The organism is Streptomyces sp. NPDC058683, from assembly GCF_042716195.1.
Classification (GTDB): Bacteria; Actinomycetota; Actinomycetes; order Streptomycetales; family Streptomycetaceae; genus Streptomyces.
The window spans coordinates 1-57671 of the sequence record NZ_JBHXSK010000007.1; the positions used below are offsets into that span (position 1 = coordinate 1).

General features: G+C 70.1%; 38 protein-coding genes and 2 pseudogenes (1 of these 40 running past the window's edge). 16 read left to right on the top strand and 24 right to left on the bottom strand.

Translation table 11 applies throughout. The features are described 5' to 3' along the window. Positions 1-650: 650 nt before the first annotated feature. Positions 651-1211: a hypothetical protein gene (locus ACFWXC_RS09250; protein ID WP_384475531.1), complete on the top strand. Its 561-nt coding sequence runs from the start codon at positions 651-653 to the stop codon at positions 1209-1211. A gap of 203 nt (positions 1212-1414) precedes the next feature. Here ACFWXC_RS09250 and ACFWXC_RS09255 read toward each other — a convergent pair whose 3' ends face one another. After that, a complete protein-coding gene (locus ACFWXC_RS09255; RefSeq protein ID WP_384475534.1) occupies positions 1415-3412 on the bottom strand; it encodes a SpoIIE family protein phosphatase in 1998 nt (665 codons plus the stop codon). Positions 3413-4005: 593 nt separating this feature from the next. Between ACFWXC_RS09255 and ACFWXC_RS09260 the strand changes: the two are divergent. Continuing rightward, positions 4006-4307 (top strand): annotated as a pseudogene (locus tag ACFWXC_RS09260) (amino acid permease); the annotation flags it as partial. 187 nt (positions 4308-4494) lie between these two features. Next, complete coding sequence (locus tag ACFWXC_RS09265) at positions 4495-5466, top strand: alpha/beta hydrolase (RefSeq protein ID WP_384475537.1); 972 nt, start codon at positions 4495-4497, stop codon at positions 5464-5466. 1008 nt (positions 5467-6474) lie between these two features. On the opposite strand, the gene ACFWXC_RS09270 is transcribed toward ACFWXC_RS09265, so the two are convergent. Further along, positions 6475-9540, bottom strand: coding sequence for an FG-GAP-like repeat-containing protein (locus tag ACFWXC_RS09270; protein WP_384475539.1), 3066 nt, complete (start codon positions 9538-9540; stop codon positions 6475-6477). Positions 9541-10231: 691 nt separating this feature from the next. Here ACFWXC_RS09270 and ACFWXC_RS09275 point away from each other — a divergent pair. Continuing rightward, complete coding sequence (locus ACFWXC_RS09275) at positions 10232-11494, top strand: DUF4365 domain-containing protein (protein ID WP_384475542.1); 1263 nt, start codon at positions 10232-10234, stop codon at positions 11492-11494. A 153-nt stretch (positions 11495-11647) separates the two neighbouring features. Here the strand turns inward: ACFWXC_RS09275 and ACFWXC_RS09280 are convergent, their stop codons facing one another. From ACFWXC_RS09280 to ACFWXC_RS09290, 3 genes and pseudogenes are all read right to left on the bottom strand, one after another. Next, positions 11648-12046 carry a PIN domain-containing protein gene (locus ACFWXC_RS09280; protein ID WP_384475545.1) on the bottom strand — a complete coding sequence of 133 codons (399 nt, stop codon included), beginning with the start codon at positions 12044-12046 and terminating at the stop codon, positions 11648-11650. Continuing rightward, a complete protein-coding gene (locus ACFWXC_RS09285) occupies positions 12043-12324 on the bottom strand; it encodes a hypothetical protein (RefSeq protein ID WP_318213685.1) in 282 nt (93 codons plus the stop codon). The genes ACFWXC_RS09280 and ACFWXC_RS09285 overlap by 4 nt, the downstream gene beginning before the upstream one ends. Positions 12325-12997: 673 nt before the next feature. Next, a pseudogene (locus ACFWXC_RS09290) lies at positions 12998-13090 on the bottom strand (VapC toxin family PIN domain ribonuclease); the annotation flags it as partial. A gap of 104 nt (positions 13091-13194) precedes the next feature. On the opposite strand from ACFWXC_RS09290, the gene ACFWXC_RS09295 reads away from it, so the two are divergent. Together ACFWXC_RS09295 and ACFWXC_RS09300 are read left to right on the top strand one after the other, a co-directional pair. Continuing rightward, positions 13195-14403, top strand: coding sequence for an MFS transporter (locus ACFWXC_RS09295; RefSeq protein WP_384475548.1), 1209 nt, complete (start codon positions 13195-13197; stop codon positions 14401-14403). Between the two features lie 257 nt (positions 14404-14660). Then, positions 14661-17327 (top strand): glycosyl hydrolase, encoded by a 2667-nt coding sequence (locus ACFWXC_RS09300; protein WP_384475550.1) that lies wholly within the window; start codon positions 14661-14663, stop codon positions 17325-17327. Between the two features lie 38 nt (positions 17328-17365). Here the strand turns inward: ACFWXC_RS09300 and ACFWXC_RS09305 are convergent, their stop codons facing one another. The 5 genes from ACFWXC_RS09305 to ACFWXC_RS09325 all read right to left on the bottom strand — a co-directional run bounded on the left by ACFWXC_RS09305 (position 17366) and on the right by ACFWXC_RS09325 (position 27207). Beyond that, entirely contained in the window at positions 17366-17572 is a 207-nt protein-coding gene (locus tag ACFWXC_RS09305; protein WP_384475553.1) for an acetyl-CoA synthetase, read from the bottom strand. 809 nt (positions 17573-18381) lie between these two features. Further along, the gene (locus tag ACFWXC_RS09310) at positions 18382-22605 is read right to left on the bottom strand and encodes a hypothetical protein (protein ID WP_384475556.1); all 4224 of its coding nucleotides are present in this window, start codon (positions 22603-22605) and stop codon (positions 18382-18384) included. 8 nt (positions 22606-22613) lie between these two features. Next, positions 22614-22949: a CU044_2847 family protein gene (locus ACFWXC_RS09315; RefSeq protein WP_384475559.1), complete on the bottom strand. Its 336-nt coding sequence runs from the start codon at positions 22947-22949 to the stop codon at positions 22614-22616. Positions 22950-25578: 2629 nt separating this feature from the next. Further along, complete coding sequence (locus tag ACFWXC_RS09320; protein WP_384475562.1) at positions 25579-25815, bottom strand: hypothetical protein; 237 nt, start codon at positions 25813-25815, stop codon at positions 25579-25581. 393 nt (positions 25816-26208) lie between these two features. Continuing rightward, entirely contained in the window at positions 26209-27207 is a 999-nt protein-coding gene (locus ACFWXC_RS09325; protein WP_384475565.1) for an NADPH:quinone reductase, read from the bottom strand. A gap of 961 nt (positions 27208-28168) precedes the next feature. Between ACFWXC_RS09325 and ACFWXC_RS09330 the strand changes: the two genes are divergently transcribed. Continuing rightward, entirely contained in the window at positions 28169-28939 is a 771-nt protein-coding gene (locus ACFWXC_RS09330) for a sulfite exporter TauE/SafE family protein (RefSeq protein ID WP_384475568.1), read from the top strand. A gap of 170 nt (positions 28940-29109) precedes the next feature. Here ACFWXC_RS09330 and ACFWXC_RS09335 read toward each other — a convergent pair whose 3' ends face one another. Continuing rightward, positions 29110-29760 carry a uridine kinase gene (locus ACFWXC_RS09335; protein ID WP_384475571.1) on the bottom strand — a complete coding sequence of 217 codons (651 nt, stop codon included), beginning with the start codon at positions 29758-29760 and terminating at the stop codon, positions 29110-29112. Between the two features lie 253 nt (positions 29761-30013). Between ACFWXC_RS09335 and ACFWXC_RS09340 the strand changes: the two genes are divergently transcribed. From ACFWXC_RS09340 to ACFWXC_RS09365, 6 genes are all read left to right on the top strand, one after another. Beyond that, entirely contained in the window at positions 30014-30181 is a 168-nt protein-coding gene (locus ACFWXC_RS09340; RefSeq protein WP_384476146.1) for a hypothetical protein, read from the top strand. Positions 30182-30282: 101 nt separating this feature from the next. Continuing rightward, the gene (locus ACFWXC_RS09345; RefSeq protein ID WP_384475574.1) at positions 30283-31134 is read left to right on the top strand and encodes an FkbM family methyltransferase; all 852 of its coding nucleotides are present in this window, start codon (positions 30283-30285) and stop codon (positions 31132-31134) included. Positions 31135-31753: 619 nt separating this feature from the next. Continuing rightward, positions 31754-33949 carry an MMPL family transporter gene (locus ACFWXC_RS09350; RefSeq protein WP_384475577.1) on the top strand — a complete coding sequence of 732 codons (2196 nt, stop codon included), beginning with the start codon at positions 31754-31756 and terminating at the stop codon, positions 33947-33949. Positions 33950-33954: 5 nt separating this feature from the next. Continuing rightward, positions 33955-35154 (top strand): sensor histidine kinase, encoded by a 1200-nt coding sequence (locus ACFWXC_RS09355; protein ID WP_384475580.1) that lies wholly within the window; start codon positions 33955-33957, stop codon positions 35152-35154. Next, positions 35151-35789 carry a response regulator gene (locus tag ACFWXC_RS09360; protein ID WP_384475583.1) on the top strand — a complete coding sequence of 213 codons (639 nt, stop codon included), beginning with the start codon at positions 35151-35153 and terminating at the stop codon, positions 35787-35789. The genes ACFWXC_RS09355 and ACFWXC_RS09360 overlap by 4 nt, the downstream gene beginning before the upstream one ends. A gap of 247 nt (positions 35790-36036) precedes the next feature. Then, positions 36037-39150, top strand: coding sequence for an FG-GAP-like repeat-containing protein (locus ACFWXC_RS09365; RefSeq protein WP_384475586.1), 3114 nt, complete (start codon positions 36037-36039; stop codon positions 39148-39150). A gap of 62 nt (positions 39151-39212) precedes the next feature. Here ACFWXC_RS09365 and ACFWXC_RS09370 read toward each other — a convergent pair whose 3' ends face one another. From ACFWXC_RS09370 to ACFWXC_RS09385, 4 genes are all read right to left on the bottom strand, one after another. Further along, positions 39213-41510: an N-acetylmuramoyl-L-alanine amidase gene (locus ACFWXC_RS09370; protein WP_384475589.1), complete on the bottom strand. Its 2298-nt coding sequence runs from the start codon at positions 41508-41510 to the stop codon at positions 39213-39215. 240 nt (positions 41511-41750) lie between these two features. Then, a complete protein-coding gene (locus tag ACFWXC_RS09375; RefSeq protein WP_384475592.1) occupies positions 41751-44027 on the bottom strand; it encodes a bifunctional polysaccharide deacetylase/glycosyltransferase family 2 protein in 2277 nt (758 codons plus the stop codon). 14 nt (positions 44028-44041) lie between these two features. After that, the gene (locus ACFWXC_RS09380; RefSeq protein ID WP_384475595.1) at positions 44042-44833 is read right to left on the bottom strand and encodes a hypothetical protein; all 792 of its coding nucleotides are present in this window, start codon (positions 44831-44833) and stop codon (positions 44042-44044) included. A gap of 165 nt (positions 44834-44998) precedes the next feature. Further along, positions 44999-45496, bottom strand: coding sequence for a DUF1877 family protein (locus tag ACFWXC_RS09385; RefSeq protein WP_384475598.1), 498 nt, complete (start codon positions 45494-45496; stop codon positions 44999-45001). Between the two features lie 485 nt (positions 45497-45981). On the opposite strand from ACFWXC_RS09385, the gene ACFWXC_RS09390 reads away from it, so the two are divergent. Further along, the gene (locus ACFWXC_RS09390; protein WP_384475601.1) at positions 45982-46614 is read left to right on the top strand and encodes an RNA polymerase sigma factor; all 633 of its coding nucleotides are present in this window, start codon (positions 45982-45984) and stop codon (positions 46612-46614) included. Positions 46615-46700: 86 nt separating this feature from the next. Next, positions 46701-47477: a hypothetical protein gene (locus ACFWXC_RS09395; RefSeq protein WP_384475604.1), complete on the top strand. Its 777-nt coding sequence runs from the start codon at positions 46701-46703 to the stop codon at positions 47475-47477. Positions 47478-47756: 279 nt separating this feature from the next. Here ACFWXC_RS09395 and ACFWXC_RS09400 read toward each other — a convergent pair whose 3' ends face one another. The 3 genes from ACFWXC_RS09400 to ACFWXC_RS09410 all read right to left on the bottom strand — a co-directional run bounded on the left by ACFWXC_RS09400 (position 47757) and on the right by ACFWXC_RS09410 (position 49186). Next, the gene (locus tag ACFWXC_RS09400) at positions 47757-48128 is read right to left on the bottom strand and encodes an STAS domain-containing protein (protein ID WP_384475606.1); all 372 of its coding nucleotides are present in this window, start codon (positions 48126-48128) and stop codon (positions 47757-47759) included. Positions 48129-48368: 240 nt separating this feature from the next. Then, positions 48369-48521 (bottom strand): hypothetical protein, encoded by a 153-nt coding sequence (locus tag ACFWXC_RS09405; RefSeq protein ID WP_384475609.1) that lies wholly within the window; start codon positions 48519-48521, stop codon positions 48369-48371. A gap of 17 nt (positions 48522-48538) precedes the next feature. Beyond that, entirely contained in the window at positions 48539-49186 is a 648-nt protein-coding gene (locus tag ACFWXC_RS09410) for a DUF5994 family protein (RefSeq protein WP_384475612.1), read from the bottom strand. 827 nt (positions 49187-50013) lie between these two features. Here ACFWXC_RS09410 and ACFWXC_RS09415 point away from each other — a divergent pair. Then, the gene (locus ACFWXC_RS09415) at positions 50014-51255 is read left to right on the top strand and encodes a PP2C family protein-serine/threonine phosphatase (protein WP_384475615.1); all 1242 of its coding nucleotides are present in this window, start codon (positions 50014-50016) and stop codon (positions 51253-51255) included. A gap of 316 nt (positions 51256-51571) precedes the next feature. On the opposite strand, the gene ACFWXC_RS09420 is transcribed toward ACFWXC_RS09415, so the two are convergent. The 6 genes from ACFWXC_RS09420 to ACFWXC_RS09445 all read right to left on the bottom strand — a co-directional run. Further along, a complete protein-coding gene (locus tag ACFWXC_RS09420) occupies positions 51572-53008 on the bottom strand; it encodes a pyridoxal phosphate-dependent decarboxylase family protein (protein ID WP_384475618.1) in 1437 nt (478 codons plus the stop codon). 13 nt (positions 53009-53021) lie between these two features. Then, positions 53022-53732: a tryptophan 2,3-dioxygenase family protein gene (locus ACFWXC_RS09425; RefSeq protein WP_384475621.1), complete on the bottom strand. Its 711-nt coding sequence runs from the start codon at positions 53730-53732 to the stop codon at positions 53022-53024. Positions 53733-54222: 490 nt separating this feature from the next. Next, on the bottom strand, positions 54223-54879 hold the full coding sequence (locus ACFWXC_RS09430; RefSeq protein WP_384475624.1) for an ATP/GTP-binding protein: 657 nt from the start codon (positions 54877-54879) through the stop codon (positions 54223-54225). Further along, positions 54860-55252, bottom strand: coding sequence for a DUF742 domain-containing protein (locus tag ACFWXC_RS09435; RefSeq protein ID WP_384475626.1), 393 nt, complete (start codon positions 55250-55252; stop codon positions 54860-54862). Before ACFWXC_RS09435 ends, ACFWXC_RS09430 begins: the two co-directional genes overlap by 20 nt. Then, the gene (locus ACFWXC_RS09440) at positions 55249-55719 is read right to left on the bottom strand and encodes a roadblock/LC7 domain-containing protein (protein WP_384475629.1); all 471 of its coding nucleotides are present in this window, start codon (positions 55717-55719) and stop codon (positions 55249-55251) included. Before ACFWXC_RS09440 ends, ACFWXC_RS09435 begins: the two co-directional genes overlap by 4 nt. Continuing rightward, positions 55716-57671: the 3' portion of a nitrate- and nitrite sensing domain-containing protein gene (locus ACFWXC_RS09445; RefSeq protein ID WP_384475632.1), read on the bottom strand. The gene runs 429 nt beyond the window's last position; 1956 of the gene's 2385 nt are visible here — the last part of the coding sequence; its start codon lies off the right edge, out of view — the gene reads right to left on this strand; the stop codon is at positions 55716-55718. The genes ACFWXC_RS09440 and ACFWXC_RS09445 overlap by 4 nt, the downstream gene beginning before the upstream one ends.

Sequence of the window (57671 nt, forward strand, 5' to 3'; positions counted from 1 at the left end):
CCCTCCGCGAAAGCCCTCACGGACAGCAAAGCCGAGGACGGAACCGTCAAGCATCAAGTGACGTCAACACGTCAAGCATCAAGCGAAGTAGGACAGCCCCACCGGCCCGAGTGAGTTACAACTTTCTCTACTGGTTCAAGCCGGCTGCGCTCCGCTCCGCCGGGCGGGCTCCCGGCTCCGCTCGGGGCGCCGCTCCTGCCTTCGGCCCGCTCCGCCCCGGCTGCGCCGACGCCCGCCCACTTGGATAGGCCCGGAGGTCATGAGTCGAGCACCCGGCACGTGCGCGGCCCACGGTCACAGACGATGCCTCCGGCGGGGGATCAACCGGCACCGGGTGGGAGGGGGTGCCGTTCCCGGCCGCGGGCACATCGTGGTGAGCGTGGGTGGCTCCCATCCCGTCCACCGTCGACCCAGGCAGAGCCGAGCAGACGCGGCCCATGGCGTCCAGGTCGTTCGTACAGTGGCGCGCTCCACCTGGACGCCATGAACCACGCCCGCTCCACGGTGTGTGGGCCGACGGCGGACGGGATGGGAGCCGGGGAGACGGCGGACGGGATGGGAGCCGGGGAGGATGATGGGTGAGGAAAGCGCGACTCACCTCTCAGCCGGACCGCCTGACAGACCGAAGCAGAGTCGGCCAAGATCTCGCCATGGACGCAGGGATTGCTGCCGTACTCGGTGCCACGGTCGGTGCTTTGGGAACGGGCGGGGCTGGGGTAGTCGCTGCGCTGCTCACCAAGTCGCAAGCCCGTATGCAGATTCAGGCTGAGCACGCTCGCATGCTCCGTGAGCCGCGCAAGCAGGCTTATGCCTCGTATGCGGAAGCCGCCAAGAAGGACTACGAACGACTCACAGAAGCTCGGATTGCACTAGAGGTCGCTGCTGCGCATGAGCCCAGTCGCGAGAACCAATTGACCAGAGTTCGCGCTTTAGTGGAAGAGAGCGTTGACCACGGAAACACCGTGCTAGAGACGTGGGAAGCACAGGTCTACATGGAGGGTCCGCACTCAGTCGTCCAGGCAACCATCAGCTTGGACGGTGGCCTCGGTGAGCTGCGCGACGCCATTGCTGAGATCATACGCAAGGTCGAGACCGGAGAGGATGCCGACCTTGATGCGGTGAGGGAGAAGGGCGCGATCGCCCATAGGGCTTACCTGAGCTATCTCTACCGAGCGTCCGAGGCTCTCAACACTCAGGTTCACCTGGTTTGACACCAGCGACTGACACCAACAGGAGCGGTCAACGGCGGTTGTGGTCGAACGTCGGCGGACAGTCAGTCCAAGGCCACGTCGGGTTGACCGACATCGATAGAATCCCAGGATCGACCTGATAAGGATGAGGCTGGATCTCAAAGCCTGTGCCGGCGTGGGCGTCGTCATCGACCGATTGATGGCGCCCCGCCAGCTTGACGCAGTCACGTACGTCGGATGACCAGCACGGCCACGTCGTCGAGGTGGTCCACCGCGACTGCGGCGTCGAGGATGCGGTCGGCGGTCTCCTCGGCGTTCAGTCCGTCGTGGAGGGCCGCGCCGGCCAGTGTTCCGGCTCGCTCCAGTCCGGCTTCCAGCGTCAGGCCGGGTCCTTCGACCAGTCCGTCGGTGACCATGACCAGCGCGCTGTCCCGGTCCAGGGTGAAGGTCTCCTCGCCGTAGTCGGTGTCGGGCACGACCCCCAGGACCGGCCCGCCCGGCAGCTCGCGGACGCTGTGGCTGCCGTCCCTGCGTGCGCACAGCAGCGGCACGTGGCCGGCGCTGGCGCCGGTGACCTGTCCGTCGCGCGGGTCGAGACGCAGCATGGTGCAGCTGGCGAATCGTGCCGCCTGCATCGTGACGAGCAGCTCGTTGGTGCGCGTCAGCACGGTTGCGGGATCTGGTTCGTGGGCGGCGATCGCGCGTATGGAGGCGCGCACCTGTCCCATGGCTGCGGCGGCGTCCACGTCGTGTCCCTGGGCATCTCCGATCTCCAGGGCGACAGCCCCGTCGGGCATCACGAAGGCGTCGTACCAGTCCCCGCCGATATCCAGCCCGTCCCGGCTGGGCCGGTAGCGGGCGGCGACCTCCAGGCCCGCCAGGTGCTCGGGCAGCGTGGGCAGCATGGTCTGCTGCAGCGCCGTGGCCAGCTCGACTCGTGCCTGCTGCAACCTGATGCGCCGCACCGCCTGGCCTGCCAGGTCGGCCAGAGTACCCATGAGGGTCCGCTCGTCCAAGGACGGCCGGTGCCCGCTGCCGTAGAACACCGTCCACGCCCCGAGTGGCTGATTGCTGGTCTCGCTGAGGGGGGTGATCGAGACGGCATAGTCGAAGCCGATCCGGGATAGCCACGAAATAAGGGCCCCGTGCGGCCAGCGGCGGATGTAATCCTCCCGGTCAGGGATGAACTGCGGTCGGCCGGTGCGGATCGCTTCGGGCAGCGGGCTCGGATGGTCCAGCCGCAGGCCGTCCAGGGTCTCGATCTCCCACATGGCCATCCCGGCATCGGTGAAGTAGCGCAGGCGGCCGTCGTCGACGAGTGCGAGCAGGGCGCCGCTGGCGCCGAAGGTCGCAGCGAGCCGGGTCAGGACGACCTGCTGCAGCTCCTGCCCCGTGGCTGCGGTGATCAAGGCGGAGGAGAAGTCGGCGATCTCCTTGGCGCGCCGTCGCTCGCTAGCCAGCGCGGCCTGCGCCTTCTTCTTGCGCTTCTCCTGCTTGGTGTCGTCGCGGACCACCCCGAAGGTCCGCTCGGGGCCGCCATACCCCAACTGGATCCGACGGGTCTGGATGGTCAGCTGGTGCCAGCCGTCGTGCGGGGTGAGGTACCGCAACCTGATCCAGGGGGACTGGGCGGCGGGCGGGCGCAGAAGCTGCCGCAAGGCCGCCTGGTCGTCGGAGTGCACTGCCGAGATCACTGTAGAGAGGTAGGTATCGGGATCCGGGAGGGTCGCGGCCAGGGCGGGTGCGCCGCCGAGCCACTCCAACTGCTGCTCATGTGCTGAATACAGCCACAGGCCGAGATCGGCGGCCTCGGCGGCCAGCCGGAACGGGATCAACAGGCTCGCCAGGTCGTTCCGTGTATCCAGTGCGTGCACCCAGACCAGCTGCCCGTCACCGGCGGAATCCTTCACCAGCCGCGCCTCGATCAAGCAGGCAACAGGTGGTGCTCCACCTTGGCCGGGGAACTCCAGCACCCGCATCGCGACCGTCTTCGTCCTGGCGGCGTGGGCCACGAGACCGTCGGCCGACACCCGTTGCTTTGCGGGCCACAGATCACCGAAGTCACGTCCCAGGCACTGCTCACCGAAGTCACGTCCCAGGCACTGCCGCGCCGGCCTGCCCAGCGCTGTTGCCATCGCAGCGTTGAGGTCGCGGATGGCACCGTCCAACGTCAGCAGAGCCGCCGGCTCAGCCCTTCGGAGGAGTCCGTCCGCGGCGTCCATCTGTGGCTCCCTGGCACATACCGATACAGCCTCTTCAGCCATAATCGCGCATTTTGCCGCGATGTCATGGTGAAGGGGCACTTTAACCGCTGCGCTGAATGGCGACGGCAGGGAACTCGCTGGAAACGGGTGGACAGCTCGCCGTGAAGAGGTCTCGACGGAACTCGGTGCGGTACAGCAGCGAAGTACAGCAACTCCAGCAACCGGCAGCGCCCAACATCGGCTCTCATCACCGTCCCGGCAGCCTGTATGACCTTCAATGACCGGTCTCCGTAGAGCTACGGATCAGAAGATGCCCGTGCCCCACACCATCCCTGGCCGTCGGCCCCTGACGGCAGTCTGACGGCAACGACAACGGACGTCAGCGTACGCAGCGGTATGTCACGGGGTGTCGACGTCTGTCGTTGTCGGGCTGGATCATGATCCTGGTCGCACGATCAACTCGCCTGAAAGGCGGGAGGTCGCCCGAACGGCAGTCTTGCTGGCCTGCCTGGCGTCCGGCCTATCCGGCGGGTCACGGCTTTACGGGCGAAGCCGCAGTTCCGAGGCCTGTTGCGTGACATCAGTAGCTGACATCAACAGAGGCGTACAAACGCACACGGTGGCACGCCCTGGAGCGCGCCTCAGCCGAGTGGGACCCCGGTGTGCCGCTGGTCAGGCTGAACTGCGAGCGCCGTTCACTCGGCCGCCCTATCGCCGTCCGTGAGGTCGCTGCGGCGAAGCCGGCCACCCGGGTCACCTCCTGATTCCAAAGACGGAGCCGGAGGTGCTGTGGCAGCGCCTGGTGCAGGGCCAGCAGGGAGCCGTCGTGGCGCACGCGTTGCGGCGGGAGACCGACGCGATGATCTGCCGACTGCGCTTCCGGCTGTTCTCACGCCTTCCATGCGGCTCATAGCGGGACGCAGATGCAGTGCATCGTTTGGGGCAAACGACTGTAGCCCGCGCAGCAGCCCTCGTCGGAGGCTGGGCGTGCCCCGGCAAGTCGCCGGTCCAGTGGCGGCGAGCGTCCCAAGCGGCACGGTGCACTGGCGGCTAGGAATCCGTGGCGCGGAATATCACTCACAGTATCCAAGGAACAGAACATGTCAGACGACACGGCACCTGCCACACCCGTGCTGGAGCCGGAGGCGCAGGCCTTCGTGGAGGCCACCGCAAACCCGCCCTACCTCTTCGACCTGCCCCCGGCAGAGGGCCGCAAGGCCGTCGACGAGGTCCAGTCCGGAGACATCGAGAAGCCGGCGGTCGACGAGGAGTGGATCACCGTCGAGGGCGGTCCCACCGGCAGCGTCCGGGCCCGCATCGTTCGGCCCGCCGGAGCGACCGGCGACCTCCCGGTGGTCCTCTACATCCACGGTGCCGGATGGGTGTTTGGCAACGCGCACACCCACGACCGCCTGGTCCGCGAACTGGCCGTCGGCGCGCAGGCCGCCGTGGTCTTCCCCGAGTACTCGCTCTCGCCCGAGGTGCGCTACCCCGTCGCCATCGAGGAGAACTACACCGTCGCCCGCTGGATCGTCACCGACGGCGCCGCCAAGCAGCTCGACGCGACCCGTCTCGCCGTGGCAGGCGACTCGGTCGGCGGCAACATGACCGCCGCGCTGACCCTCATGGCCAAGGAGCGCGGGGACGTGCCGCTGGTGCAGCAGGTGCTGTTCTACCCGGTCACCGACGCGAGCTTCGACACTCCCTCCTACCACCAGTTCGCCACCGGCTACTTCCTGCGCCGCGACGGCATGCAGTGGTTCTGGGACCAGTACACCACCGACGAGAGTGAGCGGGCGCAGATCACAGCCAGCCCACTGCGCGCCACTACCGACCAGCTGTCCGGCCTGCCCCCAGCCCTGGTCATCACAGGCGAGGCCGACGTGCTGCGCGACGAGGGCGAGGCCTACGCCGCCAAGCTCCGCCAGGCCGGCGTCCCGGTCACTACCGTCCGCTTCCTGGCCATCATTCACGACTTCGTGATGCTCAACACCCTGCGCTCCACCCAGGCCGCCCAGGGCGCCATCACCCTCGCGATCCAGACCCTGCGCTCCGCCCTGCACACGGACTGACGATCCAGATCATGCCTCCCCACGCGAGGCCACCCGACCGCAACAGTGTCCGCTCCCTCGAAGGAGTCTGATTCGAAGATCCCCCAACGTCGCAGTTCAGAGCGGCCCTTGGAGGCTTCGGTCTGACCGCAATGACCGTCACTAACCGATCCATATAGAGCTACGGATCAGAAGGTGCGGCGCGGCGGATGGCCCGGCTCCCTGGGCCGTCTCTGGGCCGTCCGAGGTTGCTCAACAGTGGGAGGGTGACCGAGCCGTCTTCTGCGATCGTCAGCTGGATAGGTTCCCTGAGCACGGGACAGAGCCTCCTATGCCTCGGCCGCCGTCTCAAGCAACGGGTAACGTTGCAGGTCGGGAGGCGCCTGATCAGGCGTGTTCGATTTCCCGGCAACCCGCCGACGCCGGTCTCGGTCTTGGTCTCACTTCTGGTCTCATTCGCACGGGTACCGGCCCGTCCGGATTAGTACCGTCGCCGGTCAAGCTCCAGGACAACGAGCGCACACAAACGCAGGTGAACGGCTCCGTACGGCCCTCCGAGGGGCACAAGCACACTTGGAAAGCGTGCGCGCCCCCAGAGGCTTAGGAGGGGGGTGGTGTTGGAGCTTCACGAAGTCCCGGACCGACATGGCTCGGGGACCTCTTCTGAGCCACCCCCCTTGGTCGCGTTGTCGCCGTACAGCGACAGCAGACCGACCCAACGCTCTGAAGAGTACGGGCGAGCACTGACAACGGTGCTGCACCACAAGCGCACCAGATAGAGCGGGGAGCAGCGGGGAACCACGGTGAAAGTTACCGAAGCCGACGAGACTCCCTGCGAGCTGTCTGCCCAGGTCAGCGATGCAAAGGGCGGCAAATGATCGCAGCTTCCCAAGCTGAGAGCGCGAGTTCGATTCTCGTCACCCGCTCTTTTCGAAGCCCCAGGCCAGTGACCTGGGGCTTCTTGCTGTCCAGAGCTTTTGTCGACTCCGCGCCCCGAGACGCCTCGAGACAGAGGGCGTGTGGCGTGAGTCAGAACACGCCCTTGTAGCTCTGCCAGCCGGTGGCGAGTTTGGTGCGGCCACCGAAGGAGCCCTTGCCGTTGCCGTTGTTGCGCCAGACGGTGCCGGAGGTGTCGCGGGAGACGAGGTCGGCCCTGCCGTCGCCGGTGATGTCGCCCACGCCGGTGATGACGTTGTACGAGGCCCCCCAGTCGTTGAAGACCTTCACCCGGCTCTTGAACTTGCCCGTCGCGGTGCCGTCGTAGCGCCACAGCTCGTTCGACTTGTCCTGCGCCAGCAGGTCGCCGTGGCCGTCGCCGTTGAGGTCGCCGGCACCCACGATCTTCTTGTAGCCCGTCCACTTGGAGGCGATCTTCGTCCGCGCCGACAGCTTGCCCGCGCTCGTCGCCTTGTAGAGGTAGACGTCCCCGGTGGAGGCCTGTCGGGCGATCAGGTCCGCCCGGCCGTCACCGCTGACGTCCCCGGGCGAGGTCAGCACGTCGTACTGCGTCCAGCCGCTGGTGCCCAGCGTGGTGTACGCCGTCGACGGAGTCACCGCCGCGCCGCACGCGGGCCGGTAGGCGCGCAGCGCACCGCTGCCGTAGCGCACGAGGACGTCGTTGCACCGGTCGCCGTTGAGGTCGCCGTACGGCACGAACTTCGCGCTCGTCGGCCAGCCGGAGCCCGTCTTCTTGGCGGTCAGGGTGCCGGTGCCGGTGCCGTACTGGTACGTCAGTCCGCCCGAGCCGTTGAGGGTGAGCACCTCGCCGAAGCCGTCCGCGGTGGCGAAGTCCCGTCGGACCGGGGTCGCGCCGGTGACCTTGAGCGTGCCGGTCCTGGTGAGGGCCGCGCCCTGGCCGTCGGCCGGGGTGGCGGTCAGCGTCCAGGTGTAGGCGCCGTTGGTGACGAGCCTGCCGGCCGTGTCCTTGCCGTTCCAGGAGGTCTGGAGCGCGCCCTGTGCCGTACCGCCGGAGAGGCTGCGGGCGGTCGTACCGGTCGCCTTGTTCCTGAGGGTGAGCGTCCAGGACGCGACCTGCTTCGACAGCCACCAACGCGGGTTCCAGGCCGCGGTCTTGACGTCGACCGAGCCCGCGACCGAGGCGTCGAGCTGGGACAGCGCTGAGACGGGGACGCCGCTGGGCACCAGGTGGGTGTTCTCCTTGGTGTCGACATACGCGATCAGGCCGGTGTACGGGTCGACGTCCCAGGGCTCCCCGCCCGAGAGGGTGGCCACCGAGTGCGTCACCGGCGTGGCACCGCGGACGTCGGTCACCTTCAACTCGCCGCCGGCGCTGGTGACGACGAAGCCGTCGCCGAGCTTGGCGGTGTCCCAAGCGCCCTGCGTGAGGGTGGTCCTGGTCTGGGTGACGGTGTCGTAGACGCCCTGGCTCTCGGCCGAGCCGACGCACGACCACAGCAGCAGGCGCCCCACCGCCTGGAGGTCCTCCAGCAGGCAGTTCCGGCCGAACCACACCGAGTCGCCGCGCTTGCCGGTGCGGACGTCGACCGGCGCGGCGCTGTCGTTGCCGTCAGCCACCCACAGGGTGGTGCCCCACAGCGCCTGGCCGTGCGTCGCCGAGGTGAGCACCGTGGAGCCGGTGTCGAGGTCGACCACCCGCGTCTGCGAACCGGCCGCCGCCGTGTACTCGGTGGCCATTGCGACGTGCCTGCCCTTGGCGTCCCAGACCCGCACATAGCTGTGCTGGGGGTCGATCGCCGTGCCGGGCAGCGTGCCCGTCGGCTGGACGACCCGGGGGACGCGGTCGTCGCCCGAGAGATACGAGTTCCAGACGACCGTACGGCCGTCCCCGGTGCCCACGAGGTACGGCGCGGAGGCGGTGACGAGGCCCTGGGAGGTGCGGGGGCCGACCGTGAGGGCGTCACCGGTGCTGCCGATCGTCCGGCTGTACATGGAGGTACGGCCGGTCTCGTGGTCCCGTTCCGTCACTGTCAACCGGCCGTTGTCCAGGGTGAGTTCGGGTACCGGGTCGGCCACGGGGTCCAGCACGGAGGCCGCGACCTTCTCGGCGACGGGGGTGCCGCCGGTGCCTGCGCGGACCAGGTTCACCCCGAAGTCGGCGGTGTCGGCGCCGCCGCCGGGCACGAGGAGCCCGCCGTCGGGGGTGGGGACGGCGAGGGCGAGGCTCTCCGAGCGGGCCAGCACGGACTTGGTCGTCGAGCCGTCGGGGGCGAGCGCGTCGACCCGCCAGACGGGCAGGCCGCCGTCCTTGGCGCCCAGCGAGGAGTCGTAGCGGGAGACCAGGAGCTGGTCGCCGACCATGCCCAGCAGGTGGGTCGCGTAGTCGTTCTCCAGCGGCACGGTACGGACGGCCGTGGTCAGGTCGGCGCGGGAGTACACGGAGACGGTGTCGACGCCGTCCCACGACACCAGGTGGGTGGGGGTGAGGACCACACGCCCGGTCGTGGTGATGGTCGGGTTGTACGGCAGCTCGACGAACGTGCCCTTGTCGGTGTCTATCCAGCCGCTGTGGGTCGTGCTGCCCGTCCAGTACTGCACCACCGTGCCGTGGGCGTCGGCCACGGGCGAGTGGCCGGTGCTCACCGAGGAGACGCCGGCCGGGACGCCCGACACCGCGCGGTCGCCCACGGTGCCGTCGTCCTGGAGGTCGAGCAGGTGCCAGGTCAGCCGGCCGGCCGTCCAGGCGGTCGTGAGGACGGTCCGCCCGAGCGTCCCCCGGTAGGTGTGGCCCTGGGGGAGCGCGAGAGTCGTGACCGCGCCCCCGGCCCCCATGTCCCGCAGCGTCACGGTCCGCGTGCTGTCGTCGTAGCGGGCGACCACGTCCGAGCCGGCGCCGAACTCCGGCATGCCCCAGACCTCGTCGGCCGAGGCGTCCACCACCGTGTCCTCGCCCGTGTAGGTGGTCCACACATGGCCACGGCCGGGTTCATAGCGCAGGAACCCTGAAGGTCCGGCGCTGAACAGCGCGGTCCGCGGCAGCAGGGATGTCTGCGCCGGGATGACCACCTCGGAGGCGGCGGCCGCGTAGACCTCGCCTGTCAGCGGGCCGAGGCTCATGGCCAGGGTCAGCGAGGTGGCGACGGCCAAACCGCCACGGACGAGGGCACGTCTGCCCACTTGGTTCCTCCACGGGAGTGGAAAGCGAGGACAATGAGATCACTTGCACGATCAAGACTCGCCAACGGGCGACAAGGTTGCGGTCGGGGAAGGCCGGGAGGACGTCAGCTCCACGTCGCCCTGGAGTTCGCCACGTAGCCCTTCGTGCAGCGGACAGCGCCGCTTCGTTCCCCGACGACACCTCCGCGATGCCCCAGCCGGGACCACTCGTATGCAGCAGCAACGTCACTTCGACAGTTGGTCTCCGCACAAGGTGGCCCATGCGCGGTGGCAACGTCAGCAGCGCCGACCTCTCCCTTTCCGGGTTTCCGTGCCCTCGGTGTGCCCGTAAGGACGGGAAACCACGGTCGACCGCGGTGCGATCCGACCCACAGGACCACGTCGAGCACCAGGTGTCTACGCTGGTCAGAGCCGTGCAGCCTACCCAGGCGCCGTCGCTTCCCAAGCTGAGAGCGCGAGTTCGACTCTCGTCACCCGCTCCATGGAGAAGGCCCAGGTCAGTGACCTGGGCCTCAGCCGTTTCCGGGCCGCGCCATGCCAGGCCGCTCAGCAGGCGCCCTACGACCTCCCTCGTTCCGGCCCCGGTGTCATATCCCGGCCCCGGTGTCATAGGTATGGGGCAGGCTAATCCAGGCAGACACCGGCCCCTCGTCCGCAGGGGCCGGCGAGGAACCTTCCGAGGGGGCACGGCATGCCGAAGGTCTCGAAGGGGCGGCGTGTGGGGCAGGCTGCCGTGAACGCGTTGCGCACCCTGCTTGAAGACCACGACCACATCGTTCAAGAGATATCCGGGCAGAACGACTTCGGAGAGGATTTCTACGTCACCTTCGCCGACGACGGGCATCTCACGAGCGACACGATCAAGGTCCAGGTCAAGGGTGGGAGTAGCTGGCGCCGAGGCAACGGCTACGCGGTGCCTGTCGACCAGCACGGTGATACCTGGGCGGACGGGAACATTCCTGTCTACTGCGTGGTGTACGACCCGGACACCAGACGACTGCACTGGGCGAACGCCACCCAACAGCTCCGCCGGTCCGGTCCGCTGAACCCCCCGCGTTTCATCGGCGTCAGCCCCAACGCTGTGCTGAACGACAGCGCTGTGCCGTTCTTCGTCGCTCAGGCCCGCCGCTACGTCGGACGCTATCGGGGCCGTCAAGCGGTCCTGACCCACCTGAGCGAGATGTCCGGAGTGGAGTTTGATTCGACGGACCACGTCCTGCACTTCGTCAACGGCTTCGACGAAGACCTCATCTTCTGGAAGCGCCCGGGGGACGCGCTGGCGACGCTACTGATGAGCGCGCACGGCTGGGAACCGTACCTCGTCAGTCTGGAGTCCTTGCTGCGCTCCGAGATGACGCCGCCGGGGGGTGGAGACGGAGATGGCGGTGATCCCGGTAGTCAATGGGGCGACCCCGACCTGCCGACCGCCGAGGAACTGGAGCTGAACCGTGCCGAGATCATGTGGGTGGTCTCGTGCTTCGTCTCCTCTCAGGAAGCTGACGAACCCACTGAGTGCGAGGGGTGCCCGAGTTGCACGGGCGAAGAACCGGTGGAGCACGGCAACATCGAGGCGGATGTGCTCCATGACTACGTCATCGCTCGAATCGTCGACCGGGTCGAATCGGAGCCCGACCTGCTGAGTCGGTCGATCCAGGCCATGCGCGAGGAAGCCGAACTCGATCCGGAGATCCTCAGCGAGCTCGGTCCGCTCGAAGCCGATTCAAGCGTCGTGCGCCAAGTGAACAAGCTGAGCCGGGCCACGGTGACGAAGCCGACCGACATCGAACCGGAGGCATTCAGACTGGCCGTTCTCTACTTCATCCACCGCATCTACATCGGTGGCCCCTCGCTTCCTCTCGACGAACAAGTCCGCATCGTCTGGCGCGTGCCGGAGCCCGAGTCCATGCCCTTCCAGAGGGTTCGCAACAGTGGAGGCGCCGCTACTCGGACGTGACACGCCCCTGCCCGATGCCGACCGCGCTATCGTTCAGCCCGATCCGAGCAGGTCGAGAGGGTGTCCCCCCAGCCGACCTGCCGCCTGGGCAGGAGACCGCTGAGCGAGAGCCGCGTCCGCACGGCGAGCACCGCTTCTACAAGGCGTCGCGGCTCAGACCTTCTCGGCACTCAGGCGCGGATGCTCGGCGGTGAGCAGCCCGATGTCTTCCACGTCCGAAGTCAAAATCGTCACCCGGCCGGGATGCTGCAAGGCGGTCGCGCACAGCATGGCGTCGATGGCGTGCTTGTGGCCGTGCAGCCCCGCTGCCCGCAGCAAGGCGGCAGCGGATTGCGCGACGGCTTGGGTCACGGGCTCGACGCTCAGGCGGGACAGGGTCCACTTCAGTGCGGCGTCGTCGATCTTCGGATGGATCACCTCGACCAACACGGCCGCCGAGGTGATCACGGGCAAGTCCGCGTCCCGAGCCGCCGTCAGCCACTCGTGGATCTCCCGATCCCGCTGTACGGCCTTTGCCAGGCCCTCGCTGTCCAGAACCAGGACACCGCTCACGCGGCCGCCCCTGCGTTCGTGGCGCCTCCAGTCAGCCGGGCACGCTTGGCCGCCACGGCCTCGGGGTCGGCCGGACCGTGCACCTTGTCGAAGTCCGCGATCAGCTCATCCAGATTGTCGCGCTCGATCTGCCGCTGGGCCGCCTTCTCCAGGTAAGCCGAGACACCTCGCTTGCCGACCCGCTCACGGATGGCCTGCAGGGTACCGGCGGTCAAGGTGACGGAGATACCGCTGGTGGGGCCGTCGCCGGGCGGGAAGTCAACGTCGTCGTCAGTCACACTCCGAGTATGCCATTCGAAATGGCACAGCGGTCGGCGAGTGCCCCGCGCGGCTCTGATCGAATGACAGAGGACCCGGCGCCAGGCGCTCGTGGATGCAGTGCGGCCGCAACGCCCTGTTCAACAGCTGATCCCCGCACCGGGCGGACCGCGTGCAGCCGTCTCCTCGGTGGTGCCGGCCTGCCGTCTTCCGAGGTCCCGTGCCCTCCGCATGCCCGTAAGGACGGAAACCCACGGTCAACGACGGTGCGATCCGACACGCACGATCACCTCGGGGGTCAGGTATTCATGCTGGTCAGAGCCATGGAGCCTGTGCGAGCGCCGTCGCTTCCCAAGCTGAGAGCGCGAGTTCGATTCTCGTCACCCGCTCTTTTCGAAGCCCCAGGTCAGCGGCCTGGGGCTTGTGTATTGGTGAACCGCTGCGGTGTTTTGTCGGCGCTCCTGGACCCAAAGATTGGGCACGCGGTGGGCGCGAGTGCCTTGCGGGTGCAGCCTCCTGACGCGCTAGGACGGCGCCGACCTGCGGCTTCACGTCGACCATCAGGCAGATCGCGCGGCCGGAGCACTCAGCCCACCGTTCCCGAAAGACGCCGGACACTCACCCGCCACCACATCTCGGAACGAGAAGGCCAAGCCGCGTGCGTGAGTGGCTGCTCGGCAGCGGGACCTCGTGTCAAAGCGGGAGGTCGTCAGGCAGGATCCGGAACGTCCTGTGGCGGCCCGAGCGACATACGGCCCGGAAGTCCCGTCGGTCGAGGGGGAGGAGATCACGTCGGTGTCCGTTCGCGAGGCGGTCCTGGTCGCCGCGACAGCCCTCGTCCCGGCCGACGTCACCATGGCGCTCGACCGCTTCCTGGAGATCCTGTACCCGTGACAGAAACCAGCAGCGCCCCGCGGCCGAACGGACGCCGCCCCGCCTGGCTGACCCGCAACGTGCAGGTGCTGTGCGGCGTGTCCTTTCTCCAGGACGCGGCCAGCGAACTCCTCTATCCGATCCTGCCGATCTTCCTGACCGTGGTGCTCGGCGCCCCGCCCGTCGCCGTCGGCGCCATCGAGGGAGCGGCCGAGGGGGCCGCCTCGATCACCAAGGTGGCCGCCGGGCGCCTGGCCGACCGGTTCGCCCGTCGTCCGCTGATCGGTGCGGGATACGGGCTGGCCGCGGTGGGCAAGCTGCTGATCGCGCTCGCGACCGCGTGGCCGATGGTTCTCGTCGCCAGGGTCACCGACCGGCTCGGCAAGGGCATGCGCGGGGCGCCTCGCGACGCCCTGCTCGTCGAGGGCGTTCCGAACGGACAGCGCGGCAAGGTGTTCGGCCTGCACCGCGCCGCCGACACCGCCGGCGCGGTGGTCGGCCCGCTCGTCGGGCTGGTCCTGTACGAGGCGCTCGACCACCGGCTGCGCCCGCTGTTCTGGATCGCCGTGATCCCCGCCGTCGCATCGGTCGCGCTGGTCGCCGCCGTCCGCGACCCCCGAACCGACGGGGCGGGCGGCTCCTCGACGCGGGCCGCCCGCACACCCTGGCGGTCCCTGCCCCGCCCCTACTGGCGGGTTCTCGGGGTGCTGCTCGCCTTCAACCTCGTCAACTTCCCTGACGCGCTGCTGCTGTTGCGTGCGCACGACCTGGGCCTCTCGACGGCCGGGGTGGTGGGCGCGTACGCGGTCTACAACCTCGTATACGCCGCCCTGTCCTACCCCGCGGGGGCGCTGTCCGACCGACTGCCGCGCCCGCTGGTCTTCGCCGCCGGTCTGGTCTTCTTCGCGATCGGCTACCTGGGCCTCGGCCTGATCCACAGCCCCTGGGCGGTGTTCGTGGTGCTGCCGCTCTACGGCGGTTTCGCGGCCTGCACCGACGGCGTCGGCAAGGCCTGGATCTCCACGCTCGTCCCCGACCACCAGCAGGGCACCGCGCAGGGCCTCTACCAGGGCGCCACCGGCGCCGCCGTCCTGCTCGCGGGCGTGTGGGCCGGGCTCGCCTGGGGCACCGACGGCCACCTCCCGCTGCTGATCTCCGGCGGCATCGCGCTGGCCCTCGCCGGTGTGCTGCCGGTCGTCGCCCGCGGGCGGACCGCGGCCCTCTGACCCGGAGCGGCCGGCGAAGGCGCGGCGAGGCCGGCGAAGGCGCGGCTGGGCCGGTGAAGGCGCGACGGGGCCGGTGAAGGCGCGGCGGGGCCAGTGAAGGCGCGGCGGGGCCGGTGAAGGCGCGGCGGGGCCGGTCGACTTCCGGCCATCGATAGTGACAGGTTCTGGTCAAGGGCTTTCCAAGTGCCGGACTCCTCCTGTCTCCGGTGGTCGGGTCGTCCCCGACGGCTGTATCCGTGCCCGTTCGGGAGGACCTGGTGTCAGTACCGACCCGCAAGAGACGTTGGTTCACGATCTGTGCCATCACCGCATCCGCCGCACTCGTGGCGATACCCGCCGGCGCCGCGCCCGGCGGAGGCAGCAGCCCCTTCGGGGCCCGGGCACTGGCTCAACTGGCCGCCGAGCGAGGGCAGTCGGTGGGTGCCGTCAGCCCAGAGGCGAAAGCCGGGGACGACGACGGCGGCGGTGACGACGGCAACGAGGCCGATGAGATAGCCGAGGGCGCGGACCAGTACGCCGAGGCCCGCACCTCACCCGGCATCGTCGCACCGGGCGCGTACGGGGCCGCCTGGACGAGTCTGACCAACCTGCCGAGCACCGGCGGAAGTTGGCGCAACATCACCGACCTGCCGTACAACTCCGACGACCCGCGCTACCGCGACTACGACTCCAACTCCAGCGGCGGCTCGGGCAATGTCACCGGCCGGATGGCCGCGATGGCCGCCGACGACGACGGGTACGTGTACGCGGGCAGCGCGGGCGGCGGAGTGTGGCGCTCGCACAGCGGTGGCGGTCACTGGCAGCCCATCAGTGACAAGCTGCCCTCGCAGTCCACCGGCGCGCTCGCGCTGGACGGCGCCGGGCGGCTGTGGCTGGGCACCGGCGAGGCGACGACCAACGCGGACGCGTATCTCGGCAGCGGCGTCTACGTCCTGTCGAACCCGCGCCATGGCACCTTCTCCTCCCGCAGCCGGGTCGGCGGCGACGAGCTGGAGTCCACCACCATCCACGAACTGCGCTTCGGCGGCGGCAAGGTGTGGGCGGCGACCAGCGAGGGCGTCTGGAGCCACTCCACGAAGAGGCTCAGCGGCGCCTGGAAGCTGGAGTTCACACCCAACCCCGACTATCTGCCGGGCGGTTCCCTCGCGAACGACGACTCGGCCGCGTACAAGAACATCGCCAACGACATCGCGATCGACCCGAAGGACCCCTCCAAGGTGGTCCTCGCGGTCGGCTGGCGCAGCGGCGACGACTACAACGGCTTCTACACCAAGGGCGCAGGCGGCACCTGGACCCGGATCACGAGCGGCCTGGGTGACCTGCCCGCCGACGCGGACGACGTCGGCAACGTCACCTTCGCCCGTTCCGCCGACGGCTCCCGCTACTACGCCATCGACCAGTCCCCGGAGCAGCTGAACACCAACCCGGACAGCGGTCTGGAGGGCATCTACGTCTCCAAGTCCGGCTCTCCCACCGGCCCCTGGACGAAGATCGCCGACTACCAGGGCCTGGCCGCCGACGGCTCGGCGCTGACCTCCAGCGGCTACATGCCGGGCGTGCAGGCCTGGTACAACCAGTTCCTGGCCGTCGACCCGGCGAACGCGGAGCACGTGTACGCGGGCCTGGAGGAGGTCTACGAGACCAAGGACGGCGGCAGCAGCTGGTCGACCGTCGGCCCCTACTGGAACTTCGGCTTCCCCTGCTGGAGCATCGACCCGACCAAGCAGACGGGCGACTGCAACCCCACCACCCACTCCGACCAGCACGGCGTCGCGATCGGCAGCTACCACGGCAGGAGCTTCGTCTACGTCGGCAACGACGGCGGCGTCTACAAACGCCCTCTCAGCGGCTCACAGGACACCTCCGGGCACGCCACCGACTGGACCTCGCTCAACGACGGCACCATCGACACCCTCCAGTACTACTCGGTGGGCGTCGGCAAGGACCTGACCTACGGCGGGGTGTCCGTCACCGGTGGCCTCCAGGACAACGGCCAGTCCATCCTGCGCAGCAACGACAAGGTCATGGGCTCCGACTTCGGCGGCGACGGCGGCGACACCCTCACCGACCCGGCCGACGGCTGCAACATCGCAGAGGAGTACGTCTACCTCGCCATCCAGGTGACCCAGAACTGCGCCGTGAATGACGGGAGTTGGGTCACCGACTCCAGCAAGATCACGTCGTACAACGTGGCTCCCGCCGACAACGCCACCGGTGAGGCCCGCTTCATCGCCCCGATCACGGCCGACGCGAAGAACAGCTCGACCTGGATCGCCGGCGGCCGCCACATCTGGGTCCAGACCCACGGCTACGCCATCCGCAGCGGCGACGAGTGGACCAGCGTCTACGACCTCGGCGCCGGGCGTACCGCGACCGCCGTCGCGGCCTCGGGCGGCAAGGTGTACGCGGCCTGGTGCGGGCCCTGCAACAACCAGGGCTTCGCCCGCGGCATCTCCGTCGGCAACGCGGACGGGACCGGCTGGCACGACATCAGCCTCCCGGCCACCGGCGCGGACGGCACCGTACCCAACCGCTACCTCGCCGGCTTCGCCGTCGACCCCAAGAACGCCGACCACGTCTACCTCGCGGTCAACGGCTTCTCCCGGCACTGGACCGAAGGCCCCGGTGCCGGTGTCGGCCACGTCTTCGAGTCCACCGACGGCGGCACCACCTGGAAGGACATCTCGAAGAACCTGCCCGACGTGCCGACGAACTCCGCGGTCGTCACACCGAACGGCGGCCTCGCAGTCGCCACCGACCTCGGCGTCGTCTACCGCGCGCCGGGCCGTACGACCTGGCAGCGTGTCGGGAACCTCCCGGCCGTCGCCGTGCTCCAGCTCAAGCTGAGCCCGGACGGCAGGACGCTGTACGCGGCGACCCACGGCCGCGGCATCTACACGATCGACGTGCGCGACTGCCACTGACGCGGCGACGTCGCAGGGGTGGTCCCGGATTGCCGGGGTCACCCCTGCGTCGTGTACGGCACCACGCTCACGTGCAGCGTAAAGGCGACCTTCGCCGCACCCGCCACATCCGGCGCCTTCGCCGACGCGGTGACCTGGGCCGCACCGGCCCGGGTCCCCGCACACCGCAGCGAGGCGTGGGACGTACCGTCCGCGTCCACCCGCCATCCGGACGCCAGGACGAGAACCGGCGCGGAACTCCGCACGGCCGTCCACCGCTTGTCATCCGTGCGAGGCCGCAGGACGAGCGACACCACAGTCCCGGGCCGTACACAGAGCCGCTGTTCGACCGCGTCACCAGGACTGACGGTGACCTCCGTATGCCCAGCGGCACACCTCCGCGGCGCAGGGGAGGGACTGGTGGCCGACACCGACGGGCTCCCCCCGGTCTGGCTTGCAGACGGCGCTGCCGGCGTGTGCGTCGACGCACTGGCCGACGGCCCCGCCGAGTTGTCGTTCTCCGACGGTCCTCCCACCGATCCGCCACCTTCCGACGCGTGGCACCCCGCCAGGACAACCACCACGGCGACCATCCATCCCCCGGCCCACCACCGCATCCCAGCACCTCCCGGCCCGCGCGTACGCCCGAGATGTTCCGTCACTGCCGAGCCGCCCTCCGTGTGCTCCCGCGACGACGCCCTTCCGGCCAACGCTCGATTCCCGAACTCGGTCGCCCGCCGGCCACGTAGAGCGGTCCTCCACGCCTCCGAGTCGACGACGTGCCCACAGCATGCCCTCATGACCGGCAAACCACGGTCAACAGCGGTGCGATCCCACACCCCCGGGCGCCACACTGGAGCGCATATGCCCAGGTCAGAAGCGCTCCGGCTCCCCAAGCGCCATCGCTTCCCAAGCTGAGAGCGCGAGTTCGATTCTCGTCACCCGCTCCAGAGAGAAACCCCAGGTCGGTGGCCTGAGGTTTGTTTGTTGTGGGTGACGTGCCCTCTGCGTGCGGCGCGATGGGCCGACCAGACCTCCTTGGAGGACAGGTTCAACCGTGACGGCGAAGACAGCCTCACCCACCTGTTACACCGGTGCAAGGCGGTTCCGAGGGGGTGCCGTCCGGGAGGTCTTCGCGTTCGCTTTCGGTGAAGGGACGGTCCACGTACTTGCACAGGTGCCTGAACCAGGTGTCGGGGGCCAGAGCGAAGGCTGTGCGTCGGCCCTGGCTCTCCACGATCAGCTGTGTGCCTCGCACGACCGCCGTGGAATAGGAGCCGGTCGGAATGGTGCCGATGTGGGTGCCGTCGGGGCTCCACAGTTTGTACATGTCCACGAGGTCCGCCTCGGCTGTGATCACCGTTCCGTTGTTCGTCACACCCGTGATCCTGTCGTTCGTGTTCATCACGATGGGTGTGCCGACGGGGGCCTTCTTCTCCAGATCCCAGCGGTGCAGCCGGCCGTCGTTGTGGGCCACCGCCAGGTACCGGCCGTCCGGGGAGAAGGCCAGGTTGTTGTTGTCGTCCCCGTCGAAGGCCCAGCCGACCTCATCGCCCTTCAACGCCAGCGTCCGTCTGCGGGTCCGCAGGTCCCAGATCTGGATCGTGCCCTGGTCCCCGTCGTCGGGCGTCACCACGGCGACTTGCTGCGGATGGCTCGGACGGGCCACGATCTGGCTCCTGACAGGGGGAAAGGTCTGGACTCGCGGTGAGGGGTCGACCGTCAGCGGTTCTCCTGTCTGCACACCCCGCTCCGCGTCCACCCGGAGCAGGCTGCCGCTCTGGGTCAGGACGACGACGTCGCCGTCGGGCAGGGGTTCGATCCAGCTGATGAGCCCCTCCTCTTCGCCGGTTTCCCGGCCCGCGTGCAACGGCACGTCGACGCGGTCGGACAACGCGTCGGCGTCGTACACATGCAGGTGTGTACCGCGCTCCCGCGCGAGCACGACCTGCTTGCTGTCCCGCGTCCATACGAGGCTCGGCTCGCCCTCGCCGAACCCGGCCGGCAGCTCGCCGACGGTGGTGGTGCCGCGCACCAGATCCAGCACCTCCACCTCGCGCTCCGTCAACCGCGCGACCCGCCGGCCGTCCGGTGACATGGCCGACGCGACCGAGTTCTCGATGTCGAGTCGGGGTGCGGCGGGCACATGGGGCGCGTAGGCCACGACAAGGGTGTTCCCGACCGGGGACAGCACGGTCAGCCCGCCCTCCTCGCCCGGGGCGATGGCGAACTTCGGGTCCTGGTAGCCCGGCTCCTCGTCCAGGGGCAGGCGGGTCACATACGTGTCGCCCGTGTCCAGCCTGCCGAATGTCAGGTCGGCGTAGTCGTATGCGGCGACCGCGTCATCCTCGTAGCCGTATGTGCCAGTGGCGTCGGTGAAGCGCCAGTCATCGGACGTGTCGTCAGCGGGGAGATCGCGCAGCACGCCTCCCGTTCGGAGGTCGCGCAGCACGGAGCCGTCGGGTGTCCCGGCGTCCTCGGAGTCGGTCGTCGTGACCTCGACGGTGTCGGGATCCTCTCCGAAACGCACGCTCTGGTCTCCCGCGGTCGACACCACCGTGTCCGCCACCGGCAGCGACTCGAGACCTCCCAGGCCCCACACATCAAGGAAGACCCTCGGCTTCGCGCCCTTGTCGCCCGGGGTGTGGAGGTCGAGGAACCGCAGCAGCCGACTGCCGTCGGCGCTGAAGGCCAGTTCGACGCTCACCCTGTCACGCCCGCCCGTGAGCCGTTCCCCGAGGCGGGTCGGCTCGCTACCCCGTCCGTCCAGTCGCCACAGCCATACCGTGCCGTCGGGCATTGACGCGGCATAGTGTCGCCCGTCGGGGCTGATCGCGCCGCGCTGCTCGGTTTTGGGCACGCCCTTGAGCGTGTAGTGCCGCGGCGTGCCGTCCAGTGCGCCGGTCACGACCGACACTTCGTACGGGTCGGCGTTTTCGGGCTTGGAGCGCACTGCGAGGACGCGGCCGTCCGGGGTGGCGTCCAGATCCTGGACCCGGCCCCTCCACAGGCCGGTGTGGAGGCCGCGTGTGTACAGGGCCCGTACGTGCTGTACGAGCAGAGCCTCCCGCGCCTGCGGCGTCTGGTCTGCGTGCCAGGCGGCGAGCGCCAACTGCACCGCCGTGCCGGGTTCCTGGGCCTGTCGGCTGCCCGACTCCTCCGCGAGCGCGCGGGACGCGAGGGTGCGCAGCTGGGTCTTGAGCTCCCGGCCGGTGTTCCAGGCGATCGCGCCCAGCGTCCCCGCCACCAACAGGAGCGCCATCAGCAGCGCACCTCCCGCCAGCAGCCTGCGGACGGTTCGCTGCGCGTAACGGCGGCCCGTCTCGATGTAAGCACGCTCGTCCGCCGTCACGTCCTCGGGCCGCCCCTGGAGCCACTCCTCGCCCTCGGCGAGAGTCTTGCCACGCTGCAAGGCCCCCGCTTCCCTGCCCTTCGCCTCCCAGCGCGCCATGTCCGTACGCAGTTGCTCCTGCCACTGCCGGAAGTTCCTGCTGTCGTCCAGCCATACGCGCAGCTTGGGCCACAGTCGCGTGAGGGCCTCGTGCGTGAGGTCGACGATCTCCGTGCCCTCAGCCGTTCTGCCGATGACAACCAGCTTCCCGCGCGCGAGGCGACGGGCGAGCGCCACGGCAGCCGGATCGAGCTGGGCGGGGGAGACGGCACGGCGGGTGTATCCGCCCCGGTCGTCGGGACGGGCCAGTTGCACGAACAGCCTGCGCGCGACGGCCTCTTCGGTCGCCGGCACGTGCGTGCTGTAGGCGTCGTCCGCGTAGCCCACCAGGGTTCCGGCAACACCACCGAGCTCGTCGTAGGCGGCGTGGGTGAGCATGAAGCGTTGACGCCGTTCCCAGAGCCTGGTGAGAGTGAACTCCACCAACGGCATCCTGCCGGGCTCGTCCGCGGCGTCCTCGACGATGCGCTCGGCGAGCCCGGGCTCCAGCCACAGCCCCGGTACGGCGTCGACGGGACCCGTGACCGCGCGATACAGATTCTCCGCGTCGAGCGGGGCGAGGAAGAGGACGGCATCGCTCAGCGAGCCGGATGTCCGAGAGGTCAGCAGGACGTCGAGGGATTCCTGCCGCGCGGTGGCCACGGCACGCAGGCCGCGCCCGGCACTCGGGCTCCCGGTCAGCGCGAGGAGGAGACTGAACAGGGTGTGCGCGGCCGACGGTTCGGCGCCGACGTACTCCTCCAGTTGATCGACGACGATCAGGTGGCCGCCCTGGCCGGCACGCTCTTCGAGCGAGGCGCGCAGAGCGGCGACGGCCTGCGCGGTTCGGCCGCCGTCCGCTCCGGCCTGCTCCACGGCCCCGGCAGGACCGCCGGACGTACCGCCCAGCAGCCGCGCCAGCTCCCCCGCCTTGCTCAGCCGGTCGACCTCCCCGACCCCCGGCCCCAGGACCGGGACGAGCGCGTGCGCCAGCAGCATCTCAGGCGGTGTACCGGGCACGGGGCGCAGAACGGTCACGTGCATACCGTCTGCCCGGAGGCGCGGCAGCAGACCGGCGCGGATCAGTGAGGACTTGCCGCTTCCCGAGGGGCCGACGACCACTGTGAGGGGGCGCTCAGCGATCGATGCGGCAAGCCTCTCGGTGTCGTCCTCGCGTCCGTGGAAGAACGCGGTGTCCTCTTCCTCGAACACATCGAGGCCGCGGAACGGACATGTAGGGCGCAGTACCTCCTCGTCCACGAGCGCGGCGGAGGGAACGAGGAACGCGGTGCCCGCCAGGTCGCCGCGACCGGCCGCCACGGCCACCCCGACGACACCGCCCTGCACGTCGTCCCACACCGCCGCGCCGCTGTAGCCGTTGGTCACCTGCGGGCCACCGTGGCCGGTGTCCATCTGCACCCAGCCCGCGCCCTGAATGCTCCGCAGCGTGCCGGTCGCCCACACCCCGTGGTCGCCGCCGCCGGGAAACCCGTACGCGCGAAACGAGTGCCCCCAGACAGACGTCCCGTCTACCAGCGGCACCGGACGGGCGTGGGGCACGGGTGTGTCGAGACGCAGCAGGGCCACGTCGCCGCTGTCGTCCTCCAGCACCGGCTGCCAGGAGACGACCCGGGCACGCCGGGTCGGAACGCCTCCGTCCGCGTCGCGCAGCAGCGGGAACTCCACCTGTACGGCCTCGGAGGGCGAGGCCACGGTGTCCCGCGGGAGCCCCAGCGCGTCCACGACGACGTGCGCGCAGGTGCAGACGATGTCGGCCGCCACGAGAAAACCCGCCCCCGCGACCTCATCGGCGCCCCCTATGCGGACGAGGCCCGATTCCAGCGCCGCTTCACCCCGTAACGCTGTCATGTACACCATTATCCAGGGTCGCGGGCGTCCCACTCCAGACTCACGGCGAAGTTGGCCTCGCTCGCCGCCCTCGCCACCACGACGCCGGCTTCCGCGGACAGCTTGATCCCGAACTCCACGGTCACCGAGTCGGGCCGACTCGCCAGGTCCCGGACACTGTCGGCCACCGCCTCGATCGCAGGTCTGATGTGCGCGAGCGCCTCCTGGAGGGTATGCGCCGAGCCTCGGACGACCTCGGACACCGATCCACGGCCCACGCGGTCGATCCCACTGTCCTGCTGCCCATCGACCTCGACCCGCACCGCGGTCCCGTCGCTGAGCCGCATCTCCCCGATCCGCGTCACGCCGTCCGTCCCTTGCACTCGAAGATCGTCACGAACCCACCCGGCCATCAACTCGCCGAGCTTATAAGGACCTTCGCCGACGACGGCTCCGTCATCGTTCGATCGCGGCAGGCGAACCCCGGCCCGTGGAGGCGGAGATCCGCCTTGGCTGCGCCGGACAGCCTCAGGCCGATCACATTCTTTCGGCAGACCTTCGGCCGGACCTGCCTGAAGCCGACCGAAGGGCAGCGGGGGTGCGGCCGGTCGGCGCAGCCCCGAGCGGGTGAGCGGGTGGCGCTCGAGGAACTACCGCCGGTGAACGCCGCGCAGCTCCTGATCGAAACCGGTGCACTCGCCCGCATGCCGGCCCAGAGGCCGGCAAATGAGCCGAGGGCCTGAGCGCCGGCTGTTCCGGTCGATACGCCGTTCGTCCCTGGCACCCCAAGAGCTGACGACGCTGAAGGTCACCGTCCCACTGGTCGATGCCTGGTTCGACGACGCACACAGGACGCTAGAAAAATTTACCCAAACCATATTGACTTGGGGCATTTATCGTGGATGGTGAGTAGTAGACCACAACACCGGAAGGGCCACAAAGTCGGTGAGGACGTCTAGTCGGCGGAGTGACTTGGACAGGATGTGGTTCAGGCCCCCGGCAAGCCGGCGCGATACCGAGGCAACAGTGACGACTGAAGCTTCAGGACACGCGCAGCACTACCGGGGACTGTTTTTTGCCCTCGGAGCCTTTATGTGCGCCTGACCGCGGTGCGAAGGCTTCAGTCACTCTGCGTCCATGTCGGGCTGGATCTGCACGGTGAAGGCCGCGTCCTCGCAGGCCGTCGCCTTCCTTGCCCTCCCAGACGATCACGCACACGTACCTCCGTCCGGTGCCGCGTACCTCCCACTCGGTCGGTGACGACGAGGGCGGTGACGTACTCGGCGTCCTCTTCGGGATCGTCGGTGGTGATGGCTCCCCGCCAGCGCTCGGGATGGCCGCCGTAGGGACGCCAGCCCTGCGAGCCGTGCGGCTCGTCGACCCGGTACACCCAGCCCTTCTCGGTGTCCATGGCGCCGATCCTTCCACTCGGAGAACCCCATGCGCCGCATCGGATCGACGCTCGCCGAGCGTGGGCCGACCGGCTACGACAACTGCCCTGGCGGCATCGAGCCGGAGGACACGGCGGGACGTCCTCGTGGCGCGGGCGGCCTCGCCTGCCCCGCGTACGCCGACATCCGTGGCGCCGTGCATCGACGGCGCCGCAGCGACCTGTGCGCTCGCGAAGGCTCCCCGAAGTCGGACATCCGAACCAGCCTGGCCAAGCGCAGAGCCCGCTCGTGCCCGCCCGCTGCCCGCTGTTCCTCGAATCCGTGCCCACAGCGTGCCCGTAAGAACGGTCAACCACGGTCAACGGCGGTGTGACCAGGTCCGCGCAAGGGCGCCAGCACACCATATCCATACAGGTCAGCAGGCATGTGGGCGCCCAAGCGCCGTCGCTTCCCAAGCTGAGAGCGCGAGTTCGATTCTCGTCACCCGCTCCAGAGAGAAACCCCAGGTCGGTGGCCTGGGGTTTGTTTGTTGTCTAGTCCAATTTGAGGGTTTCGTGCCCTCCGAGTGCCCTAAGCCGACGCTCGGGGGTTGCCGCAGGGCCCCAAGGCGCCTCTTCCTGGTGCGGTGCCTGCGAAGTCGCTTCAGTGAATGGTGAGTTCGCCGCTGTCTCGTCTACGACAGGTGCACTTGGGACGCGTTGGCCTTCGCTCGCCGCAAGCCCGGCCTCGACCGGGCGCGGCGCTGCGGGGCCTGACCGTGCCGCTGTCCTGGAGTCGCAGCGATCTTCCCGACGGCCGGTGTCGTGGTCGGGCTCGGCGGTCGCGTCCCTGGCTCTCGCGTTCGCTGCGCTGCACCTCGGCGGCGGCCCGCGCGCCCTGGGTCTGGTGCTCGCAGCGGGTGTCGTACCGCAGCTCGCGGTGTTGCCGGTCGGTGGTGTCGCGGCCGCAGCCGTGGTCACCACCACCGGCTGCCGGTCGGGGGGCTTCAGCAAAGCCATGAATCGAACGGATGTCGGAGCTCGGTGGAGGGAGCGGGAGCGAGGATCGGAGAGGCTGATCGCGCGCAGCAAGCTGTCGCCGCGGTCGAGGAGCCAGGGCACCCAGCGCTCCTCCGGTGCGACCGGAACGCCGTCGTGCAGGAGGGCGGCGATGCCCGTTCGGCAGTCGGTCGGTGATCGACCTGAACATTGAAATGTCATGATTCAGGCAAGAAGGACAGTGAATCGGCCGAATGAAGCTGCAAACAGGGCGATGAGCGCCTCAGTCCGGTGACGATGGGTTCGGCGTGGGCCGCCTCGACCGGACTGGGGAGGACGAATGGGCAAGCAGGTCAAGTGTGGGTCGACTCAGACCAAGACCGGCAAACGGTGCCAGAAGCCGGCGATGATCGGCTACTCCCGCTGCCAGGTGCACCGAGGTGATTGGACTCCGCCGCAACGCAAGAAGACGAAGAAGCGCTGACCTGAGGTCTGCTTGTCCGGATGTCTCGAAGCCGTGCGAGGGATCGTGTGCGGGGCGGAGAGCCTGCTGCTCGCCATCCGTCTCGGAGAACAGCCCCGGAGCAGTGATGCCCCGGGGCTGAGGGGTCGACACGGCCTTCTGTTCAGCCGGAGTGGTTGAGCACGTTTCCGTTCACGCAGTGGTTGAGGGCGTCCCCGGCCGATGCGCCGCCCACCGGAACCACGGCCAGTTCCTGGAAGCACACCGCGGCCCCGCTGAAGTTCCAGTTGTTCGCGGCGTTCACGCCGGAGCCGAAGTTGCTGTCGTTGTCGGCGTGAGCCGGAGCGGCGAGGGCAAGGGCGGCGGCCGACAGCGCGGTCAGCATCATGATCTTCTTCATGCCCGGCCAACGAACCGGGACTCATGAGGAAACGCCGTCGCGGGGGAGGGGGGTGCCCTATGGGTTTCGTCAACCTGTGGGGGCGGGTTGGGGGTCGTAGAAAGTGCTGTCTCGGAGCATGGCGTAGAGCACGTCGGCTCGGAGCACGAGCTGCGGGTCGCCGTGCCGTGCCGGGCGACGAGCCAGGCGGAGGCGTCGCCCTGACCGCCGTAGTAGTACGCCTTGGGGTCGGGCATCCAACCGGGCCCGGAGCCGGCGGGAGGGCGACCACCTCCGGCCGGCCGGAGTCTCGGCGTGATCCCTTGCACCGTTAGCCGGGCATTACTGCGGCCACCCACCTCAGCCAACGGCGAAGGGCTCACGAGGTGAACGAACGCGACGGCGGCTCTGGGCTCACACGTCGATGAGGACCTTGCCCACTGCTCCCTTCTCGACCGCGATGTGCGCGTCCGCGGTGCGTTCCAGCGGGAAGCGGTGCAACGGCAGGCCCGCCTCCTCGCCCACGCGCAGCGACCCGTCGGCGAGGGCGGCGGTGATGGCAGCGACGGCATCCCGCTTGGCCTCGGCCGGCATGGTGTAGACGAGCACGCCCTGGAAGCGCAGGTTGCCGAAGAACGTCCAGCGGGGCAGCGCCACCTCGGCGCCGTCGTCGTAGTACGCGACGACGGCGTTCTGTGCGGCCACCGAGACGTCGAGCTCCGCGTTCGCCGCCATGGCGACCTCCACGACGATGTCGACACCGTCCGGGGCCACCCGGCGGATCGCCGCCGCCGCGTCCTGGGCCTTGTAGTCGACGACGTAGTGTGCACCGGCGGCCTCGGCCAGACGCGCCTTGAACGGGCTGCTGACGGTGGTCACCACGGTCGCCCCCGCCCAGCGCGCCAGCTGGATCGCCATGTTGCCGACCGCGCCCGCACCGCCGGCGACCAGCACCGTACGACCGCGGAGCGCGCCGGGGCCGAGCCGGGCCGGGCCGCCGTCCCGCACGGTGAGGGCGCGGTGGGCCGTCATCGCGGGGATGGCGATGCTCGCACCGAGGTCGAGGGAGGCGTTGTCGGGCAGCGGTACGGCCTGTCCCTCGGGGAGCACCACGTACTCCTGCGCGGTGCCGTCCGGGCGCTGCCAGGCGGCCTCCCAGATCCAGACGCGCTGGCCGGTCCTTCCCGGGGCGACACCCTCCCCGACCGCGTCGATCAGTCCGGCGCCGTCCTGGTTGGGCACCTGCTCGCCCTCGTCCTGCGGCCCGCCCGTGCGCACCTTCCAGTCCGTCGGGTTCACCCCGGACACCTCGACCCGTACCCGTACCTCGCCCGGTCCCGGCTCCGGCAGGGGACGCTCGGTCAGGCGCAGCACCTCAGGGCCGCCACCTTCCGTGTACACGATGGCTTTCATGATCTGCACAAGGTCCGGCCAAGCCGGTTTCTTCCCGGCCCGCACCTCAGGCCCGCTCGGCCTCCTGCCACAACACGGCGGTCCCGGGGGCTTACCTCCCTGGGGCTGCCGGCGTCCAGCTTGGGAGTGCCGCTCACGCAGCGGAGTCGCTGTCCGGCCCAAGGGGAATCCGGGCCAGTTCTTTCCACGTGATGATCTTCGACTTCTCGGTGTTCGTGGCAGTGACGTCAACGAGACAGACGGCGGAGATATAGGGAGGGGCGTGGCTTGGCCTGATACGACGCAACCGGCGCTGCCCCTCATCAGCGGTCCGTCGATGCCTCCGGGTCCGGTGCCCCCCTCGGATCATCACCGACAGGAGGGGGAAGTCATGCTGGACCCGAAGGCCGGAGATCCCATTGCGGAGCCACGAAACCGGTAACGGGGGAATGTCACACCGGCACCATGTCCATGCCCGCGGCGCGCGCGGAGGCGATGCCCTCGGCCGTGTTCTCGTAGGCGCGGCAGTCCTCCCGGCGGTGCCCGGCCGGCCGCCCAACTGGGCTTCGGCGCAGGGCGGATGACCTTGCTGCGCAGGGTCGTCCCGGTCGGTCTCGCGCTTGGGGGCCGGGCCGGGGCTCGTATGACGGACGTGTTCGGGGCGCCGGTCAGTCGCAACACTCTGCTGAGACTGATCGCCTCGCTCCCCGAACCGCCCACCGTCACACCCCGCGTGGTCGGTGTCGACGAATACGCCCAGCGCAAGGGTCGATTCCACGGAAACGCACCCGCGCCAAGCACGCCACCATCCACGCGCTCCCAGCGGCCGACGCCACCAGGTCAGCACCCAATGGGTCGCCATCTCTTGGGCTGGTTGACCTTACCCCTGGGGCAGAGCCAAATATGGCGTTCGGACAACCGGCACAAAGGGAGGGGGTGGGACCGTGCTGCACGACATCTGCTTAGGTGCGCGGTCAGCGTCGTGATCGGGCTCGGCGACGGCGCGTTTCTGGCCGCTGCCGGGGTACTCGCCGGGCTGGTCGGCACCGCAGGCGGGATCACCTCGTTGATCTCCTACCCCGCTCTGCTTTGGGCGGGGCTTCCCGCCCTATCGGCAAACGTCACCAACCTCGTTGCCGGAGTGGCATGTTGGCCTGGCGCGGCTCTTGTCTCGCGACCCGAACTGGCGGGCCACGGGCCATGGCTGCGTCGCTGGGTCCCGCTGTCCGCTCTCGGTGGTGCAGCGGGCGCGGTGCTGTTGCTCTCCACGCCGACCGGGGTGTTCGCTCACGTCGTGCCCCTCCTGGTGCTCGTCGGCTCGCTGACCCTGCTCGCACAGCCCCGGCTTGCTGCTCTGCACCAGCGATACCGGCACGACCATTCATCTGGGGATCGCAGGATGATCCTTCCGCTCGGGCTGATCGCACTGTCGGTATATGGCGGCTACTTCGGCGCTGGTTCAGGTGTCATGACCCTCGCGCTCCTCATGGTCACCGTCGAACTTCGCCTTGTCGCCGCCAACGCCCTGAAGAACATGCTCATCGGCGCCCCTGCGCTGGTCTCAGCCGTATCGTTCGCCGCTTTCGGCCCCGTCGACTGGATGGCGGCAGCGCCCCTGGGCCTGGGCATGTTCGCCGGCTCCACGCTAGGGCCACGCATGGCCCGCCGTTTGCCGGCTTCTCGTCTGCGCCTGCTGGTCGCCTTGATCGGCATCGGTTTGGCGATCCAACTGTGGATCACTGGCACGGACTGATCCAAGCGCCGGAATCCCTCCGAAGACCGGTTCTGCTGGCATGACTGAACGTCACCGGACCACAAGAAGTGGACCAGAGCCCTTGTCGTGACGTCAGTCGGGGGCTTGCGGTCGCGGGCGTGAGATGTGCTGCTGCCGCAGGGGCCCTATAAAAAACTGGGGCGGCTGGCCTAAGGGCTGGTCGGCGGGGCGACGACCAGCTCGGTGTCCGGGTTGTGGTCGGTCTGCGGAGGGCCGGCGACGATCACGTTGGCTCGGGCCCACGGCTGTTCTCGCAGCATGAACGGCACCTCCTCCAGCAGCCAGTTCGCCACATGCTCCAGCTGCCCGGGGGAGTCACCGTCGCGGACGGCCGACAAGCGCTCTTGCTCATCGAGGTCACCCTGCATCCACACCGAGGCGTCCAACCACGGGGCAAGCTCTTCGCGGATGATGCCGGTGCCCTCGACCCAGATGAAGTCGGCATCGGCGGGGACGGTGATCGATCCGGGCCGGGCATGGGTGATCCAGGCCTCAGGGCGGAAGTCCACCGCCTCCCCCCGGTGCAGGGGTTGCAGGACGTTCTCGACGAGCACCGCGCCCCAGTCGAAGTAGGCGTGGTTCCAGGCGATGTCGTCGGTGTGCACGATGGCGGAGTTGGGCACCACCTTGCGCAGCCGCTCGGCCAGGGTCGTCTTGCCGGCGCCGCCCCGGCCGTCGATCGCGATCACCCGCGGACGTCCGGTGACGGCGGGTGATGCCTCGCGCAACTGCCGGACGACGTCGAGCACGGTCACCACCCGCCAGCCGACGGCTTCGATCTCGCCTGGATGCAGACGCATCGACAACATATCTCCGCAGGTGAGGGCATGCGTCCGGCCTGCCCGGACGGTCCGCCGGTCGCCTGACCTCATCGACGTCACAGTCGAGCGGCCACGTCGGTGTCGGGCGGCGACACTCGATCCACCACAAGAAGGGATCGACACCGGAAGCAGCAATACTCGATTACGACAATCCTGGTGAGCTCGGTTCGATACGTCCATGGACAGTGCAACAGACGATGTGAATCAGGCAATCGCGGGTGAATGGCAGCTTATGGATCCGCATGTCCGCGCCTCACGTGAACTCGCCGGACAACTCCTCGACCCGCAGTTGGTGGAGGTCGGTGGGTCTGGGCGACGGCGGACGTACGAGGCCATGCTCGCCGAACTACCCGTCCTGCTGCCTGCCGATGCCGCAGGCCCGTCGGAGTGGGCCGTATGACGCTCCGCCGAGGGGACACCGGACGAACCTCGCGGCGGGTGTGCGACAGCCGGCGCCCGCAGTCGGCACGGCTGCACTGTCAGGGGAGGGAATCGGCCGAAGTGAACCGCACGGGCTGGATTGCCGCCTCCAACAGTGATAGTGACTTTGTCATGGCCATGAATGTGATGGAACTGCACAGCATCAATGGTTGGGAGGTGTCCTTCCTGCGCGAGGAGGTGGGCGGCTACTTCACCCACGGCATCGTGTGCACGCCGGGCGCGACGGTACTCGACGTGGGCGCCAACATCGGCGTGTTCTCGGCGGCCGTGTACGAACGGCTGGACGGGGACGTGCGGATCTATGCCTTCGAGCCGTTGCCCCCACTCCACGCGACACTCGAGCGCAACGCTCGCGACTTCTTCAACGGGCGCCTGACCGCGCTCCCTTACGGCTTGGCGTCTCGCGAGGACGAGCTCGATTTCAGCTACGTTCCGGCCGCCACGATCTTCTCGTCTTCTTCGCGAGATGAGGGGAACATCGAGGCTGAGCGGCGCCGGGTCACCGCCAGCATTGTCGAAATGATCAGTCAGGGCGGCCTGGGACCGGTCCTGCGCCGCGTACCCCACCCCATTCTCACTGTTCTCGTCGGCCGCAAGCTGCGGGTGATGCGGCGCCTTGAGACGCACCGGGTGAAGGTCCGGCCCCTGTCATCGGCGCTCGACGAGCAGGGCATCGACCGCATCGACCTGCTCAAGATCGATGTGGAAGGCGCCGAACTCGAGGTACTCAGGGGCATCGAGGAACGGCACTGGCCGCTGGTCCGCCAGGCCGTGGTGGAGGTGGAGCGCTGGGGGCAGAACCGCGACGCGGTCTGCGCGACCCTCCTCGCACACGGCTTCACGGTCAGCACCGAGCAGAACCCGGTGCAGCAGGCCGGCGACATAGGCATGGTGTTCGCGATCAGGCCCTGACCGCGTGCAGCACCCGGCACTCGATGGTCGACGCATGTGCCGATCTCCCCCGCCGGGTGGGCACTCACGAGGGATCCACGCCGCCGCGAGAGGACAACGGCAGGAGCTCAGCCCACGGCACCCCCAAGCCACCGCGACGACCGCCAGGCCCGCTCCGCGATCGGACGATCCCGACCTCAGCCATGCAGCGGTGATGCGGTGGGGTGACCGCCCGTTTGTCCACCGAGACCGGTCAGCCGTCCTCCGTGTCGTCCGCACCAGGACGGCAACCCGCTTCCCGCTCGGAGCGCGGACTGCTCGCCCGCCACTGGGCATCAGTCGATCCGTCTGCTCATGCAACGGTGCGTTTCCACTGGCCGGTCGGTGCTGTTGTCGCCGTCGCGCACCCGGAGGTCGGGCACTCGGAGGGCACGCGGCTTGGCTGAGGCCGAGTATCGCGGTGATCCACGTAGGCAAGCCCTCAGCCTGCGGTTTCCCGAAAGGCGTTGCCGGGCGGTTCGCCGTGCGTGGGAGCCGGCTCGTGGGAGTCTCTCCCGGTCTGCGTCCACCGATCGGTGGACGCGAAGTTCAACCGGGTGCCTCTGTCTGCCAACTGCCCAGGACAGCAAGGCTTTCGGGCATGAAATCACTCACCGTTCGCATGGCGCGTTGGAGCGCGCGGCACCCCTGGCGGGCCATCGTCGGCTGGCTCGTGTTCGTGGTGTTGTGCCTGGCGGTCGGCAGCGCTGTCGGCACGCACAGTGCTACTACGGCCGACTACCGGGTCGGCGAGGCCGGCCGGGCGGAGGCGATGGCCGCCCAGGGCCATCTGGAACGCAGGTCCACCGAGCAGGTGCTGATCTCCTCCAGGTCGGGCCCCCTCGACCGGGCCGCGGCAGAGGCTGCCGCGCAGGACCTGACCGCCCGGATGAAGCGGCTGCCCGAGGTGGCGGGCGTGGCCGCCCCGCAGCTGTCCGGGGATCGCCGGATCCTCATGGTCGAGGTGGCCCTCAAGGGCGAGGAACGGGACGCGAAGGACAAGGTCGACGCGCTGCTCGCCCAGACCGAGGCCGTGGGGAAGGCGCGTCCCGGGCTGCTGCTGCAGGAGACCGGGAGTCCCTCCATCAGCAAGGGAGTCGACCAGCAGCGCGGCGACGACCTGGCGCTGTCGGAGGAGATCACGCTGCCCATCACCCTGCTCACCCTGTTGGTCGTCTTCGGGTCCGTGACCATGGCGGGGGTGCCGCTGCTGCTGGCACTGTCGTCGATCGCGGCGGCCGTCGGGCTGTCGATGGTGGCCTCGCACCTGTCCCCCGACGCCGGGGTCGGCACGAACGTCATCCTGATGATCGGCCTCGCCGTCGGCGTCGACTACACGCTCTTCTACCTCAAGCGGGAGCGCGAGGAGCGGGCCCGCTCGGGTGGCCGGCTGAGCACCGAGGCGCTGGTGGAGCTGGCCGCGGCGACCTCGGGGCGGGCGGTCGTGATCTCCGGACTCGCGGTCGTGGCCTCCACCGCGACGCTGTATCTCGCGTCCGACGTCATCTTCTCCTCACTGGCCACCGGCACCATCGTGGTCGTCCTGGTCGCGGTGGCCAGTTCCCTGACGGCGCTGCCGGCGTTGCTGGTCAAGCTCGGGCAGCGGGCCGAGCGCAGGGCCCGGCGCCGGGCCGAACGGGGCAAGCCGGCGCGCCGGATCCGGGACGACGACGGCGGCCGCGTGTGGGCCGCGCTGCTGCGGCCGGCGAGCAGGCACCCCCTGGCCACGCTGTGCGTCTCGGTGCTCGCCCTGCTCGCCCTCGTGACCCCGTTGGCAGGCTTGAAGATCACGGAGATGAGCAGGGACACCCACTCCCGGGACATCCCCGCCATGCGGGTGTACGACCGGCTCAACGAGGCGTTCCCGGAGCAGCGGGTCACCCACCAGGTCGTCGTACGCGCCGACGCCGCGCGCGCCGCCGAGGTCACCGGGGCGCTGCGCGAGCTGGTCCGGCGTGCCGACGCCGACCCGCTGTTCGCCGGTGCCTCGGGCATCCGGACGTCGGCCGACCACCGGATCAGTGTGCTCGAACTGAAGGTGCCGTACCTGGGTAATTCCGAGCAGGCGTACGACTCCCTCGACCACCTGCGGAAGGACTATCTGCCCGCGACGGTCGGGAGGATCGACGGGGCGGAGTACGGAGTGAGCGGGGATGTCGCCCGGTACGCGGACTATCCCGCTCACCAGAACAGCAAACTCCCCCTGGTCCTCGGGGCGTTGCTGGTGATCACTTTCGCGATGACCGCGTACGCGTTCCGCTCCGTGGTGCTGGGGCTGATCGGTGTCGTACTGAATCTGCTGTCCGCGGCGGCGGCGCTCGGACTGCTGGTCCTGGTCTTCCAGGGGACCTGGGCCGAAGGGCTGCTGGACTTCCACTCCACCGGTTCCATCGGCTCGCGCGTACCGCTGTTCCTCTTCGTGATCCTCTTCGGGCTCTCGATGGACTACCAGGTGTTCGTGGTGAGCCGGATCAGGGAGGCCGTGCTCGCGGGCGTGTCCACCCGGCAGGCCGTGCTCGACGGAATCCGCAGGTCGGCGAGTGTGGTGACCAGTGCCGCGGTGGTGATGACGACGGTGTTCTCGAGTTTCGTCTTCCTGCACATCATCGAGATGAAGCAGATCGGTTTCGTCCTCGCGGCGGCCGTGCTGCTCGACGCCTTCGTCGTGCGGATCATGGTCCTGCCGTCGGCGATGCTGCTGCTCGGCGAGGCGAGCTGGTGGCCCTCGCGGGCGGCAGGGAGTAAGGGGGCGGCGGCTGAAATCGCCGACGGGGAACTGGTGGTCGACGTACGTTGATCGGTATGACCGCTCTCGCCGACCCCTTGGCCGACGCCTTCTGGGCCACGTCGCTGCGCCGGTGGAACACGGTGTGCTGGGCGCTCTTCGGTGCGATGGCCGTCGGGCTGGTGACGACGGCTCCGTCCGGCGGGAGCAAGTACAAGGCGCTCGCGCTGCTCGGCTGCGTGGTGCTGTGCTACGCGGTTCTCGACCGCTTCCCGGGGAATCCCGTCGTACGTCCGCAGGTCTATCTCTCGGTGCTGGTGCTCGCACTCGGCGGGCTGGCGTATCTGGGCAGCAGCTATGCGGCGCTGTTCATGGTGACGCTGCCGCACTACTGGATGTTCGGGCGTACTCCGAGGACTTCCATGGGGTTCCTCGCAGCGGCCACCGGTGTCACGCTGACCGGGGCCCTGGTCCGGCAGGGCTGGTCGGCGGAGTTCTTCGGCGAGACGCTGGTGTCCACCCTGATCGTGGTCGCGGTGGGTGTGCTGATCGGCCTGTGGGCGCACTCGGTCGTCGCGCAGAGCAGTGAACGGGCGCGGCTGATCGAGGAGTTGGAGCGGACGGAGGCGCAGCTGTCCGAGGCGCACCAGCGGCAGGGCGCGGCGGACGAACGGGAACGCATCGCACGGGACATCCACGACACGCTCGCGCAGGGCTTCGCGTCGATCATCGTCCTCGCGGAGGCGGCACGGGCGGGCATGTCCGACGACCCGGCGCGCAGTGCCCGGCAACTGCGGTCGATCGAATCCACCGCCCGGGAAAACCTCACCGAGGCCCGGGAGTTGGTGGGCTCGGCGCGGCAGCCGGGTCCGGGCCGGGCGGCGGCCGGCACGGTGGCGCAGACGCTGCGCCGCACCCTGGACCGCTTCGCGGAGGACACCGGGCTCGCCGTGGACGCCGACCTGGCAGACCTGGAGTGCGACCAGCAGACCCGGATCGCGCTGCTGCGCTGCACCCAGGAGTCCCTGGCCAACGTGCGCAAACACGCGCGCGCGTCCACGGTGGGGGTGGTGCTGGTCCGGCGTCCCTACGGAGTGGAGCTGGAGATCACCGACGACGGCAGCGGGTTCGTGGCGGGGGAGTCGACGGGCTTCGGGCTCGACGGCATGCGCAAGCGACTGGCGGAGCTGGGCGGGAGGCTGACAGTGACGAGTTCGGTGGGCGACGGTACGCGGATCCTGGCGATGATCCCGCTGGCGAGCGGGGTGGAGGCATGAGCGGACGGGGTCTGCGCATCGTCGTGGTGGACGATCACACCGTGATGCGGGCCGGAGTGGTCGCCCTGCTCGCGGCCGAGGACAGCATCGAGATCGTCGGCGAGGCGGGCGACGGACGCGCGGCGCTCGAACTCGTCGAGCGGTACGACCCCGATGTCGCCCTGGTCGATCTGCGGATGCCCGTGCTCGACGGGGTGGCCACGACGACCGAGATCGTCGCCCGGTATCCACGTACCCGGGTGCTGATCCTGACGACGTACGACACCGATACGGAGATCGAGCGCGGTGTGGAGGCCGGGGCCATCGGCTATCTCCTCAAGGACACCACGCGCGAGCAGCTCGTCGACGCCATCCACGCGGCGGCACGTGGCGAGACGGTGCTCGCTCCCCGGGTCGCCGAGAAGCTCGTGGCGCGGATGCGGCGTCCCGTCCAGGACCCGCTGACCGACCGGGAGACCGACGTCCTCAACGCGGTGGCCGACGGCCTCACCAACGCCGAGATCGGCAGACGCCTCGTGATCGCCGAGGCCACGGTGAAGACGCATCTGCTGCGCCTGTTCGCCAAGCTCGATGTGAACGACCGGACGAGGGCGGTGGTGGTGGCCATGGAGAGGGGGTTCCTGCGACGGCCTTAGAAGCGCCGTCAGGGTTCGGTCCCGGCAACTCGAAGACGGCCCTGAAAGGCAGGCCCTGAAAGGTACGCGCGCATGGCTGTGCCCGATCCGTGCCCTCAAGGCCGGACAGCCACGGCCGCTGCCCGCCTGTACCGGGTGGCCTGCCCGTCCCCTCTCACCTGCGAGAGCATCCCTTTCTTTGCCAAGCCTTGGTACGATCCGGCCACTTGTGCGAGGGTACGGACCCTCGTAGGGGAGGGAACATCACGTGGGCAGACACGCCCTGAGACGGGGCGGTCTGGCCGCCGCCGTCTCCTCGCTCGCGATCGCCGTAGCGGCCGCGTCCGTCGTCGTCCTCTCGGAGGACGGCTCCGCGGAAGCGACCGAGGCCGACACCAGCGCGATCACACTGGTCGACCCCGGCTCGACCACACCACGCACCGACCGCCCGTACGTCGCGGGCGACACCGGCTTCCTGCACCGGCAGACCGGCAGGACCGGACTGTTGTGGTCCGACTACGCGACCGGCAGGACCGTCACCGTCGAGAACGCCGGTGGCGTCTATACCCCGGGCACCGGCTGCACGTCCATCGGCTCCGAGTGCCGTCACGCCTGGTACGGCTCGGACGGCGACCTGGTCGCGCTGCCGGCCACGGCCAACGACGCGTACGCCACCCTGTGGGACCCGGCGACGGCCACCTCCAAGAAGGTGAGCTGGAACGGCTCCATCCAAAACGGCCAGGGCTACTACCGGGCCCTCGCCGGCGACACGATCGTCACCACCCAGGCCCTGATCGACAAGGTCGACGGCGAGTGGCGCACCCGCAAGGTCACCGGTGACGCCACGAGCGTGGGGAGCGAGGACGTCCTCGGGGCGGACTCCGCCGGTGTGCTCTGGTCGGCCAGCACCAGCAGGATCGGTTACATCGACGTCGGCTCGGCCGTGAACACCTACGCGTTCACCGACGCCACCTACGCCTCGCACTACGTGATGAGCGAGGACCGCATCGGCTGGTACCAGGCCGGCACCGCCGAGCTGCACCTGAAGTCCCGCACCGACCTGGCCGCCGCCGAGCAGGTCGTCACGCTGCCCGCCAACCCGGGCGCGCTCGACGGCGACCCGGTCCTGGTCGGCCACTGGCTGCTGCTGCCGCTGTCCTCCAGCGCGCTCGGCTCCCGGCTGCTCGCGGTCGATGTCGACGATCCCTCGGTGCAGCAGACCCTGCTGGCGAGCGCCGGCGAGTACACGCTGGCGGCGGGTGACGGCAGTGCGCTGGTCACCGGCGGCACCGACGCCACCGACTGGTGGGTGCGGCGGGTGAGCCAGGCCGAGGACGGCACGCTCAAGCTGGAGAAGGTCCAGCAGGCCCCGGCGGTGGAGAACGCCAAGACGGGCATCGCGCTCAGCCGCGGCAGCCTGCGGGTCGCCGAGGACAACCCGAACGCCACCGCGGACACCACGTCCGTGCGCACCCTCACCACCGACGGCTCCGCCACGCTGACGGCGTCCGAGGCCACGGCTAGCGGCTCGATCTACAGCGCCATCTGCCCGTACGAGGGCACCACGTGCTCGGCGCTGTGGGGGAACCTCGACGCCCGGGACGTCTACCTCGACGCGAACGGCGGCACCGACGAGGGCGAGGGCCTCGGCGACGACCGGCTGGTGGAGGTCGGCGGTCACGATCTGGACTTCGGCGGCCAGGGCGGCCGCATCGTCGACGTCTCCGACGACTACGCCGTCTTCAACTCCGGCGGTACCTCCCCGGCGCAGTACGTCGGCGAGTTCGGCCAGGGGCAGAAGCTGAAGCGGTCCGTGCGCGCCGCCGCCCTGAACGGCTCCACCCTGTGGAGCGCCTCCACCGTCGGCAAGCTGACCTCGTACGGCATCCCGCAGGAGAAGACGCTCACCACGGTGACCGTCCCGGGCCTGGCCTGCGTGCCGAGCGAACTCCAGGCGGCGGGCCGCTGGGTGTACTGGGCCTGCGGGACGGACTCCGCGGGCGTGTACGACACCAAGGCGGGTACGTCGAGGGCGGTCACCCCCGGTGACGTGCTGCTCGGCGACGGCTTCACCGTCCGCCACGACCAGGGCGCGGGCACGCTGGTCCTCACCGAGGCGGCCACCGGCATCACGCGCACGATCGCCTCCGGCCTGGCCGACAAGGGCCTGACCGTGGACCGCCGTTACCGCTGGACGGTCGACGAGTACACCGGCCTGGTCGCCTGGTTCGACGACTACGAGCGCACCCACGTCACCACCACGGGCATCGCCCCGTCCGCCGTGACGGCCTTCGAGACGTCGGCCGGCAGCTATGTGGACCCGGGGATGCCCTTCGAGGGCGCCTGGGTGCTGTCCCGCCCGGCCACCTCCTGGTCGCTCACCTTCACCTCGGTTCAGAGCGGCGCGAACGGCAAGGCCACCCGCACGGTGACCGGCGGCGCGACCTCGGGCCGGGTGACGGCGACCTGGAACGGCAGGACGGCGAGCGGGAGTTACTTCCCCAACGGCCACTTCACCTGGACGCTGAAGGCGACCGGCCTCGGCACCGCCACGGCGAACACGGTGACCAGCGACGAGGGCTTCCTGCAGCGCGGAGCCGCCGTGCGCCGCGACTTCGTCAGCCCCGACGGCCCGGACGGCCGCGGCGACCTGCTCACCCTGAACTCCTCGGGCGGGCTGACCTTCCACAGCGGCACGGGGACGGGCAAGCTCGGCGACAAGTACACGGGCACCGGCTGGCCCACGACCGTCATGGCGATCCCCTTCGGCGACCTCAGCGGCGACCGCTGCAACGACGTCCTCGTCCGCTACAGCAGCGGCGCGCTGCGGCTGTACAAGCCGGGCTGCGGGGCCGCGGTCAAGCCGTCGACGTCGTACACGACCCTCGGGACCAGCGGCTGGACGCAGTACAACGTGCTCACCTCGCCCGGCGACGTGAGCGGTGACGGACGCCCGGACCTGATCGCGAGGAACTCGTCCACCGGAGCGGTCTACCTCTACAAGGGGACGAGCGCCGGCAAGCTCGCCGCCCGCGTCAAGCTCTACGACAACTGGAAGGGCTACAAGAAGATCGTCGGCACCGGTGACATCACCGGCGACGGCAAGGCCGACCTGCTGGCCCAGGACACGTCCAACAACGTCTACCGCTACAACGGCAAGGGCGACGGCACGTTCGCGGCCCGTGTCAAGGTGCTGTCGAACTGGGGCGGTTCGTACAACGCGGTCGTCGGGGTCGGCGACATCACGGACGACGGCCGGCCGGACCTGGTCTCCCGCGACACCAGCGGCAAGGTGTGGCGCAACAACGGGGACGGAAAGGGCTCGTTCGGCCCGCGGACGCAGATCGCGAGCGGCTGGAGCGGCTACAAGGCCCTTTCGTAGGCGCCGAGTTCGGTCCTCCAAAGGCGCCCGGAGACTTGATGTCGCCGGGCGCCTTCGCACTGCTACTTGATGTAGACGAGGCCGTCCGTGGTGATCGTCGGGCGGCCGGTGGTGCCGGCCACGACGATCTTCACGGTGTGCTTGGCACTGCTCGGCCACGTCTTCGTCCAGATCGCCTGCCGGTACAGAGTGGTGGCGGATTTCAGGTCGACGGTGGTGACCTTCACCCCGTCGACGTAGACGTACGCCTGGCCGGAGCCGGCGGCCCGGGAGACCACCCACGCCGCCGAGCGGCCGGTGAAGGTCCAGGTCAGGCTCGCGCCCTTGGCGCCGGTGGAGTACGACTTGCCGCCGAGATAGCCGGTGGAGGAGCGCGTCGTCCAGCTGCCGTACCTGGTCGCGGCGGACTCCTGCTGGATCACCGGGGTGTAGGACGCGGAGGACGTGCGGTAGTTGCCGGCGTAGTCATAGGCCCGCATCGACCAGGTGGTCGCCGTGCCGGACGTCGCGGTCCGGTTGGAGCTGGTGGTGGTCGGGCCGAAGGTCGCGGTCGACGGGGACAGCAGGTTGACGGACCGCAGGGCCGTGTTGTCGGTCGCCTTCCAGCGAAGGGCGACCGGTACGGCGGTGGTGCTGACGGTGCCGGTGCGCAGGGACAGCGCCGGGCTGGTGGCGAACGTCGGCGCCGTCGTCTCCGTCACGGCGGTCAGCGAAGAGGTCGTCACCGTCCTGCCGGACTGGTGCACGGCCCGTACCGCCACGGTGTGGCTGCCCGGGGCCAGGGTGGTGCTCGCCGAGGTGGCGGTGCCGGACACGGAGGTGACGGCCTTTCCGTCCACCAGCAGCTGGAAGCCGCTGATGAGCGTGCCGGGCGTGCCGGCCGCCCAGTGCACCGTGATCGCGCCCTTGGTGTAGTACGTCGAGCCGGACAGGCCCGCGCCGCCGACCGAGGTCACCTTCAGGCCCTGCACCGGGCCGGACGCCCAGGCGCGGATGGTGGGCAACTGGTCGTAGAGGGAGTCGCCGGGGCACTGGGTGTTGTAGCCGTCGCGGTGGCCGGAGATCCGGTGGAAGGTGTACTTGGCGCCGCTGGTGTAGGCGGTGCCGAAGTAGTTGGTCTGGGTGGCACCCGCGGTGAGCTGGACGGTTCCGGCGGGGTCGGCGCCGTACTGGCCGAGCTTCCAGGCCGCCAGGCGGGCGACGGAGGTCAGCGTGGCGGCGGTGGCGCTGGTGGCCGTGTGGTCGCCGAGCACCGCGATGCCGGCGGACTCCCGGTTCCAGCCGTAGGTGTGGGCGCCGAGCACCGGCCGTCCGACGCCGCCCTTGCGGCCCTCGAAGATGGTGCCGCACTTGTCCACGAGGAAGTTGTAGCCGATGTCCTTCCAGCCGTTGACCTGCACGTGGTACGCGTAGATGCCGCGCACGATCGACGCGGAGTCGGCGCAGGAGTAGTCGTTGGCGCCGTCCGTGTGGTGGACGAAGACGGCCTTCACGTCCGTGTCGTACTCCGGCGCGTCGGGGCTCAGCGACTCGTCCGCGCCCCAGCCGGCACGTGAGGTGATCGGCGGCTCGGGAACCGTGGACGGCGGTGCCGACGGCGTGGTCGCGGACGCGCTCGCCGAGGGGGAAGCGGAATCCGGCGCGCTCGTGGAGGGCGACGGGGAAGCCGGCTCAGTGGGTGTGGACGTGGGTGCGGATGTGGTGTCGGTCGGCTCCGGGGAGGTACTGGTCTGATCGTCCGTCGGCGTGTCCGTCGTGCCATCGGTCGGTGCCGCGGAGCCGGTGGTGGACGGGCTGCTCGTGCCGCCCGGGCTGTCCTCGGCCCGGAACGCGGCCGGATCGGGGTCGTTGCCGCCCGTCTTGGTCTCGGCGTCGGTCACCACACCCGGATCGACGAGGTTGACCTCAAGTCCCTTCGGGAGCAGACCGGTCGAGCCGTCCTCGTGCACGACCTGGACCTGGACACCGTCGGAGGGGCCGACCCACAGCGGCTCGGACGCGCCGCGCGCCCCGGGCTCGGGCCGCTCCAGCGGGTCCGCGTCGAGTTCGAGGTCGCGCCAGGCGCTCCACGTGCCGGTCCCGACGCTGTGGGTGCGCACCTGGGCCGTGCCGCGCAGCCGCGCGGAGGGGCCGCTCCAGGAGACGCCGACCAGCGAGAACTGCCTCGTGTCCGTGCGCGGCAGGGCGCGCTTGCCGCCCGCGGCGGCCGGGAGTGCGAGGTCGTACACCTTCACCGGCCGCTTGGCCCGCGTTGCCGCACCGGGATCGCCGCCGGGGCCGGCGACGGCGTAGGTCACCACGCCCCCGCTGCCCAGAACGACCGCGCCGAGCGTCAGCCACGCTCGTCGCCTGAAACTCAACGGTCTGTACGCATGCGACGTACGACTGCTCAAGACGTATCCCCCCTGAAGAAGGCCGCGAAGGCCGCAGATGAAGTCACTGTGGTCACCTGAGGCACAGCGGGCACACAGGCGACTGCCTTCTTCCAAGCGCAGTGGGACTGGTGAACGTCACAGGAATGCAGGCCGTGGTGACGTGGATCACTGCGCTGCGGACCGGTGTCGTCCTCCCGGGTCCCGGGTCCCGGGGCGGACCCCGGTTCAGGCGGGGACCCGCGGAGGGCGGTCCTCGTCGGACGTCTCCGCACCGGCCGGTGCCCGCAGGCTGCCGTAGCGCTCCATGCGCTGCCACCGCAGCCGTGAACCCGACACGGCGGTGAAGACGGACTGGATGACCACCAGGTACATCAACTGGCGGTAGACGAACTGCTGCAGCGGCAGGCTCCACAGCGGGCCGGGGCGTTCTCCGTCCAGGCGGAACGCGTACAGGCCCATCAGCAGTTGCAGGAGCAGGAAGGCGAGCCAGAGGGCGGTGATGCGCAGCGGGTCGAGGAAGACCAGGCCGTAGAGGGCGAAGACGTCGACCACGGGGGCGAGCAGCGGCAGCAGGACCTGGAAGAGGAGGAGATAGACCAGGCCCCGGCGGCCGAGCCGGCCTGCGGCGCCACCCTGCGCCAGCGCGCCGCGGTGCTTCCACATCGCCTGAAGGGTGCCGTAGCACCAGCGGTACCGCTGCCGCCAGAGGGCGCCCAGGGACGCGGGCGCCTCGGTCCAGGCCACCGCCTTTTCCTCGTACACCACACGCCATCCGGCCCGGCACAGCGCCATGGTGAGGTCGGTGTCCTCGGCGAGGGTGACGTCGCTGACCCCGCCGAGGGCGAGCAGGGCCCGGCGCCGGAACGCCCCGACCGCTCCGGGCACGGTCGGCATGCACTCGGCGAGGTCGAACAGACGGCGGTCGAGGTTGAAGCCGACCACGTACTCGATGTGCTGCCAACGGCCCAGCAGGCCACCGCGGTTGACGACCTTCGCGTTGCCGGAGACGGCGCCCGTGCGGGGGTCGGCGAAGGGCTGCACGATCATGCGGACGGCGTCGGGTTCGAAGACGGTGTCGCCGTCGACCATGACCACCAGGTCGCAGGTGGCGGCGGCCAGGCCGGTGTTGAGCGCGGCGGGCTTGCCCGCGTTCCGCTGCCGGATCACCCGCACCCCCGGCAGACCGAGGGCCTCCACCAGGTCGGCGGTCCCGTCGGTGGAGCCGTCGTCCACCACGATGATCTCCACCGGATGGTCCGAGGCGACCAGGGAGCGTACGGCCGCCTCGATGCCGGCGCTCTCGTTGTACGCCGGGACGATGACGCTGACCGGTTCGGTCACCGGCGGTCCCCAGGGCCTGGCCCGGCGCCCGGTGCGCAGCCGGCGGTGCCGGCGGGCCGCGACCAGTACGACCGCCGCACGCAGCACGCTGATCGCTCCGGCCGCGTACATCAGCACGCCGAGCAGCCGGATGGTCCCGTCGCCGAGCTGCAGCATCTTGATCAGGGCGATGCCCTGGAGACGGTTGCCCAGCCCGGCGGGCTGGACGGGGCCGGCCATGCCGACCGCGGCGCCGACCGTCGTGAACCGGAAGCCCTGTGCCTTGAGCCGGGGGATCAGCGTGTTCAGGGCGGCGACGGTCTCCGAGCGGTCACCACCCGCGTCGTGCATCAGCACGATCTGCCCGGCCTTGCCGTGCGGTGTCGCGTTCGCGAGGACGCGGGCGGTGCCGGGGCGCTGCCAGTCCTCGGCGTCCAGGGTGGAGAGCACCGTGACGTACCCGGCCGAGTCGGCCTGCTTCAGGACGGACCAGTCGGCGTCGTCCAGCGCGTCGTTCTCCGAGGAGTACGGCGGCCGCAGCAGCGCGCTGGTGACGCCGGCCGCGCCGGCCACCGCCAGCTGGGTCTCCCGCAGTTCCAGGGAACGCTGCCACGGGGCGAGGCGGGAGAGGTCGGGGTGGGTGAAGGTGTGGATGCCGATCTGGTGACCCTCGGAGACGATCCTGCGGACCAGTTCCGGGTGGGCCACGACCTGGGTGCCGACGACGAAGAAGGTCGCGTGCACGTGGTTGCGGCGCAGCACGTCGAGGATGCGCGGGGTCCAGACGGGGTCGGGGCCGTCGTCGAAGGTGAGGGCGATGGTGCGGGCCTTCGGACGGGCGGTGTGCGGGGAGCCGGCGGCGTTGGCGATCACGGGGCCGCCGTGGGCCACCTGGCCGGGCACCGTGTCGGCCCGGCCGCGGGGGCCGGTCACGTCGTCCGAGGTGATCCCGAACATGTGGTGGGTGTAGCCCTGCAGCAGGAGGGCTGCCGACAGGGTCACCACGAGCACGCAGAGCAGCAGCCAGTGGGTGCGGGGGACGACCCGGCGGGTACGGCCGCGGAGGCGGGGCACGGCGGTGCGGCGGAGTACGGCGGCGCGGCGGGGTACGGCGGTGCGGAGGGGTACGGCGGAACGGCGCCGGCGATCGGTCGGGTCGAACGGGTCGGTCGGGTCGGTCACGTCAGGGCCTTGGGTCACTTCACGGGCTTGTGGGACGCGGCCTTGCCGTGCCCCTTCGCGGAGGGTGCGTCGGTGCCGGTGGCGCTCGCACTCGCACCGGCGCTGGTGGTGGGACTTGCGGTCGTGGCCATGGAGGCGGTTCCGGTGGGCGTCGCGGTGGTGGCGGACGTGGCCACGGGGGTGGTCGCGGCCGTCTGCCTGCCGGTCTGGCCGGAGGCCGTCCGCGACGTCGTGGGACGGGCGTTCTCGTCCGTCGCGCCGGAGTCCGCGCTCGTCGCCGTGTGACCCGTACCGGCGGGAGAACCGGGGGCGGTCGCCCGGGGCGCGGCCGGGTGCGTGGTGTCCGGGAGCGGGACGAACGGAGCGCTGAGGGTGGGGCCACCCAGCAACGCGCTGACCAGCAGGGCGACATAGACGCCCGCGGGGATCACCAGCAGCTGTGCGGCGCGCCGCACGCGGCGCTGGCGGCGCCCCGAGGCGTCCACGAAGACGGGCCGCGCCGGATCGCTCTCCGGCGTGTCCTGCTCCGATGCGGGACGGTCGGAGTCGTCGAGGTCCGTCGGCAGCACGGTGATGACGTCACCGTGCGGAGAGTCCCACTCCGCCCAGGCGAGGTGGTCCGGCCCGGCAACGAGCACCGGTGCACCGGCGACCCGGGGCTCCGGCTCCGCCGTGGCCGTGTCGGCGGTGGTGCCGCCGGCGCCCTCGCGACCGTGGGCGTACCCGTGCCCGTGCCCGGGCCCGTACCCGACGCCGGCATACGGCTCCCCGCCGTACCCTGCGCCGCTGTCGTCCGTCCACTGCACGAGTCCCGCCTCCTCTCCCAGCCGACCGACGTGGTCGTCCGCATGGAAAGAGCGCAGCGGGCCGAAACTGTTACACCTCCCGCCTCGGACAGCCATATGTCCCACCCCGGACACTCACATGTCCCGCCGCGCAGCGGCACCTCTCCCGTCTCGGATCGCCACTCCTCACGCCTTGGAACGGCACTTCACCACCGCGTTCCCGCACGCGGCCGTGTGCGTGTAGAACTCCCGCAGCTCCCGGTGCGTGGTGGCGAACGCACGCGACGTCTCGGGCTCCGCGGTCGCTCCGCCGTAGCGGGGCAGCAGTCCGTCCCGGGCCGAGTCCCACAGCGCGTCGAAATCGGTGTGCTCCAGGAATTCGGCCACCCTGCGGGCCTGGGCGGCCGTGAGGACCAGCAACGGCGGATTCTGCCGGTCGGTGCGGAACACGGGGCGGCCGCCGAGCACCACCTGGGCCTGGGGCCGTTCCGGGGGACCGGCCGGCGGAGCGCCGGTGTAGATGCGCTCCTGGTCCAGGCAGCACTCGTCCAGCACCTCTTCGAGGCACTGGCCGGGCTGGTGCCGGACGGTCGCCGCATCGCTCGCGAAAAGCCGTTCCAGCCAAGTCGGACTGTTGCGCAGTGCCGGGGCCGGTACCGCTCGCAGACGGAGGTACGTACTCATGACAGTGGGAGCGCACGAGGGCGCCGAAGCATCACGCTGCCCGGCGGTCACGGGCTCGGGGCGGTGGCCGTGGCGGGCCTCGGCGCGCTGCCGATCGCCCGCTGCCGGCCGGTCGGCCGCCCCTCGGAGAGGCACCGGAGAGGCACCGGAGAGGCACCGGGGAGGGACCGGGGAGGGCGGGTCGCGGTGCCGTCCTCGGCGAGGTCGCCGCGGCCCGCGCGGTCGGTGCAGAGCCTTTCCTGCTCCCCGACGCAGGGCCTGCGGGAAGCGGCACCCGGCTCGGACGACGCCGGTCCCGCTCCGTCGCAGTCGCGCCTGCCGAATCCGGCGGCCGAGCGCTGGGAAACGGCTGATACCGGACAGGGCCCCTGGGGCGTTGTGACGTTTCTGTGAGCGCGTGCGCTGGTCATCCTGGGGCCGTCGTTGCGACCGGAGCACGGCGGACGGTGTGAAATCGGTTGTGGTCGGTGCGAACGAGGGCAATCTTGGGCCAGGTGCGGCAACCCCGGCGCGTACAGGAGTACGACGGGGAACTGGGCGCGGCGGTCGCGCGCGCCCAGGACGGCGACGAGGCCGCCTTCGAGGTCGCCTACCGGATCGTGCAGCCGGGCCTGCTCGGCTACCTTCGCGGCGTCGTCGGCGAGGAGGCGGAGGACGTGGCGTCCGACGCCTGGCTGGAGATAGCCCGCGACCTCGGGCGTTTCAAGGGCGACGGCGCAGGCTTCCGCGGCTGGACCGCGACCATCGCCCGGCACCGGGCGCTGGACCACCTGCGTCGGCGGCGGGTGCGGCCCCAGGCCGGCGGCACCGACCACGACGTACTGGATCTGGCGGGCCCGCACAACACCCATGAGCAGGCTCTGGAGTCCCTCTCCACCGAGTGGGCGCTGGAGCTGATCCGCGGGCTGCCGCGGGACCAGGCCGAGGCCGTGCTCCTGCGGGTCGTGGTCGGTCTGGACGGTCCCGCCGCGGCGCGGGTCCTGGGCAAGCGGCCGGGCGCGGTGCGCACGGCCGCCCACCGGGGTCTGAAGCGCCTCGGCCGTCAGCTGGGCATCGGTGGCGAAGTCGAGGACGGTGTGACGGATGTGGCTTCCCGTGCGCTGGGGGAGTCGACATGAACGACAACCGCGGCAGGACCGACCGGCAGGCGTCGGAACCGGGACAGCGGACGAATCGAAGCGGTCGGACAGGAACGGAAGCGGACATGGGTGAACGGCTGGGCGGCGACGGGGTACGGGGCCGTCGACGTGTGCAGCCCGGCGGCGCCCTGTCCGATCCCGGGGACGCGGGTGACGACGCCGCGCTGGAAAGGGCACTGGCCGCCGCCGTCCGCGCGGACGATCTCGCGTCCCAGGGCGAGCGGCAGGCCGTGGCCGCATTCCGGGCGGCCCACGCCTCGGGTGCGCATCGCGCACGTACCCGGCGCCGGGACGACTGGCGGCCGGCGGCCGAGCGGCAGGCCCGGCGCCCGGCGAAACTGACGTTCGGCGTGGTCTTCGCCAGCCTCGCGCTGGGGGGTGTGGCGGTCGCGGCCATCGGTTCCGCCGGTTCCGCCGACTCAGGTGCGGGCGACGGCCGGGGAACGACGTCCCCGTCGGCGGCCGCCTCGCACCGGCCGGGTGGCGGGGCCGCGTCACCCCCGTCCGGTAGTGCTCGGCCGACGGACCGGCCCGCCACCGCCAAGGACACCGAAGCCCACTGCCGTGCCTACGAGCAGGTCCAGGGCCACGGCAAGGCACTGGGTGCGACGGCCTGGCAGCGACTGGTCGCGGCAGCCGGCGGCGCGGACAAGGTTGCGGCCTACTGTTCCGGGCAGCTGGCACGAGAGACGGCCAAGCCGAGCCACGCGACCGGTGCGGGCAAGTCCGGCCAGGGCGCCGCGAACTCCGCCAACGGCACGGCGGGCGACACCGGCGCTTCCGACAACACGTCTGCCGACAGCAAGGCGAACGGCGGGCAGGGCAACGGCAAGAACAAGTAGCCCCCGCCTCCCCGCATGGGTGGGCCAGGGTGGTCGACAGCGGTGTCGGGCCTGGTCGTGGTCCAGGTCTGTGCGGTGGGGCGGGTCGCGCGCAGTCCGGCTGCCGTGCTCGGCCTGACGATGGTGACGGGCCGGCTCGGTCTGCCGCTCTATCTGCCGGCCGTGGCGCTGGCCTGGACCACCTGTACTGACCGCCCGTCGGCGAGCAGGCGTTTCTTGAGGCGGCGGGCGGTGTGCTTCCGTCGCCCTACGGCGGCTGATCCCGCCAGGGCGGGGCCCTCACAGCGCACCGCCCGCGGTGACGGGAATCCGGCGTGGTCGTGCGCGACCGGTGAGGACCGGGTGAAGCAGGAATCCGGAGCCGGTGATCTCGATGACGCGGGCCATGGCCTGCGACGGGTGGTGCAGTCGCAGGGTCGTACCGGCATCCGTGACAAGCCGGTATGCCCTGAGGAAGGCGTTGAGTCCGCTGGCGTCGCAGAAGGTGACCGCCGTGAGGTCGACGTCGATGCCGCGGATGCCGTCGCTCAGGCACTCGGCCAGCGCCTCGCTCACCTGCGGTGCCGTGGCGAGGTCGATCTCTCCCGCGAGGGTGATCAGAGCGCGGGTGTCGCGGTCGTGCCGGTAGACGTTCAGTTGTGGGAGGGGCATGGATCCTCTGTTCGGACGCATGGGGTGCGGGTGGGGTGGCCGTGCGCGGTGACGGACGGAGGAACTCCCGATGCGGCGAACCGGGTTGACGAACCCGGTCCTGCCCGCCCCGAGTGACGATCACGGTGTCGCCGGGTACGGCCGGCGCCCGCATCGAGGCCGACACGGGCGAGCGGCCCCAGCCGGGCGGTCAGCGCCCCCTGGTGTCCGCCAGAATCCTCAGCGGGATCACACGGGGACTCACCCCACTCCCTTCCGGGTGCGGCGTCCCCGCACGGTCGCCCGGGTGCGGCCGTGGTGGACGGCGGCGATGCCGTCGCTGTGCTGCCGGTTGAGCAGGTGGATGAGGAGCACACCCAGAGCGATCATCGCCATGACGACGGCAACGGTCACGAAGGTCTCCACGGCTCTCACATCCCCGACGGCCCGGCGGGTGCGGCGGATCGGTCTCTGTCCGTGGCCGCGACCGCCGGGATCCGAGGCCGAGGCAGTGCGGCAGGATCACGGGCCCCGTGTCCGCCCTCGGTGTCCCAGACCGCCTCCACGGCCCGGTCGGTCTCGGACACCGTCCGCAGACGCGCCTCCTCCTCCATCAACCGGCTCGCGGTCGACGTACCCAGCGGGTCGCTCGCGGCGGCCATCAGCCAGGCGGCCGAGACCTGATCCGTCTGAGGCGGTATCACCAGCAGGTTCCACCGGCCCACGCGGTAGGAGAGCAGCAGCAGTTCGTGCGGGTCCTGCTCGGCCAGGAACCAGCCCACCTTGACCACATGCCCGGCGACGGGCACCTTGCGTGGAACGACCGGCCAGTGGGTGGGATTCACCGTGACCCGGGTGATCCGCCCCCACAGCGGATCCAGCACGGCGGTCAGGGCGGGGAGTTCCGCCCCGAGATCACGGGAGCGGGGCCACCATGCGCCGTCCAGGAGAGCCGGCACGGCGCCGACGGGAGCCAGCGACAGGCGGAGCGGGGGCGAAGAGGGAGCGGACGACGGAGACGGAGAGGACGGGGACAACCGGTCTTCGAGTGTCGGCGAGAAGGAAATGGCCGCAGTCATGACGCGAACCCTGCCCCGGGCCGACCGCGATCGGCCCGGCCTATTCAATCGCCGAAAACGACACGAGCGTGGTAGCCGGTGCGCGAAATATCCTCGGTAGTGCCAGCGTACTCCTCGGACAAGCCGAACGGACCGTCGCGCAGGCGGATGAACCGCCCCCCGAGCGGAGCACGAAACCCCTGATGCCTGACCTGCGCATCAGGCATAGGCTGAAAACGGGTCGGCACACTCTCACGTGCGATCGGCCTGGAAGGGCGACCCCGGTGTGTATACGCCGGGGTCGTTGGAGGACGGCCGACGCGCCACCGGAAGCGGGGCAGCGGCGCAGGCATCGGTCCGGTGGAAGCGATCTGCGTGGCCACCGATACCGACCAGCAGGCAGTGGCCACCGTCGGCCCGGTTCGATCGGACCGGTACCCCGGGCCGGGCCCGCTCACCGGCCGACCCGCTCATGTCCACCCCGGCCCAGGCGTCTTGCGGCGACGGGCAGGTGCGGGGGCCGACATGCCGCCCATGGCGTAATCGGCTCGTCGGACCGGTCGGCGATGCAAACCTGGGCCGGTCGACAGCGTCGTGCCACGCCGATCGCCGCTGACTGCCGGATGGATCCGAGAGGGGCGGGGTGTGCGTTGCGTCGGGGCGCCGTGAGGCGGGACAGGCGGTCGGGTGTTGAAGGCGCCGGCGCCGTTTTGGCCGTCACCGCCCCGCACCGGCCGCGGTGCGACGAGGCCGGGGCACCGGGCTGCCTGGCGAACACCGCGTGGACAGGGCCGCCCCATGCGTTCCCCAGGTAGATCGCGCCCCGGGGCGAAGGGAAGCAGGCAGCGATGACGGACGGTGGGCACACGCCGGGCAGGATCGGGGTGGACCGGTCGGAGGGGTTCGGCGAACGACTGCTGGGCGTGCTGCTGGACCGGGCCCACGAGATGCCGCCGGAGTTGATCGCCCCGCTCGTCGCGGAGGAGGTGGCCAGGGTCGGAGGGCGGGAGGTCTCCATCCTCCTTCAGGACTACGAACAGGTGCTGCTGGTGCCGCTGCCGGGCCGGAGGCTGAGGGTCGGCGGCCCCGAGTCGGTCGACGACTCACCCGCCGGCAAGGCGTTCCTGAGTCGCAGAACGGTGGAGGTGCCGCAGGACGGCAGTGTGCGGATGTACCTGCCGCTGCTGGACGGCAGCGACCAGATCGGGGCGATGGCCGTCACCCTGGACAGGGCCGATGACGACGACCGGCGCCTGCTCCGCAGACTCGCGGGTCTGGTCGCGGACATGATCGTCACCAAGGACGCCTACACCGACCTGTTCTTCCAGGCCCGCCGGAGCTCCCCGATGAGCGTGGCCGCGGAGATCCAGTGGTCGTTGCTGCCCCCGCTGTCGATGACCGTTCCCCAGGTCGAGGTGGCCGGAATCCTGGAGCCCGCCTACGACGTGGCCGGAGACAGCTTCGACTACGCCCTCAACGGTGACGTCCTGCACGTGGCCATGATCGACGCGATGGGCCACGGGCTGGATGCCGCGACGATGGCGACGGTGGCCATCGGCGCCTATCGCCACACGCGACGGGCCGGCACGGATCTGTCCCAGGTGTACGCGTTCATGGACCGGGCCATCAACGAGCAGTTCGGCCCCGACCACTTCGTCACCGCGCAGATGATGGTTCTGAACATCGCCACAGGCCGGCTGCGGTGGGTCAACGCCGGACACCCGGCCCCGCTCCTGATCCGGGACCGCGCCGTGGTGGACCGGCTGGAGAGCCCGACCACGTTGCCGGTCGGCTTCGGCGGCGAGGAGCCGGTGGTCAGCGAGCGGATTCTGCGCCCCGGGGACCGGCTGCTGTGCTTCACCGACGGCCTGATCGAGGAGCACCAGGCCGGCGGGGAACAGTTCGGTGAGGAGCAGCTCGTCGAGTGGACCAACCGGATCCTCCGCGAACGCGCCGAGGTACGGTCGGTGGTGCGAGCCCTCTCCCACGCCCTGAAACAGGAACGCGGCGGCACCACGAGCGACGACGCGACCATCTTCCTCATCGAGTGGCGGGGCGGCGACGCCGACCATCTCGCCTCCCTCGACTGAGCCCGCAGGTCAAAAGCCATACGGCCGCGCAAGCGCCGTCGCCCGAGGCGTCCCTGCGGGGTCAGGCGCCGTCGCAATGCAACCTGGGTCTCCACTGCCAGGCGACGGGTGAACTCCTCCTCGCCGAGCGCTGCTTCGAACAGGCGGCGAAGCAGGGGCACCTCGATGCGGAGGTGTCCCCGGCCGGTCTGTGGCTCGGCCGGGGCCGCAAGCGGGAAGCCGAGGAGATCCTCCTCCGACGGCGGCGGGCCGGGCCGTCCGGCGGCGTGGCCCGGCCCGCTCGACGGCGTTCAGCGCGAAGCTCCCACCCGAACCGTCAGGCGTCGAGCGCGGCGCGCGCGTCGGTCACGGCCTCCAGCAGGGCGTCGACGTGTTCGTTCCGGGTGGTGTAGTTGTTCACCGCCACTCTCAGGTAGGGCTCGCCGTTCGGGTGGCAGACCGTGAGGTGGAAGTCGCCGCGTTCCACCACCGCGCGGTGCAGCCGCTCGGTGTACTCGGCGAGGTCCACGCCGTCCCGTTCGGGGACCGCGCGGAAGCAGCAGATCGGGAGCACCGGGTCGGTGAGGAGTTCGAGTCCGTCGGTGGCGCGGACCCGGTCGGCCAGGTGCCGGGCGACGTCCAGGTTGCCCAGCAGCAGATCCGCGTATCCCTCGCGGCCGAGGTGACGCAGGGCCAGCCACAGTCCCAGTGACTTCCACGGCCGCGCGCCCTCCGGACCCAGGAACACGAAATCGGTGCGGGAGTCGTGGTTCCAGTAGTGCGCCTGGTCGGCGAAGCTGGCGGAGAGCCGACTCGCGTCGCGCACCAGCAGACACCCCAACCCGTACGGCACGAACATCCACTTGTGCGGGTCCAAGGTGACCGAGTCCGCCGACGCGAGTCCGGTGAACAGCTCCTGAGTGCGCGGAAGGCCGGCGAAGACCGCCGCCGCGGCGCCGTCGACGTGGAACCACATGTGGTGATCCGCCGCGACCTGCGCCAGGTCCGTCAGGGGGTCGATCGCGCCGGTGGCCGTCGCCCCCGCCAGACCGACGACCGCGACCGGCCGGTGCCCGGCGCGCACGTCCGCGCCGATCCGCTCCCGCAGTGCCGGGACACTGATCCGCCCCGCACGGTCGGTCGGCACGACGCGCAGCGCCGCCCGCCCCATGCCGAGGAAGTCCATCGCCCTGGAGATGGAGTAGTGCAGCTCGGACGAGACGTACACGGTGCCGCCGCCGGTGACCCCGTTCTCCCGCACCGCGTCACCCAGCACGGCGTCCCGGGCCAGTTTCAGCGCGGATATGTTGGCCATCGTCCCGCCCGAGGTGAAGATGCCGCCCGGGACGGTCGCGTTCGGGTAGCCGACGAAGTCCGCCACCCAGGACAGCGTCTCCCTCTCCATGGCCGTGGCGGCCGGCCCCATCCGCCACGCCGCCGGGCTCTGGTTGAGCAGGGACGCGATGCTGTCGCCGAGGACGGCCGCCGGCAGCGGCCGCGGGTGGAAGTAGCCGAAGTACTGCGGGTGGGCACCGTTGAGATACCCGCGGTCCAGGACCGTCGAGGTGATCTCCGTCAACAGCTCCGGAAGCGGGGTACCGCGCTCCGGAGCCGCACCCGCCTCCTGCGAGCGCTCGTAGAACGCCTTGTCGTCGCTGGTGACCGGCCGTGTCCACGGAGTGCGCTGGGTGTCGAGGAGAGCGTCGAGGTGGGGGCGTACGGCGGCGACGACGTGGTCCCAGTCCGTGAACGACTCGCGGGAGTACTCGGGCATCTCGGCCTTTCGGTCAGGGGGCGGGCGTCGGCGCGGTGGCGAAGTACTCGCTCGCCTCGCTGGTGAGTTGGGAGCGGATCCGCCACAGTTCCGGGTAGAGGCGCTCGGTGGAGAGCTTCGCCAGCACGTGGATCGGAGTTCCGGCCACGCCCACCGCGTCGACGCCGACCATCCTCTCGACGACCTTCAGGTGGCGCGTGCGCCACAGCATGCAGTCGCTGTCGACGTCGACGAGGCTCTCCGCGAGCTGGTAGAGGTCCTCGAACTCGGTGTGGCGCGTGTAGACCTCGTGCAGCCCGACAGCCCGGCGGGCCATGAACGCGGTGAACTCCTCACCCAGCGACCGGGCGAGTCTCCGGGTGTTCGACCATCCCGGCGAGGAGAACCCCGAGCCGTCCTCCAGCTGGGTCCGGATCCTCTGGTACGACCACGGCGGGATGTGGTCCAGCGCGTCGAGCTGTCCCATGAGGTTCACCAGGTAGGAATGGACCCTGCGCAGGTGCCGGACGGCCGAGAGGACGGCATCGGAGCGCGTCGCGGAAACGGCGGATTCCATCTCGTACGCGATGAGTTTGAGCCACAGCTCCGACGACTGCTGCACGACGATGAAGATCATCTCGTCGGGGTCGACGCGCCCCTCCGTGTCCCGCTGCAGGCTGAGCAACTCATCGGTGCGCAGATAGCGTTCGTATGCCGTCGAGGTCCCGTCCCGCCGCACTGACATTCAGGTGACGCTCCGAATCGATTACGGGCACGGCCATGCGCGCCGGGTGATGGATCATCAACTCCAGGAGCGTCGATCACGCGCGCGTCGGCCGGAAGGCCGATGTGGCCGGCACCGGTGAATACTCCCTTTCCGTTTGTCGAACTGACGTCCAGTGTCCGGAAAGTCACCGTCGTCATGGCCCCGCCCACCGCGCCGCCGAGGAGCAGGGACGGGTGAGGCCGGTCGGCAGCCCGGGGTCACTGTCCTGGGCCGAGGCCGGAGATCCCCGCATCGGGACGGGCGGGACTGTTTCGCGGCAGACGGCAGGCCGCACGCAGAGCATCCGTCTTCTCCGCGTCGGTGGTCTCGGCCGCGGCCGCATACGTGATGATCGGACGGGCCCACGTACCTCTGACGGCACAACGGCCACCGCCCACGCGAGTGGGGCACCCGTACCGGCTCCTCGAACGGGGTCGGTGGGCCGAGCGGGCCCTGATCCCGGTGGGCGTCACATGGTGCTGGTCGTGACCGGCAGCGCGGTGGCCGGGTGACCCGGGAGCGGCGCCGGGCCGGACATCAGGAGCTCGATCAGGGCCAGCAACAGGTCGCGGCTCGCCCGGCGCTGCCGGAGGTCGCCCATGACGATGGGGGTGTGCGGGTCGAGGTCGAGTGCCTCCCGGACCTCGGGCTCGGTGCGGTCCTGGCGTCCGTCGAAGCAGTTGACGCCGACGACGAACGGGATGCCGCGGCTCTCGAAGAAGTCGATCGACGCGAAACTGCTCTTCAGCCGCCGGGTGTCCACGAGGACGACGGCGCCGAGCGCCCCGTGCACCAGGTCGTTCCACATGAACCAGAAGCGTTCCTGGCCGGGTGTGCCGAAGAGGTACAGCACGAGTTGGGGGTTCACGGTGATCCGGCCGAAGTCCAGGGCCACCGTCGTGGTGGCCTTCTGGTCCACCCCGTCGATGTCGTCCACGTCGACGCCCGCGACCGTCAGGTGCTCCTCGGTGTTCAGGGGCACGACCTCGCTCACGGCACCGACCATGGTGGTCTTGCCCACGCCGAATCCGCCCGCGATGAGTATCTTCACCGCCGCCGGAGCCTGGGCCGCGGTGGAGTGGGCCGGGTCTGTCCCGACCCGGTCGTCAGAGTCTGAGTAGGCCATCTTTCACCGCCTGAAGAAGTGTCATGTCCAGTCCCTGGCCGGTCTCGACCGCCAGGGGCGCCCGGGCCGTCACCCTGCCGAGCGTGATCAGGTCGGAGACAAGGATCTTCGTCACCGCCACGGGCAGGTTCAGCTCGGCGGCGACCTCGGCGAGAGCCACCGGGGTGCGGCACTGCTGGAGGATCAGCCTGTGTTCGGGCTGCAGGCCACGGGTCGAGGGCTCCTCACCGGACGCGACGACCGTCGCGATCACGGTGATGAGGGTGAGGTCGTTGCGAGCCGAGGACGTGCGCCCCTGGGTGATCGTGTACGGCCTGACAAAGCTCTGCTCCGCGTACTCGTCGTCCGGTGCCGCGTCCGCCCAGTGGCTCACCCACGTCCTCCCCCACTCTCGGCGTCGTCGGAGCGGCGGGACGCCGGTCCTTCGGCATCGTCCGGCGCCACACGGACCTCGGTGCCGAGGCGTTGCCCGACCTGCTGCACGAGGGTGTGCATCGCCACGGACATCACCTCGGCGTCCACCTCCTGGTCCGCCACGACCGCCAGGTGCGTGCCCCGGCCGGCGGAGCTGACGAAGAGCCAGAGATCACGGAGCTCGATGATGACCTGATGGACCGGCCCGCCGCCGAACACCTCGCCGACTCCGCGGGCCAGGCTCTGCTGGCCGGTGGCGATGGCGGCCAGGCGTTCCGCGTCGACCCGGTCGATACTGCTGGACTGGCTGACCACCAGGCCGTCGTCGGACAGCACGATGGCGTTCCTGGTGCCCGGAACCTGGTCGACCAAGCGGTCGAGCAGCCAGTCGAGGTCGGAGTTGGTGGCAGTGGTTCGCAGAGTCATCGTCTGTCTTCCTTGCGGGCCCCGTCGTGACCCGGTGACGGTGGAGTGGGCTGTTGATCGGAGTCGGGCCCGAGCCGGGCTATCCGGGACTGACGCTGGAAGGCGCCGACCGTGGCGCCGGAGCGGCGCGGCGAGATCCGGCGCGGCAACGGCTCCGGTTCCGGCTCCGTCCCCGAGGTCTCGACGAGCGGATTCTCAGCGTACACACAGGAAGGATCGCGAAGTTCGGCGGCCAGACTGGCCTGCCGCACCCGGCGGGGCAGCGGGTCCGAACTCGCCGTCGGGGGCGTGGCGGTGGCGCGGGCCGGCGCTTCGGTCCTGGGGCCGGTGACCGGGCGCGTGGACGCCTCGTGGTCGCCGGGCTGCGGTTGCGGTCGGAGTTGCGGCTGCGGCTGCGCCTCCGGCCATGAGTCCCCGGGATCACCGTCCTGCGCGGAGCGGGGCGCGCCGACGGTCACGAGTTGCGCCGGGACGGCGTCGTCCGGCGGCTCCGAGCGCGGCTTCCCGTCGGAGATCAGCTCGGCCGGCACCAGGACGACCACCCGGGTGCCGCCGAACGACGAGGGCCGCAGCTCCACGTTCAGCCCCAGGTTGGCGGAGAGCCGGGCCACGACGTACAGGCCGAGGCGGGCGTCGTCGGCGCGGGACATCACGTCCATGCGGGGCGGGTCGGCCATCAGGCGGTTGGCCTCGGCGTACTGCTCGGGGTCCATGCCCATGCCACGGTCCTCGATCTCGACCGCGACGCCGCGGCCCACCCGGGACGCGGACACCTCCACCGGAGTCGGCGGTTTGGAGAACGACACGGCGTTCTCCATCAGTTCGGCCAGCACGTGCACCATGGGACCGACCGCGCGCTCGGACAGCCAGATCTCGTCCTCGGTGTCGATCCGGATGCGCCGGTAGTCCTGCACCTCGCCCTGCGCGGAGCGCAGCAGGTCCAGCAGCAGTACGGGATTGCGCCAGCGCCGCTGGGGCTGACCGCCACCGAGGATGACCAGGTTCTCCTCGTAGCGCCGCAGCCGGGCGGCCAGGTGGTCGACGTCGAAGAGACCTTCCAGGACCTCGGGGTCCTCGTGCTGCCGCTGCATCGTGGAGAGACGTTTCATCTGCATGCCGATCAGCAACTGGGTGCGTCTGGCGATGCGTTGCAGCAGGCGCTCGAAGCCGCGGTACTGCTCGACCTGCCGCACGGCTGTCTCCAGGGCACTGCTGCGGGCCTGGTTGAGAGCCTGGCCGAGCATGCCCAGTTCGTCGTTGCCGTAACGGATCTCGGGCAGTTCGGCGTCCGTGTCGACCGTCTCGCCCTGCCGCAGCCGCTCCACCATGTCGGGCAGCTTGGTCTGCAGCTCCAGCGCCGCGGAGCGGAGCCCGAGGATGCGGCGGCGCAGGACGCCGGTGAGCCGCATCGAGACCAGGAACACCAGCAGTACGGCCGCGGCGCCCACGGTGCTGTCGACGACCAGATCGGTCATCATGTCGCCGAGTTTGTCGTTGGTGGCGCTGACGAGGTACTCGGAGTAGGCGCCACTGGCCTGCAGCAGCTGGGGTGCTATCGAGCTGTAGCTCTGCTGCCACTCCTTGCCGAGCTGTGCGGACACCGGGGTCCGGCCGTCCGCCCCGGGGGTCTCGGCGTTGAGGGCCTTCTGCTCGATCCCGGTCTTCTGCTTCCAGGCCGCGCCGGACAGCACACCCTGGTACGTCTTGGCGTACGTGCCGGGCAGCCGCGGTACGACCTTGTCCTCGTAGATGTGCTGCTGGGCGCCGATCACCTCGGCGATCTGGAAGCGCTGCGCACTGGTGAGGTGACCGCTCGCCGTTCCGGCGGTGAAGATCGCGCTCTCGCGCGCGAGCATCTCCTGGCCCCACTGCGCGTCGAGGACCGGCTTGGTGAGGACGGTGACATCGCCGATGCCGACGTTGGTGAACTCCTCGAACACCTGCATGTCCGA

What these genes read in the sequence shown, in the direction of transcription:
- ACFWXC_RS09250 (WP_384475531.1), top strand. Translation starts at nt 651, where the DNA reads ATGGACGCAGGGATTGCTGCCGTACTCGGTGCCACGGTCGGTGCTTTG.
- ACFWXC_RS09255 (WP_384475534.1), bottom strand. Translation starts at nt 3,412, where the DNA reads ATGGACGCCGCGGACGGACTCCTCCGAAGGGCTGAGCCGGCGGCTCTG.
- ACFWXC_RS09265 (WP_384475537.1), top strand. Translation starts at nt 4,495, where the DNA reads ATGTCAGACGACACGGCACCTGCCACACCCGTGCTGGAGCCGGAGGCG.
- ACFWXC_RS09275 (WP_384475542.1), top strand. Translation starts at nt 10,232, where the DNA reads ATGCCGAAGGTCTCGAAGGGGCGGCGTGTGGGGCAGGCTGCCGTGAAC.
- ACFWXC_RS09310 (WP_384475556.1), bottom strand. Translation starts at nt 22,605, where the DNA reads ATGACAGCGTTACGGGGTGAAGCGGCGCTGGAATCGGGCCTCGTCCGC.
- ACFWXC_RS09320 (WP_384475562.1), bottom strand. Translation starts at nt 25,815, where the DNA reads ATGAAGAAGATCATGATGCTGACCGCGCTGTCGGCCGCCGCCCTTGCC.
- ACFWXC_RS09325 (WP_384475565.1), bottom strand. Translation starts at nt 27,207, where the DNA reads ATGAAAGCCATCGTGTACACGGAAGGTGGCGGCCCTGAGGTGCTGCGC.
- ACFWXC_RS09335 (WP_384475571.1), bottom strand. Translation starts at nt 29,760, where the DNA reads ATGCGTCTGCATCCAGGCGAGATCGAAGCCGTCGGCTGGCGGGTGGTG.
- ACFWXC_RS09340 (WP_384476146.1), top strand. Translation starts at nt 30,014, where the DNA reads ATGGATCCGCATGTCCGCGCCTCACGTGAACTCGCCGGACAACTCCTC.
- ACFWXC_RS09350 (WP_384475577.1), top strand. Translation starts at nt 31,754, where the DNA reads ATGAAATCACTCACCGTTCGCATGGCGCGTTGGAGCGCGCGGCACCCC.
- ACFWXC_RS09355 (WP_384475580.1), top strand. Translation starts at nt 33,955, where the DNA reads ATGACCGCTCTCGCCGACCCCTTGGCCGACGCCTTCTGGGCCACGTCG.
- ACFWXC_RS09360 (WP_384475583.1), top strand. Translation starts at nt 35,151, where the DNA reads ATGAGCGGACGGGGTCTGCGCATCGTCGTGGTGGACGATCACACCGTG.
- ACFWXC_RS09385 (WP_384475598.1), bottom strand. Translation starts at nt 45,496, where the DNA reads ATGAGTACGTACCTCCGTCTGCGAGCGGTACCGGCCCCGGCACTGCGC.
- ACFWXC_RS09395 (WP_384475604.1), top strand. Translation starts at nt 46,701, where the DNA reads ATGGGTGAACGGCTGGGCGGCGACGGGGTACGGGGCCGTCGACGTGTG.
- ACFWXC_RS09400 (WP_384475606.1), bottom strand. Translation starts at nt 48,128, where the DNA reads ATGCCCCTCCCACAACTGAACGTCTACCGGCACGACCGCGACACCCGC.
- ACFWXC_RS09410 (WP_384475612.1), bottom strand. Translation starts at nt 49,186, where the DNA reads ATGACTGCGGCCATTTCCTTCTCGCCGACACTCGAAGACCGGTTGTCC.
- ACFWXC_RS09415 (WP_384475615.1), top strand. Translation starts at nt 50,014, where the DNA reads ATGACGGACGGTGGGCACACGCCGGGCAGGATCGGGGTGGACCGGTCG.
- ACFWXC_RS09420 (WP_384475618.1), bottom strand. Translation starts at nt 53,008, where the DNA reads ATGCCCGAGTACTCCCGCGAGTCGTTCACGGACTGGGACCACGTCGTC.
- ACFWXC_RS09425 (WP_384475621.1), bottom strand. Translation starts at nt 53,732, where the DNA reads ATGTCAGTGCGGCGGGACGGGACCTCGACGGCATACGAACGCTATCTG.
- ACFWXC_RS09430 (WP_384475624.1), bottom strand. Translation starts at nt 54,879, where the DNA reads ATGGCCTACTCAGACTCTGACGACCGGGTCGGGACAGACCCGGCCCAC.
- ACFWXC_RS09440 (WP_384475629.1), bottom strand. Translation starts at nt 55,719, where the DNA reads ATGACTCTGCGAACCACTGCCACCAACTCCGACCTCGACTGGCTGCTC.